Source organism: Lysinibacillus sp. NPDC097162, assembly GCF_044762185.1.
GTDB lineage: Bacteria > Bacillota > Bacilli > Bacillales_A > Planococcaceae > Lysinibacillus.
On record NZ_JBIWDT010000011.1, the window covers coordinates 1 to 53,038 of the forward strand.

The 53,038-nt window shown below is 43.3% G+C and carries 81 protein-coding genes (1 of these 81 cut by a window edge); 7 read left to right on the forward strand and 74 right to left on the reverse strand.

The genetic code is table 11. The features are described 5' to 3' along the window. The 5 genes from ACIQXW_RS23235 to ACIQXW_RS23255 form a co-directional block, all read right to left on the reverse strand. Positions 1-2,359 (reverse strand): DNA polymerase (locus tag ACIQXW_RS23235; RefSeq protein WP_402765960.1); only part of this gene is annotated, 2,359 nt, incomplete at its 3' end. Positions 2,360-2,379: 20 nt separating this feature from the next. Then, positions 2,380-4,029 carry a hypothetical protein gene (locus ACIQXW_RS23240; protein ID WP_402765963.1) on the reverse strand — a complete coding sequence of 550 codons (1,650 nt, stop codon included), beginning with the start codon at positions 4,027-4,029 and terminating at the stop codon, positions 2,380-2,382. Between the two features lies 1 nt (position 4,030). Next, the gene (locus ACIQXW_RS23245; protein WP_402765966.1) at positions 4,031-4,435 is read right to left on the reverse strand and encodes a group I intron-associated PD-(D/E)XK endonuclease; all 405 of its coding nucleotides are present in this window, start codon (positions 4,433-4,435) and stop codon (positions 4,031-4,033) included. Continuing rightward, positions 4,432-5,022, reverse strand: coding sequence for a hypothetical protein (locus ACIQXW_RS23250; RefSeq protein ID WP_402765969.1), 591 nt, complete (start codon positions 5,020-5,022; stop codon positions 4,432-4,434). Before ACIQXW_RS23250 ends, ACIQXW_RS23245 begins: the two co-directional genes overlap by 4 nt. A 26-nt stretch (positions 5,023-5,048) precedes the next feature. After that, positions 5,049-5,834 carry a hypothetical protein gene (locus tag ACIQXW_RS23255; RefSeq protein WP_402765972.1) on the reverse strand — a complete coding sequence of 262 codons (786 nt, stop codon included), beginning with the start codon at positions 5,832-5,834 and terminating at the stop codon, positions 5,049-5,051. A gap of 464 nt (positions 5,835-6,298) precedes the next feature. Here ACIQXW_RS23255 and ACIQXW_RS23260 point away from each other — a divergent pair, with 464 nt between their 5' ends. Further along, positions 6,299-6,604: a hypothetical protein gene (locus tag ACIQXW_RS23260; protein WP_402765975.1), complete on the forward strand. Its 306-nt coding sequence runs from the start codon at positions 6,299-6,301 to the stop codon at positions 6,602-6,604. Here ACIQXW_RS23260 and ACIQXW_RS23265 read toward each other — a convergent pair. The 5 genes from ACIQXW_RS23265 to ACIQXW_RS23285 form a co-directional block, all read right to left on the reverse strand. Further along, entirely contained in the window at positions 6,601-7,353 is a 753-nt protein-coding gene (locus ACIQXW_RS23265; RefSeq protein WP_402765978.1) for an endonuclease domain-containing protein, read from the reverse strand. The two genes, ACIQXW_RS23260 and ACIQXW_RS23265, sit on opposite strands and share 4 nt — an antisense overlap. 66 nt (positions 7,354-7,419) lie before the next feature. Next, positions 7,420-7,671 carry a hypothetical protein gene (locus tag ACIQXW_RS23270; RefSeq protein ID WP_402765981.1) on the reverse strand — a complete coding sequence of 84 codons (252 nt, stop codon included), beginning with the start codon at positions 7,669-7,671 and terminating at the stop codon, positions 7,420-7,422. A gap of 74 nt (positions 7,672-7,745) precedes the next feature. After that, positions 7,746-8,318: a hypothetical protein gene (locus ACIQXW_RS23275; RefSeq protein WP_402765984.1), complete on the reverse strand. Its 573-nt coding sequence runs from the start codon at positions 8,316-8,318 to the stop codon at positions 7,746-7,748. Positions 8,319-8,339: 21 nt separating this feature from the next. Further along, on the reverse strand, positions 8,340-8,510 hold the full coding sequence (locus ACIQXW_RS23280) for a hypothetical protein (protein WP_402765987.1): 171 nt from the start codon (positions 8,508-8,510) through the stop codon (positions 8,340-8,342). 380 nt (positions 8,511-8,890) lie between these two features. Next, positions 8,891-9,451 (reverse strand): hypothetical protein, encoded by a 561-nt coding sequence (locus tag ACIQXW_RS23285; RefSeq protein ID WP_402765990.1) that lies wholly within the window; start codon positions 9,449-9,451, stop codon positions 8,891-8,893. A 306-nt stretch (positions 9,452-9,757) separates the two neighbouring features. Between ACIQXW_RS23285 and ACIQXW_RS23290 the strand changes: the two genes are divergently transcribed. After that, on the forward strand, positions 9,758-9,946 hold the full coding sequence (locus ACIQXW_RS23290; RefSeq protein WP_402766224.1) for a helix-turn-helix domain-containing protein: 189 nt from the start codon (positions 9,758-9,760) through the stop codon (positions 9,944-9,946). Here the strand turns inward: ACIQXW_RS23290 and ACIQXW_RS23295 are convergent. From ACIQXW_RS23295 to ACIQXW_RS23385, 19 genes are all read right to left on the reverse strand, one after another. Continuing rightward, positions 9,909-10,904, reverse strand: coding sequence for a toprim domain-containing protein (locus ACIQXW_RS23295; RefSeq protein WP_402765993.1), 996 nt, complete (start codon positions 10,902-10,904; stop codon positions 9,909-9,911). The genes ACIQXW_RS23290 and ACIQXW_RS23295 overlap by 38 nt on opposite strands. Before the next feature lie 360 nt (positions 10,905-11,264). Then, positions 11,265-12,419: a DNA helicase gene (locus tag ACIQXW_RS23300; protein WP_402765996.1), complete on the reverse strand. Its 1,155-nt coding sequence runs from the start codon at positions 12,417-12,419 to the stop codon at positions 11,265-11,267. Between the two features lie 203 nt (positions 12,420-12,622). After that, the gene (locus ACIQXW_RS23305; protein WP_402765999.1) at positions 12,623-12,991 is read right to left on the reverse strand and encodes a hypothetical protein; all 369 of its coding nucleotides are present in this window, start codon (positions 12,989-12,991) and stop codon (positions 12,623-12,625) included. A 96-nt stretch (positions 12,992-13,087) separates the two neighbouring features. Next, positions 13,088-13,363, reverse strand: a complete 276-nt coding sequence (locus ACIQXW_RS23310) for a hypothetical protein (protein ID WP_402766001.1) — start codon at positions 13,361-13,363, stop codon at positions 13,088-13,090. Then, positions 13,360-13,548, reverse strand: coding sequence for a hypothetical protein (locus ACIQXW_RS23315; RefSeq protein WP_402766004.1), 189 nt, complete (start codon positions 13,546-13,548; stop codon positions 13,360-13,362). Before ACIQXW_RS23315 ends, ACIQXW_RS23310 begins: the two co-directional genes overlap by 4 nt. Then, complete coding sequence (locus tag ACIQXW_RS23320) at positions 13,548-14,318, reverse strand: DNA replication protein (protein WP_402766007.1); 771 nt, start codon at positions 14,316-14,318, stop codon at positions 13,548-13,550. Before ACIQXW_RS23320 ends, ACIQXW_RS23315 begins: the two co-directional genes overlap by 1 nt. Next, complete coding sequence (locus ACIQXW_RS23325; protein WP_402766010.1) at positions 14,302-15,054, reverse strand: HNH endonuclease; 753 nt, start codon at positions 15,052-15,054, stop codon at positions 14,302-14,304. The genes ACIQXW_RS23320 and ACIQXW_RS23325 overlap by 17 nt, the downstream gene beginning before the upstream one ends. A 15-nt stretch (positions 15,055-15,069) precedes the next feature. Beyond that, on the reverse strand, positions 15,070-15,264 hold the full coding sequence (locus ACIQXW_RS23330; protein ID WP_402766013.1) for a hypothetical protein: 195 nt from the start codon (positions 15,262-15,264) through the stop codon (positions 15,070-15,072). Position 15,265: 1 nt separating this feature from the next. Continuing rightward, the gene (locus ACIQXW_RS23335) at positions 15,266-15,496 is read right to left on the reverse strand and encodes a hypothetical protein (protein ID WP_402766016.1); all 231 of its coding nucleotides are present in this window, start codon (positions 15,494-15,496) and stop codon (positions 15,266-15,268) included. Next, entirely contained in the window at positions 15,493-15,669 is a 177-nt protein-coding gene (locus tag ACIQXW_RS23340) for a hypothetical protein (protein ID WP_402766019.1), read from the reverse strand. The genes ACIQXW_RS23335 and ACIQXW_RS23340 overlap by 4 nt, the downstream gene beginning before the upstream one ends. Further along, positions 15,660-16,034 carry a hypothetical protein gene (locus tag ACIQXW_RS23345; protein WP_402766022.1) on the reverse strand — a complete coding sequence of 125 codons (375 nt, stop codon included), beginning with the start codon at positions 16,032-16,034 and terminating at the stop codon, positions 15,660-15,662. The genes ACIQXW_RS23340 and ACIQXW_RS23345 overlap by 10 nt, the downstream gene beginning before the upstream one ends. Before the next feature lie 136 nt (positions 16,035-16,170). After that, positions 16,171-16,365, reverse strand: coding sequence for a hypothetical protein (locus ACIQXW_RS23350; RefSeq protein WP_402766025.1), 195 nt, complete (start codon positions 16,363-16,365; stop codon positions 16,171-16,173). Continuing rightward, positions 16,362-16,601 carry a hypothetical protein gene (locus ACIQXW_RS23355; RefSeq protein WP_402766028.1) on the reverse strand — a complete coding sequence of 80 codons (240 nt, stop codon included), beginning with the start codon at positions 16,599-16,601 and terminating at the stop codon, positions 16,362-16,364. The genes ACIQXW_RS23350 and ACIQXW_RS23355 overlap by 4 nt, the downstream gene beginning before the upstream one ends. Next, positions 16,601-16,945 (reverse strand): hypothetical protein, encoded by a 345-nt coding sequence (locus ACIQXW_RS23360; protein WP_402766031.1) that lies wholly within the window; start codon positions 16,943-16,945, stop codon positions 16,601-16,603. Before ACIQXW_RS23360 ends, ACIQXW_RS23355 begins: the two co-directional genes overlap by 1 nt. A 340-nt stretch (positions 16,946-17,285) precedes the next feature. Continuing rightward, positions 17,286-17,513: a hypothetical protein gene (locus ACIQXW_RS23365; protein ID WP_402766034.1), complete on the reverse strand. Its 228-nt coding sequence runs from the start codon at positions 17,511-17,513 to the stop codon at positions 17,286-17,288. Positions 17,514-17,581: 68 nt separating this feature from the next. Further along, the gene (locus ACIQXW_RS23370; RefSeq protein WP_402766037.1) at positions 17,582-17,884 is read right to left on the reverse strand and encodes a hypothetical protein; all 303 of its coding nucleotides are present in this window, start codon (positions 17,882-17,884) and stop codon (positions 17,582-17,584) included. A 95-nt stretch (positions 17,885-17,979) separates the two neighbouring features. Next, a complete protein-coding gene (locus tag ACIQXW_RS23375) occupies positions 17,980-18,156 on the reverse strand; it encodes a hypothetical protein (RefSeq protein ID WP_402766040.1) in 177 nt (58 codons plus the stop codon). Positions 18,157-18,354: 198 nt separating this feature from the next. Continuing rightward, positions 18,355-18,654 carry a helix-turn-helix domain-containing protein gene (locus ACIQXW_RS23380; protein WP_402766043.1) on the reverse strand — a complete coding sequence of 100 codons (300 nt, stop codon included), beginning with the start codon at positions 18,652-18,654 and terminating at the stop codon, positions 18,355-18,357. After that, positions 18,645-19,442, reverse strand: a complete 798-nt coding sequence (locus ACIQXW_RS23385) for a hypothetical protein (protein WP_402766046.1) — start codon at positions 19,440-19,442, stop codon at positions 18,645-18,647. Before ACIQXW_RS23385 ends, ACIQXW_RS23380 begins: the two co-directional genes overlap by 10 nt. 146 nt (positions 19,443-19,588) lie before the next feature. Between ACIQXW_RS23385 and ACIQXW_RS23390 the strand changes: the two genes are divergently transcribed. Further along, complete coding sequence (locus ACIQXW_RS23390; protein WP_402766049.1) at positions 19,589-20,131, forward strand: hypothetical protein; 543 nt, start codon at positions 19,589-19,591, stop codon at positions 20,129-20,131. Positions 20,132-20,404: 273 nt separating this feature from the next. On the opposite strand, the gene ACIQXW_RS23395 is transcribed toward ACIQXW_RS23390, so the two are convergent. Further along, the gene (locus ACIQXW_RS23395; protein ID WP_402766051.1) at positions 20,405-21,334 is read right to left on the reverse strand and encodes a hypothetical protein; all 930 of its coding nucleotides are present in this window, start codon (positions 21,332-21,334) and stop codon (positions 20,405-20,407) included. 480 nt (positions 21,335-21,814) lie between these two features. Here ACIQXW_RS23395 and ACIQXW_RS23400 point away from each other — a divergent pair, with 480 nt between their 5' ends. Next, the gene (locus ACIQXW_RS23400) at positions 21,815-22,915 is read left to right on the forward strand and encodes a ParM/StbA family protein (protein WP_402766053.1); all 1,101 of its coding nucleotides are present in this window, start codon (positions 21,815-21,817) and stop codon (positions 22,913-22,915) included. Then, positions 22,887-23,174: a hypothetical protein gene (locus tag ACIQXW_RS23405; RefSeq protein WP_402766056.1), complete on the forward strand. Its 288-nt coding sequence runs from the start codon at positions 22,887-22,889 to the stop codon at positions 23,172-23,174. The genes ACIQXW_RS23400 and ACIQXW_RS23405 overlap by 29 nt, the downstream gene beginning before the upstream one ends. Positions 23,175-23,205: 31 nt before the next feature. On the opposite strand, the gene ACIQXW_RS23410 is transcribed toward ACIQXW_RS23405, so the two are convergent. Continuing rightward, positions 23,206-23,385, reverse strand: a complete 180-nt coding sequence (locus ACIQXW_RS23410) for a hypothetical protein (protein ID WP_402766059.1) — start codon at positions 23,383-23,385, stop codon at positions 23,206-23,208. 86 nt (positions 23,386-23,471) lie between these two features. Here ACIQXW_RS23410 and ACIQXW_RS23415 point away from each other — a divergent pair, with 86 nt between their 5' ends. Next, positions 23,472-24,095, forward strand: coding sequence for a hypothetical protein (locus ACIQXW_RS23415; protein WP_402766062.1), 624 nt, complete (start codon positions 23,472-23,474; stop codon positions 24,093-24,095). A 5-nt stretch (positions 24,096-24,100) separates the two neighbouring features. Here ACIQXW_RS23415 and ACIQXW_RS23420 read toward each other — a convergent pair whose 3' ends face one another. From ACIQXW_RS23420 to ACIQXW_RS23605, 38 genes are all read right to left on the reverse strand, one after another. Further along, positions 24,101-24,445: a YhjD family protein gene (locus tag ACIQXW_RS23420; RefSeq protein ID WP_402766064.1), complete on the reverse strand. Its 345-nt coding sequence runs from the start codon at positions 24,443-24,445 to the stop codon at positions 24,101-24,103. Positions 24,446-24,556: 111 nt separating this feature from the next. Further along, positions 24,557-25,306, reverse strand: a complete 750-nt coding sequence (locus ACIQXW_RS23425) for an N-acetylmuramoyl-L-alanine amidase (RefSeq protein ID WP_402766067.1) — start codon at positions 25,304-25,306, stop codon at positions 24,557-24,559. Then, positions 25,306-25,587 (reverse strand): phage holin family protein, encoded by a 282-nt coding sequence (locus tag ACIQXW_RS23430; protein ID WP_402766070.1) that lies wholly within the window; start codon positions 25,585-25,587, stop codon positions 25,306-25,308. Before ACIQXW_RS23430 ends, ACIQXW_RS23425 begins: the two co-directional genes overlap by 1 nt. A 12-nt stretch (positions 25,588-25,599) precedes the next feature. Beyond that, positions 25,600-25,806 (reverse strand): hemolysin XhlA family protein, encoded by a 207-nt coding sequence (locus ACIQXW_RS23435; protein WP_402766073.1) that lies wholly within the window; start codon positions 25,804-25,806, stop codon positions 25,600-25,602. 34 nt (positions 25,807-25,840) lie between these two features. Continuing rightward, complete coding sequence (locus ACIQXW_RS23440) at positions 25,841-25,999, reverse strand: hypothetical protein (protein WP_402766075.1); 159 nt, start codon at positions 25,997-25,999, stop codon at positions 25,841-25,843. A 13-nt stretch (positions 26,000-26,012) separates the two neighbouring features. Then, positions 26,013-26,285, reverse strand: coding sequence for a hypothetical protein (locus tag ACIQXW_RS23445; protein ID WP_402766077.1), 273 nt, complete (start codon positions 26,283-26,285; stop codon positions 26,013-26,015). Positions 26,286-26,287: 2 nt separating this feature from the next. Continuing rightward, positions 26,288-26,950: a hypothetical protein gene (locus ACIQXW_RS23450; protein WP_402766080.1), complete on the reverse strand. Its 663-nt coding sequence runs from the start codon at positions 26,948-26,950 to the stop codon at positions 26,288-26,290. Beyond that, positions 26,951-27,235 carry a hypothetical protein gene (locus tag ACIQXW_RS23455; RefSeq protein WP_402766083.1) on the reverse strand — a complete coding sequence of 95 codons (285 nt, stop codon included), beginning with the start codon at positions 27,233-27,235 and terminating at the stop codon, positions 26,951-26,953. A gap of 4 nt (positions 27,236-27,239) precedes the next feature. Beyond that, positions 27,240-27,797 (reverse strand): putative phage tail protein, encoded by a 558-nt coding sequence (locus ACIQXW_RS23460; protein ID WP_402766085.1) that lies wholly within the window; start codon positions 27,795-27,797, stop codon positions 27,240-27,242. Then, positions 27,787-28,863: a baseplate J/gp47 family protein gene (locus tag ACIQXW_RS23465; protein ID WP_402766088.1), complete on the reverse strand. Its 1,077-nt coding sequence runs from the start codon at positions 28,861-28,863 to the stop codon at positions 27,787-27,789. Before ACIQXW_RS23465 ends, ACIQXW_RS23460 begins: the two co-directional genes overlap by 11 nt. Then, entirely contained in the window at positions 28,863-29,291 is a 429-nt protein-coding gene (locus ACIQXW_RS23470) for a DUF2634 domain-containing protein (RefSeq protein WP_402766091.1), read from the reverse strand. Before ACIQXW_RS23470 ends, ACIQXW_RS23465 begins: the two co-directional genes overlap by 1 nt. 1 nt (position 29,292) lies before the next feature. Continuing rightward, a complete protein-coding gene (locus ACIQXW_RS23475) occupies positions 29,293-29,679 on the reverse strand; it encodes a DUF2577 family protein (protein ID WP_402766094.1) in 387 nt (128 codons plus the stop codon). Continuing rightward, positions 29,676-30,716: an XkdQ/YqbQ family protein gene (locus ACIQXW_RS23480; protein ID WP_402766097.1), complete on the reverse strand. Its 1,041-nt coding sequence runs from the start codon at positions 30,714-30,716 to the stop codon at positions 29,676-29,678. The genes ACIQXW_RS23475 and ACIQXW_RS23480 overlap by 4 nt, the downstream gene beginning before the upstream one ends. Further along, positions 30,713-31,366, reverse strand: a complete 654-nt coding sequence (locus ACIQXW_RS23485; protein ID WP_402766100.1) for a LysM peptidoglycan-binding domain-containing protein — start codon at positions 31,364-31,366, stop codon at positions 30,713-30,715. The genes ACIQXW_RS23480 and ACIQXW_RS23485 overlap by 4 nt, the downstream gene beginning before the upstream one ends. Then, positions 31,359-33,578, reverse strand: a complete 2,220-nt coding sequence (locus ACIQXW_RS23490) for a phage tail protein (protein WP_402766103.1) — start codon at positions 33,576-33,578, stop codon at positions 31,359-31,361. Before ACIQXW_RS23490 ends, ACIQXW_RS23485 begins: the two co-directional genes overlap by 8 nt. A 176-nt stretch (positions 33,579-33,754) precedes the next feature. Beyond that, positions 33,755-34,147, reverse strand: coding sequence for a phage tail assembly chaperone (locus ACIQXW_RS23495; protein ID WP_402766106.1), 393 nt, complete (start codon positions 34,145-34,147; stop codon positions 33,755-33,757). An 80-nt stretch (positions 34,148-34,227) separates the two neighbouring features. Beyond that, complete coding sequence (locus ACIQXW_RS23500; protein ID WP_402766108.1) at positions 34,228-34,659, reverse strand: phage tail tube protein; 432 nt, start codon at positions 34,657-34,659, stop codon at positions 34,228-34,230. A 44-nt stretch (positions 34,660-34,703) separates the two neighbouring features. Further along, on the reverse strand, positions 34,704-35,783 hold the full coding sequence (locus ACIQXW_RS23505; protein ID WP_402766111.1) for a phage tail sheath subtilisin-like domain-containing protein: 1,080 nt from the start codon (positions 35,781-35,783) through the stop codon (positions 34,704-34,706). A 2-nt stretch (positions 35,784-35,785) separates the two neighbouring features. Then, the gene (locus ACIQXW_RS23510; RefSeq protein WP_402766114.1) at positions 35,786-36,247 is read right to left on the reverse strand and encodes a hypothetical protein; all 462 of its coding nucleotides are present in this window, start codon (positions 36,245-36,247) and stop codon (positions 35,786-35,788) included. Positions 36,248-36,250: 3 nt separating this feature from the next. Then, on the reverse strand, positions 36,251-36,655 hold the full coding sequence (locus ACIQXW_RS23515; protein WP_402766117.1) for a hypothetical protein: 405 nt from the start codon (positions 36,653-36,655) through the stop codon (positions 36,251-36,253). 9 nt (positions 36,656-36,664) lie between these two features. Further along, the gene (locus ACIQXW_RS23520; RefSeq protein WP_402766120.1) at positions 36,665-36,988 is read right to left on the reverse strand and encodes a hypothetical protein; all 324 of its coding nucleotides are present in this window, start codon (positions 36,986-36,988) and stop codon (positions 36,665-36,667) included. Beyond that, positions 36,988-37,443 (reverse strand): hypothetical protein, encoded by a 456-nt coding sequence (locus tag ACIQXW_RS23525; RefSeq protein ID WP_402766123.1) that lies wholly within the window; start codon positions 37,441-37,443, stop codon positions 36,988-36,990. The genes ACIQXW_RS23520 and ACIQXW_RS23525 overlap by 1 nt, the downstream gene beginning before the upstream one ends. Before the next feature lie 17 nt (positions 37,444-37,460). Continuing rightward, positions 37,461-37,673, reverse strand: coding sequence for a hypothetical protein (locus ACIQXW_RS23530; RefSeq protein WP_402766125.1), 213 nt, complete (start codon positions 37,671-37,673; stop codon positions 37,461-37,463). A 71-nt stretch (positions 37,674-37,744) separates the two neighbouring features. Further along, complete coding sequence (locus ACIQXW_RS23535; RefSeq protein ID WP_402766128.1) at positions 37,745-38,887, reverse strand: SU10 major capsid protein; 1,143 nt, start codon at positions 38,885-38,887, stop codon at positions 37,745-37,747. Between the two features lie 78 nt (positions 38,888-38,965). Next, the gene (locus tag ACIQXW_RS23540; protein WP_402766131.1) at positions 38,966-39,697 is read right to left on the reverse strand and encodes a phage scaffolding protein; all 732 of its coding nucleotides are present in this window, start codon (positions 39,695-39,697) and stop codon (positions 38,966-38,968) included. A gap of 72 nt (positions 39,698-39,769) precedes the next feature. Continuing rightward, complete coding sequence (locus ACIQXW_RS23545; protein ID WP_402766133.1) at positions 39,770-39,994, reverse strand: hypothetical protein; 225 nt, start codon at positions 39,992-39,994, stop codon at positions 39,770-39,772. A 4-nt stretch (positions 39,995-39,998) separates the two neighbouring features. Continuing rightward, positions 39,999-40,826, reverse strand: a complete 828-nt coding sequence (locus tag ACIQXW_RS23550) for a phage minor capsid protein (protein WP_402766136.1) — start codon at positions 40,824-40,826, stop codon at positions 39,999-40,001. Continuing rightward, entirely contained in the window at positions 40,826-42,418 is a 1,593-nt protein-coding gene (locus tag ACIQXW_RS23555) for a phage portal protein (RefSeq protein ID WP_402766138.1), read from the reverse strand. The genes ACIQXW_RS23550 and ACIQXW_RS23555 overlap by 1 nt, the downstream gene beginning before the upstream one ends. Beyond that, positions 42,397-43,191: an endonuclease domain-containing protein gene (locus ACIQXW_RS23560; protein ID WP_402766141.1), complete on the reverse strand. Its 795-nt coding sequence runs from the start codon at positions 43,189-43,191 to the stop codon at positions 42,397-42,399. The genes ACIQXW_RS23555 and ACIQXW_RS23560 overlap by 22 nt, the downstream gene beginning before the upstream one ends. Positions 43,192-43,215: 24 nt before the next feature. Continuing rightward, entirely contained in the window at positions 43,216-44,562 is a 1,347-nt protein-coding gene (gene terL, locus ACIQXW_RS23565) for a phage terminase large subunit (protein ID WP_402766144.1), read from the reverse strand. A gap of 706 nt (positions 44,563-45,268) precedes the next feature. Continuing rightward, a complete protein-coding gene (locus ACIQXW_RS23570; protein WP_402766147.1) occupies positions 45,269-45,844 on the reverse strand; it encodes a recombinase family protein in 576 nt (191 codons plus the stop codon). A 230-nt stretch (positions 45,845-46,074) separates the two neighbouring features. Further along, positions 46,075-46,449 carry a phBC6A51 family helix-turn-helix protein gene (locus ACIQXW_RS23575; protein ID WP_402766150.1) on the reverse strand — a complete coding sequence of 125 codons (375 nt, stop codon included), beginning with the start codon at positions 46,447-46,449 and terminating at the stop codon, positions 46,075-46,077. 254 nt (positions 46,450-46,703) lie between these two features. Further along, positions 46,704-47,189, reverse strand: a complete 486-nt coding sequence (locus tag ACIQXW_RS23580) for a helix-turn-helix domain-containing protein (protein ID WP_402766152.1) — start codon at positions 47,187-47,189, stop codon at positions 46,704-46,706. Between the two features lie 20 nt (positions 47,190-47,209). Next, entirely contained in the window at positions 47,210-47,389 is a 180-nt protein-coding gene (locus ACIQXW_RS23585; RefSeq protein WP_402766155.1) for a DUF5659 domain-containing protein, read from the reverse strand. Next, positions 47,382-47,657 carry a hypothetical protein gene (locus tag ACIQXW_RS23590; RefSeq protein WP_402766158.1) on the reverse strand — a complete coding sequence of 92 codons (276 nt, stop codon included), beginning with the start codon at positions 47,655-47,657 and terminating at the stop codon, positions 47,382-47,384. The genes ACIQXW_RS23585 and ACIQXW_RS23590 overlap by 8 nt, the downstream gene beginning before the upstream one ends. 265 nt (positions 47,658-47,922) lie before the next feature. Continuing rightward, positions 47,923-48,489, reverse strand: coding sequence for a hypothetical protein (locus ACIQXW_RS23595; RefSeq protein WP_402766161.1), 567 nt, complete (start codon positions 48,487-48,489; stop codon positions 47,923-47,925). Beyond that, complete coding sequence (locus tag ACIQXW_RS23600) at positions 48,486-48,830, reverse strand: sigma factor-like helix-turn-helix DNA-binding protein (RefSeq protein ID WP_402766164.1); 345 nt, start codon at positions 48,828-48,830, stop codon at positions 48,486-48,488. The genes ACIQXW_RS23595 and ACIQXW_RS23600 overlap by 4 nt, the downstream gene beginning before the upstream one ends. Then, positions 48,830-49,573, reverse strand: coding sequence for a DNA-methyltransferase (locus tag ACIQXW_RS23605; RefSeq protein WP_402766167.1), 744 nt, complete (start codon positions 49,571-49,573; stop codon positions 48,830-48,832). The genes ACIQXW_RS23600 and ACIQXW_RS23605 overlap by 1 nt, the downstream gene beginning before the upstream one ends. Before the next feature lie 153 nt (positions 49,574-49,726). Here ACIQXW_RS23605 and ACIQXW_RS23610 point away from each other — a divergent pair, with 153 nt between their 5' ends. Beyond that, entirely contained in the window at positions 49,727-50,320 is a 594-nt protein-coding gene (locus ACIQXW_RS23610) for a hypothetical protein (protein ID WP_402766170.1), read from the forward strand. Positions 50,321-50,385: 65 nt separating this feature from the next. Here the strand turns inward: ACIQXW_RS23610 and ACIQXW_RS23615 are convergent, their stop codons facing one another. The 5 genes from ACIQXW_RS23615 to ACIQXW_RS23635 all read right to left on the reverse strand — a co-directional run. Continuing rightward, a complete protein-coding gene (locus ACIQXW_RS23615; protein ID WP_402766173.1) occupies positions 50,386-50,817 on the reverse strand; it encodes a DUF3310 domain-containing protein in 432 nt (143 codons plus the stop codon). 3 nt (positions 50,818-50,820) lie between these two features. After that, entirely contained in the window at positions 50,821-51,456 is a 636-nt protein-coding gene (locus tag ACIQXW_RS23620) for a 3D domain-containing protein (protein WP_402766176.1), read from the reverse strand. A 183-nt stretch (positions 51,457-51,639) separates the two neighbouring features. Next, entirely contained in the window at positions 51,640-52,455 is an 816-nt protein-coding gene (gene thyX / locus ACIQXW_RS23625) for an FAD-dependent thymidylate synthase (RefSeq protein WP_402766178.1), read from the reverse strand. Then, a complete protein-coding gene (locus ACIQXW_RS23630; RefSeq protein ID WP_402766181.1) occupies positions 52,442-52,603 on the reverse strand; it encodes a hypothetical protein in 162 nt (53 codons plus the stop codon). The genes thyX and ACIQXW_RS23630 overlap by 14 nt, the downstream gene beginning before the upstream one ends. Further along, positions 52,600-53,038, reverse strand: partial view of a dUTP diphosphatase gene (locus tag ACIQXW_RS23635; protein ID WP_402766184.1) — the 3' portion only. Its footprint extends 119 nt past the window's final position; the window shows 439 of its 558 coding nt (coding positions 120-558); its start codon lies off the right edge, out of view; its stop codon occupies positions 52,600-52,602. The genes ACIQXW_RS23630 and ACIQXW_RS23635 overlap by 4 nt, the downstream gene beginning before the upstream one ends.

Sequence of the window (53,038 nt, forward strand, 5' to 3'; positions counted from 1 at the left end):
TGTATTTCTCGACATATCCAGGGAATCTACGTTTCTGTCCGAATATCGTCGCGGTCCAACCATATTTACGTAAGTGTTCGAATGTTGCTTCGACCATTCCGCCGAAACCTGGCAAAACTTCGTCGAATTTATCGTAAGCATAATACGCCTGTTCTTGTGTTACTCCGTATTGGATAACGCCTTTGTAGAACATATCTTTCGCTTGGCCGTAGCCACGCGCTAAGAACGCTTGCTTCATCGCTTTTCGATACGCTGGAACCTCGCTATCCGTACCTTTAACCTTCTTGTAGTGCGCTTCCGTGCAGACTTCGCGTGACACTTCGAATAATATCGCTGCAAACTCTACGTAAGGATCGAGTCCTTTTCGGTACATTTCAGCGAATATACTATCGGCAAATTCGACTTCCATTCGATGCGCCTGTATGCGAGGCTCAATCGACGATAAATCAGAACCTATGAACGTATGACATTTCGGTGGCATAAACGCCATTCGAACGCGAGTACCTTCTTCTGTTCGTGCCGGTATATTCTGCAGATTCGTTCCCTTGCGTGTTTTCTTTTCCGCATCGACTAGGATTCGCATTGCAGCGAGGAAATTATCGTTGTTAATGTCTGGGAATATGATGTCGTTACTCTTTCCTGTGTAACCTTTCGAACTATATCTTCCAGTTGATACCGTATCTAATTTCGTGTGTAATCGTCCGTCAACGTCAAGTGCGTTCGGTATCTTTCGGACGAATGTTCCGAGTAGTGTCGATAGCTTCGAATATTCAGCGAGAGGCCTTAGCGATGGTTCCGATTTAAAGTAAAGCGCAAGCACGTCTTTATTCGTTAAGCGCTCTTTCTTCTTATCGATAACTTTCGATTTATCCTCGATTTTCAATACGTCGTAAATCAAATATTGTAAATGTTGGTCCGAATCAAAGTTTATTGCGTGAATATAATCGGGAGCATTTTTCGGAATCGCTGGCGCTAAAGGTTCCGTCTTATATTTACGAATACGCTCTTGTAATTGAACGTACTTTTTCGTAGACGGATTTGAGCGCTTTAATTCTCCTTCACATTGCGCTAACATCTGCGCTTGCTTTTCGATACGCTTCGTTTGTGCTGTTTGCCAATCCCTAATCTTATCGCCTTTAATTGCGAGCGACATATCGTGGAGGAATTGATCGTCGATATTATAAGCATCATGTAACGCTTTTATCGCGGTCTCTAACTTTTCGCTAAACTCGACTTCTAACCTCGATAATTCTTCGACATCAATTACGAATCCAGTACGTTCAATCGTCGTATTGACTTCGTATAAATATTGGCGTATTTCAAAGTACGCTTTCGCTAAGTCATCCGTTTTCAACATCATATCGATTTGCCATTTCGTAAATAGCCAGCCCTTTTCAACGTCTTTTATTGCGTAGATGCCAACGACTTCTGGCGGATAAATCATAGGCGATCCATTTCCGAATAAATCTTCGAATGTAAAATCGTCTAAGTGCGTTGTTCCGATATGTTTTTTGTATTTCGTATCTAACGGCTTTAAACCGAAAGATTCTTCGTGCTCATTCATTATTTGCGCAGCATCCATCGAATCGTAACGGAAACCCTTCGGTTGCAATCCGTCATTTAGGAACATCGATAAGTCGAACGGCGTATTATGAAATGCTTTAATGTGGCGTGCATCTTCGATAAATGATTTAACGATTTCTAATGCTCTTGAACGTGTACATTGCTCGTCATCCGTTAAGTGTCCGTAAGCTACGTAATAACCTTCGTTAAGCATCGGAAGCCAGAACGAATAGCCCCCACTTAAATCGATATACGTATCAGTTCCGCTAGTCTCTGTATCCCATTCTGTGAACGAAATAGCTAACGGAATTTCAACGCCTTCTTCCAATAGTCGTTTTCGTATGTGCGTATCGTTGAACAATCCGAGCACTTTGCGGAACCACGAATCAGTTTTCTGCGCTTCAACTTCGAGTGCTAATCGTTCTACTAAACTAGTTAAGTCGCTATCCTTCGTAATGACATAGTAGTTATCTGGCTTCGTCGCTACTGTTTCAGACATTCGCTGTTCTCGCATACGAGCGTTCTTTTCAGCGATTACTTTGCGTCCAATTTCTAACGCTTCCTCTTTCGAGAATTTGCCGGATTTGATTCGTCCAGCTATACCATTCTCTATCGCTAATTTCGCTTCGTTGACGATTATTCGTTGTTGATCGGTTAGCTTCGTCGCTAATATCCTAATCCAAGCGCCCTCCATCGTTTCTGTTGCGTCTTTCTTACGCTGTGCTGCCTGCGCCAATGCGCTGGAGGCGGAAACTTGCCCGCCTATTTGCGTATTTAGCTTAACTTCGAGCTTCATTTGCCCGCCTCCTTTTTGCGTTAGTTTAGCGTTGATTCTACCGGAGCGATTAGTTCCATTCCGCTAATGTGAGACTTCTTATGACCGTTTGCTAGTACACCCAAATCAGTTCCGATATATTCTGGCGCAGGAACTAATTTACCGATTGTGCCGACAGGATGCCCGCCGTGTGATTTTGTTACTCGCACAATGTCGCCTTCCTTAAATTCGCCAACCTTACGACCAATCTTCGCCCATTTTGCCGTTTCAGCGTCGACGATTTCGTAATCTCCGGCAGTAATTGCACCATACCGCTTGTCTCCAGCGTCATCGACGTAGTACAGTCGCCCGCATTCATTTTCGAATACCTCGTACGCTTTTTCCTTCGTTGTATCATAAACGATGACGCGAGTAATCTTAACGTAATCGCCCGCCTTTAATTTCGGCGCTGTTGCCTCCGCAATTTCTACGTCAGTAGCTTTGACTACGCAATCGGACCCAATCGCCCAATCTCCGTTCTTTTTTGGTAAATGTTCGATAACAAAGTCTGCCGCACCTTTATCCGTAGTAAATTCGCCAATCTCCGTAATCTTAGCGATTTCACCTTCGTAACCTACGAACGATTTAACGACCTTCACGTAATCACCTACGGCAAATGACGCTTTGTGCGCAGCCTTTTCGTATGCTTCGACTTCTACTGGCGTTGCTTTGCGAATATCCTGCGGCTTTGTACGAATTGCTACGGTTGAGTTTCCTGGCACATATACTTTAACTCCGCCATCTTCTAGCGGTTTTTCAGCGCCAACTTTACCGATGTCGCCGACGCTGTTTGAGTGTCCAGGCGTATTTCCTGTAACCACGACAATACCACCAACCTGCGGAATATACTTCGCTTGCTCAATCGGCTCATATACGTCGACTGTTTGGCGAGTTCGTCCCACTAGTGAGTTATAGACATCGTATATGTCGCCGTCAATATCCTTTATACGTCTGTATTTTTGCACCAGGTACGTTTTACCTTCCGTATAGTTGTACTCGCTGTACTTCGTTAACATCACGACATCACCTTCGCGAGCCTCACGATCAACTTTGCGGTATTGTGCGCCTTCAAATTCGATAGTTTCGATTAACTCGATATCGTTCGCTGCATATATGCAGATATAATCGCTCCCATCGATAGCAACACTCCATTTACCGTCCGACTTTTGAGGTCGATCTATAACGCCTGTGGACCCGATTAAATCACGTCCGAACTTCGATAGTCCGAGAACGCGGACTTTTGCGCCTTCTTTAAAACCGGAAGTCTCGCTTGTATGCGCCTCTACCTTCTCGCCTTTCAATGAGCTTTTGCCCGATTTTAAAGCAGCAACATCGCTTTCTAGGCTCGTCACACGCTCCTCTAACGTTGGCGCGGAGATTTTGCGGAAATAATTCATGCGACGTTCGTAGCCTACGTATTCTCGATAACGCCCTTTGTCGATTCCGATAAACACATCGCTGTCTCCGTCTACTTTTCGATAGTTAACGAAGTAGTGTTCGCCGATTACTTGGTCGCCCCAAGCCTCAACAATTACAGCGATATCCCCTTTCTCTCCGCTATCAACCTTCGCATACTCCGCGCCATCATACGCAACCTTCGTAATTTCACCGTTTACCATATCTACCGTCATTACATTCGTTAATTTCGCCATATTAATTAATCGCTCCCTTTTCCGTAATTTTTAGCGGCAAGTACCGCCATTTCTCGTTAACTTCGTCGACCTTTACCCAATAATCCGTGATTTCTCGATTCTCCGTTAAATAGACGTGCTCACCAACTACGCCGATAAATGCGTCACAGTCCGATTTCATGTACGTTGCTCCACTGTTTTTCAGACCGCGAATGACGTAATATGGTACGCCTTCTTTCTCGCGCAGCTTAATCGTCTTAACTTGGATGCGGAGGCTTTCGTCGCCTCTTACCGCAATCAAGTCGTGAGCTTCGGGAACGGTCGGCTCTGATACCGACCATCCGTCCGCTAATAACGCAGCCATTGCGAGTAATTCCGAGTGTCGTCCGATTGTGCTTGTGCTTAATGTCGTAGTGTCTTGCGTCATAGTTGCGTCACCTTCTTATAGAAAGTTGAATATTGATTTACATAATCGTATGCTTCGTGGTAAACATCGTACGTAGATTTCCCTCCTAATGAAACAGTCTTTTGGTGTAGAAATTTACTAGGGATCACCAACTCACGATTGATAGTTTGATCTTCGTTGTACGCAACTAAAATATAGATGTCGCAAGTCGGTCTTGCCTTCGCCAAGTTAAACGTCCACGCGTCGAATGAATATTTATCTTTATATTTATTAGCGCATTTAACATCAATCTTTACATCAGAATCCACAAGTAAGTCATATGGGAAGCGTGCCGTCATATTTTCTACCACATGTCCCATACTAATTAACTTTTTAGCGATGAATATCTCGCAGTCATTTCCTTTGGTGGTCGTACTACTTTTCAACGGAACACCCAACCTTCTGGACCATTCACGGTAAGTTCCAGTTCGCTGTAGTCTGCTGTGTAAATAACTCCGGTCTATCATTAATAACTCCGGTCCGGTAGGCATACAAGAGATGCCGAGGATGCGCATACTTTCACGCAATTCCTCTGCTACTTGTTCATCCGTTAAAAACCTCCTGTTCACCTTCATATCTCAACTCTCCTTCCTACTCAAAAAGGTAAATCTCCTTCGTCAGTACCGCCGTCCTCTTCCGGAATGTCATCACTAGTTTCGCTTTGCGTCGAAGGTGCGTCGCCAATTCCGATTAAACTTACGTCGAATCCAGCTTGCTTCAACAGCTCGATCATTTCAGCGTCAGTCTTTTCGAACCAAATTCCGTCGAATAGTCCTGGCGGAAACTCTGCTGGTGCATTTTCGAAATTAGCGACTTCCTCTGCCGTCAATTTCTTCGCCATATTGATGATTGGTGATAATACCGCAGTTGTTGCCGGTCCTTCTCCGACTTTCTTAATCTCAAAGGCTAGCTCGCCGAGTTCGTCGTTATACTCCACAATAGTTGCTGCGACTGCTTTTGCTTGTCGTTCGGACAGATCGAATAGAATCGGTTTACCTTCGGATAGCTCGTAGAACGCCATTACAAAGCGTTTTTTTGCGCGGTACTTATTAGCTTCGGCTGCCTCTGCGTCTTGATAATGCTCCGATTTATCCTTGTGGTATTTCCACGCTAAATCCCACGATGTTAAGTCGTCGACTGGATAACCTTTAGCCGATTTCTTAGACGGATTCTGTGCGATGAATGAGTTAACGCCTCGTCCGTTATTGCTTTTCGCATGAATGCCGTACGCATAAACTAGCTGAACAGCCGTTTTGTCTACGACTTTCACTTTGAATGTAGCGCCACTAAGCGAAGTGATTTGCATTTTTTCACCGCTTGAACCTCCGCCAGTTTCGTTTAGTGCGTTTAGTGCGTCCATTCCGTTTGTAAATTGTGTCATTAATAAACCGTCCCCTTTTGCGTTATTGTTTTCGAACAGTGACCGTCACCGTCCGTGAATGCATCGAAGGAAATGCCGGCTACTTTTACGTCGGGAACCATACGCCAATTAGCGATATAATTCCGGAGCAACCTTCGTTACATTCACCGACGGACGTCGTAGTTGACTTTCTGTTACTCGTCGAATAAACTAAAGACGTTGTCTTATCGATTTGTACTCGAATTTTAATTCGACGTTCAATGAATCGTTAGAAGCGACGCTATTGTGGAAAGTGGCGTCGTTTTTTTTGTTGTTTTTTCGTTAAAATTGCGTCTATGTTGCGTTAATACCGTCCGTTTACTCGCTCGAATTTACCGAAAATTAACTCGTAAATTTGCGCTTGACATTCCGAAAATTGTCTGCGTATAGTTTTAAGCGAAGGACATCAGCGCTGTGTTCCAAACTAATTTACGGAGGTTTTCGGTATGGAAAACGAAATTCAATACGTTTCAAAAAAGACACACAATCGTATACTTGCGAGCATGGCGGGGTGGGTATTTTTCCGTCGCGTTTCTAAATGGCAAGCAAAGGGTGAATTAACTTCTTTGATAGCATCTGACCAATTTGGATCGTGGCATAGCAATAAAACTGAAAGTGATTACGAAATAATTATTAAACTCCTAAAAGATGACGGAGCAGATACTTACGTTTACGAGAGCTTCTGCGCTGGCGACGACCATAAAAATGGTATTTTACGTGTGTTAAACACATACCAAACTAAACGCAATTAACTTGCTTTATCTTGCGTGAGATTTGCGTCATAAAGTAATGGCAATAACTTTTCCGTTAGAATTGCGTCGATGTTTTCGTAGTCCCAATATGGAATGCGAATAAGCGGTATTCCGTTATCGGCGCAATACTTATTTTTGATGCGGTCGCGACTTTGTGTTTCCGCTAACCCAATTTCTCCTCCGAATATTTCAACAGATTTAAAATGCTGTTCCCCGTCGTATTCAATAGCGATTCCGTTTACAAAGAAATCTAAGCGGTAATTCCTTATTGTTTGCTTAGGTCTGATTGGATATTGCGTAAAGTGTAGTATCTTATTGCGGATCAGCCACGCTTTTATAAGTTTTTCACCTTTCGAGGCGTTACAGTATGGGCAGGCAGTTCCTGCAAGTAGATTAGAGGGTAATACTCTCCATTTTTCACCGCAGTTTCGACATTTACACAACACCTTCTCTGTAACGCATGTGTATTCTGTTAATAATTCATAACTATCGTCAACCGTGTGCAGTTCTTTTACAAATTGCGAATGTGCCTTGGTCAGTTTACTTCGCATAGACTCAATAGCGCATTTTGGGCATCTTGACCCTTTCTTAAAGTTGTTAGGCGTTGTCTGATATGTTTCGCCACATGAGATATGCTTCATCAATAACGGCGTTTTTACACCGATATATTTCGTCTTGATTGTGTATTCCTCACCAACAAGCGCCTTAACCTCCGCAACAAACTCCTCATGTGTTTTTCTACGTCCCATACTCGTTTCCCCTCCTAGTAATATAGCGGACTATCACCGCCTTTCTATTTGCGTTTAAACGCGTAATCAAACGATTGTCTCCTCATACCCGCGTTGATTCATCGCTGGTAGCAAACAATCTCGCTCCCATAACCGCTCTAGTTCCGTCGCTAAAGGACGATGCAATCGCGTTAGCTTATTCGGACGACTCGCCTTATATCGAACTCCACAAAGCCCTTCACCGACGAATACTGCACGCTGTACGTGTGTTTCCGTGTGAATAATCGGATAACACTTCGCCTGTTCTGGCGTATCAACTACGATCAATTCGAATATCATTCGCTATTTACCTCGCTTCTTTCCGTGATACGTTACCGCCTTCGTCGCAGCAATAATCGCCTTTTGCGCGTCTGTCATTCGCTAATCACCTCGCTAACTTCTCGCTCAGCATTTTTAATTTGCGTCAATTTTGCGTCAACCTCTTGCGCAATTTCATTAACTTGCGTTATAATAGCGTCAATACGAGTTTGAATTAGCGCTTGCGTATGCGGAGCCTTGCAGCGTATCTTTTTTAGCGTCAGTTCTGCGATGCTTACGTTAAGTTGCGCCTGCTGTTCTGTCAGCTTGCGAATTTCGCGTCGAAGTTGCGTCGTCATTCGTGATAGCTCACGCTTGATTGCTGTGGAAATTCGGTCGATTGTGATAGTCGCTTTTGATTGCGACGGTTCTTCGATATCACGATAAACCGTTACTACGCAGTTATCTTTTCGACTAATGACGATTGTTGTTTTCGTTTTATGGTGAAGATATATCTCCGTTGGACATTTCGAGCTTGAGCCGATTCCGTGAAACGTTGCTACTGCAAGTAATTGTCGTATATTATTATCTGCAGTAGCTCTTTGGAAGCCTAAACGTTCTATTGAGCGATCAATAGCGTGCTTAGTGACTTCTATCGTTCTGCTTAACGGTTGATTATTTTGCGTCATTTTTACGTCATTCCTTTCGTGTTAGCTAACTTTTGTTGCGCGAATTGATAGTCGGTAGTAATCCGCAGCGTCGTCATCTGACGGTAAGCTTCCGTTGTAGTCTAAGTATGTTTGAGCGGCAGTCGTGTAAATTTCCGAAATTGTGGTAATTTCTTGCGCATCATGGTCGTGTAAAGCGTCATATGGTCTCATTTTTCACCGTCCTAAGTAGGTTTTTAAGCTTTTTCTGTTTAAAAATTACGAGTTCATGCTATAATGCGATTAAAGGCCGTTTTGACAATAGGCAATATAGATAGAAACCATACATAAATAAACCGGCCGTTTAATAGTATTAATATAGGGTATACATACGACGTACTTAAAAAAGTCGCCAGTATGTGCGCAGGTTAAGCGTATTGAAAGAGGACATACCTTTGAGTAATCCTCTTTCAATAAATTAGCTAAAAGTAACTTAATAATATGTCAGCGTTGGCCTGATAACTTACGTTGACACTTTCAACAAGAAACGTTGTAATTTTTACTTAAACAAAAGTATTGAAACTACAACGAATCTTGCAGCAATTTCTAAATAGTTAGGCAGTTTTGATTAAGAGGTTTTTTGCGAGACACTCTTTCTCTAAACGTTCCTGACACCTTGCTTTAAATCGCCGAACGAATTTACGGTGTGATTCCTTGTTTCCGCCAAAATGACTCGCCAAAGTCTCGGAAACTTGTGTATCATTAAACCCATTCGCCCAAGCATTTAAAGTAACAGATTCTCGATCGTCCGTCGCCAAGCGGGCGATCTTTTCATTTAGTGAGATATTTTGTATCACCGTCTCACCGCCCTGCGCCAACAGGTCCTTCGGTTCAAATTCTACCGACTCGCCAAAGTCGTTTCCTTTTGCTAACTCGCTGAAATTAATCGCCTTTTGTTTTCCGAATTGCTTTAACGCTTGGGAAACTTCGCGGTCAATCAACTTCTGCGCTCGTCTGAAACTACTCTTTCCTAATGAAAAATAGGATACAAGCTGTGCGTAAATCCTTGTTTCTAGCTTGTCTACATCAGTAATGACGTTTGAAACCTCATCTACTTTCTGTCGTAGGTAGCTCATTACGCTAACATTTTCATATACGATTATTAAGTTGTCCATTAACTTCCTCCTTATTTTTGCCTTACACTATATACTGCACACTAAAACAGTAATTTTTGGGACAATTACTAAAAACTTTTTTGAAACTTTTTATATTTCTTCTCGTAGACTACTGTAAAGCTAGTATTTTAGCCAAATTTAGAAATATGTGATACATATAGTAATTATAACTAAACATTCCATTACTGTAAACGTAATTAACATGGCACAATTTTCGTTCCACTAGCAATCTCCTATTGTTATAGGCTTTATGATAGGAGGTTTTATACACAAATGGCTATTTCATACGCACCATTGCGTTATCTAATGGAGAAACATACCGTATCATACCGCCAACTGCGTGCAGAACTCGATATACACTCGACGTACACAACCCGCATGAAAAACGATACTGGCTACGTCTCCCTCGAAACAATCGACTTGCTCTGCGAATATTTTGACGTTCCTGTGAACGAAATTATCGAATACTATGATCCGTACGAATACGAGGAATAATCGTAGGCAAGTCGTACGCATTCTCAAACGCTTCTATTAGCCCGCCTATTCCCTTCGCAAGTAAAACATCGTTCGCATCCTTATAAACGCTCTCACGCCAATTTATGACGGATAAATCACGCCCAACCAACGCTTGTACTACCTGTGCGTTAAATCTAGCGCCAGCCTTATCATTATCGCCCGCAACCATTAATCTTTTGAACGGAAGTCTCCGTATTATATCGGCTTGTTGCTGCGTAAATGAAACGCCGCCAACTGCAATCGCGTTATATCCTGCGACACGCCACGACAAAGCGTCTATCTCCGCCTCGCATATAATCAAATCGTCATAGGAACGATTGTACAAATCTGCTCCGAAAACTAGCTCGCGTATAGGCCTTGCGTTACGTTCGTAGAAAAACGTTTTTCCCTTCGTTGCTCGATATTTTACGTTAGACAACTGACCATCTGGCGAATACCACGGAATGGAAACAAAGCCGTAGTGACGCGACTTTCCAACTTTTGCCTCCGTTTGTACTTCTAACGAAATACCACGCTTAGTCAAATATGGAGATGGTTGTCTCTCGATAATATCACGATGCAAAACTCTTTTAAATCTATCTATCCGCAATCTTGGTAAAATAAGCATTAAGTCACCGTTATTCGACTCTTCGCTATATTTCGACAATAAATAATCCTGTGTTTCTTCGTAAGTTTCATTTCGTAGGAATGCAAGTAGCTTAACTATGCCTCCGGACTTCCATTCGTCATCATAAGCGCCAGAATCACCCCAAGAGCCAGCCGGATAATCTCCGTTGCCTTCAAGTAAGATGAAGAACGAAGGCGAACGATCATATCGGAATGGCGACGCTGCTATCAACTTATTGTGCGACCATTTTGGACGATGCCATTCAAATTCTTCTAATTCTGATTGCACGTCTATACAAATATCGTGACCTCGGATTTTTACTCTCTCCAATTCTACCATTCCTCCTTTATATATTTTATATGTCGAATCGTCGAAATATAACACTTTTCTAAAATTTAGTTAGCATCTTTTGTAAGGTTGGATTATACGGACTAGTTTTCATAAAGTCAACAGCGCAAAAATTACACGCACCATCCTTTTTCTAGCGACATATAAACGCCCTCAAACGTTGATATTACAGCATTTTCTGCAAATATTTACGGAATGATAACTCACCGCGCAAATATATTTTAAAAATTTTGCGCCGTATAATTTACCGTTTCCTACTGTTCATATCGCATTGCACCGACACCATGTAAGTCACCGCTCGTTAATAACCGCCTTGTCCAAATTTACCACCTGTATGATTCGTTAGAAATCGAATTGATCGACTGAACCTTCTCCCGTTTCCATTTCGCGAACAACGCCAATTTGCGGAACATAAATTATTTCAACGGAATCTCCTTCGCCCCCATTCCGCCCCTTGTTAATTCCGACAAGCCCTCGCCCCTGCTTATAATCCGTATCAACCGCAATTAACATCGCAGCATCTTCGAGTAAGGCTTTCGTTTTCTTAACTTCGCTACGGTCGGGCAACGCTAATTCACGCGTACCATCTTCGTCTGTTTCTTCTTTCGATTCGTCTGCTTGCGTTATGGCCAACGTTACCACTTGCGAATTGCCCGTTAATCGGCGCAATTTCATCGAAGTATTGGCAGCATCTCCGCCAGTTGTTCGCGACGTATTCTTTTCGTAATCGAGGTAATAAAATGGATCGACGATAACAACGTCAGCTTCCGTTTTTAAAATATCCGCCTCTAATTGGCGCAATGATCGGTCGCGGAAATCTGCGTCGTCTACTCCGCGAACAATAATCGTCCCAGGTAAGTAGTCGTTCACTCCCTGCAGAAAGTTGCGGAAGGCTTCTTCGATTTCTGGCGTTAAGCTTCCTTTTCGTAAAGCATCCGAATTAAAGCCAGAATCGCCTTCGTAGATTAACTCGTTCTTTACGGATTCCAATTTCGCGTGCGTGATGCCTAATCGTCCGCTAATTTCCGTATATAAACGCACCATAACTTCATATGTCGGCATTTCCATCGACCATTCGAGGACTGTTGCGCCTTGCATTGCGAGTGTAACCGCCTCTTTAATCGCGGCAATTACCGATTTACCTCGTCCAGACTTACCGTAAACAACGTACATATTTCCGCTGATATATTCGCCAATGTTCGAAAAGGACGATTTCCACGTTTTGAACGACTTGCCTTCTTTGCGGCGTTCGAACTCCGATAGGAACTGCGTTGTATCGCGTTTTATATCCGTTCCCACTTTTTCGCGAACGTCTGTTCGATGTTTTATATTATCAAACTTTTCCTGTAATTTGTCAATGAGCCGTGGGACATCATTTTTATACTCGTCAAACAGCGGTTGTAAGCCGGTCTGTACTAAATCTACTAGCTCCGATTGTCCAGCGTCATTTAACAAACGACGCGTTAACCATTCGTAAGAATCCGACACTTGCGGCACATAAAAGAACTCCGGTACTTGTTCGACTACTGTTGCGTAGCTTGGCGCTTGTCCTCGATTCTGTTCGGCATACTGGCGAATAAAATCGTGAGCCTTGCGATCGGCTGCGACTTTGAAATGGTCCGTCGTTATATTGTGGCGAGCGAGTGCTTGTACGTCGTTATCATCGAGAACTTTCGATAACAGCATTGTTCCGTTGTTACTCATTCGTTTAACGCCTCCCATTCCGTTAAAATCCCGTCATCATCAAAATGATCGAAAAATTTTCTAGACACGTTTAGCGCTTTACATATTGTATCTAGCGATTGCCATTCGTACCCAACGTTCGCTAATCTTCCAGCTAAGAATAACGCTTTTCTTAATCTCTCAACTTCCGCAACTAACATCGGAATATCTTCGTAAGCGTGAGCGATAAATTCAGCGTCAGTACCGCTAGGTGTTTCTGCGATTGTTTGTCCGTTACCTTCGTTTTTAACTTCGTAACCTTTCCACGGGTCACCTTTAACATACGCCTTATTGAACGGCGTTTCCTCTACTCGCTCTTTAATCTCTGTCAATTTTGCGTTATCCATTATTTACGCCACCCCCGTTTATCCTTGTAATTCAGATATTCGCCACCAAGCAATAACGCTATAGCGAACACTACGAATAAAATTTCGATTGCACTCCTAATCAGCGTCAAAATAGCGTCTTACCTCCTCAGCATCCGCCAAGCGCCAATGTTGCGCCACGAAATGCGGATAATCTCCGATTGTCTGTCCTCGACCACCATTTATCGCGAAGCAAACGCTAATCCCAAACGATGACCTCGCACATCGTCCGATTGTTCCTTTTTTACGATGGACTATGATTGCTCCAGGAATTATTGCGTCGATTTCGCGTTGTTTTGCTACGCTTTTGATTGCGTCCCCTACCGAATCTGCGTTTGTCTTTTCGATTCTCATGACAACTCCGCCAATTCTATATGAACCTCGGCTAAACGTTTCTTGCAGCGTTCAATCTCCGCATGATCCTTCGATTGCATTGCGTCATTTAACGAAGCTAATTCGTAGTCCTGTTCCAGTTTCAACAGTTCGATACGTTTCAAGTTATCGATGTCTATTTTAACGATTATCCTACGTACCATCATTAACGTTTCCCCCTTTTCGATTTACCTTCGAAATTCACCAATTCGCAGTTATCACGTACTCGGTCGAGCAACCTTACGTCAAATACGTCATATAAATCGTACGGCTTTAACGCTTCAACTCGCTTATCTGGCTTTTCCGGATGAATCAGCGGAATATTACTCGTATAAACCGTAGGCAATCCGTTCGTCACTCGATAATTAATAATCGTATGCAAGTCGCCACGAAACGCCTCGCTCGCTGACCTAACGCCAATATCATCAAGGACTGCAAATGGCGCATGTTTAGCGCGTTCCATCATCGAATAATAAGGACGGCTGTATTGCTCGGCTACATCTTGCGGAATGTTTCTACGATTGAATCCGTTGAATAGTGTCTGCCACTCGTTCACATCGAGGAAATATGCCGGCTTTTGCGTAGGCTGTTCTCCTCGCTTTAATGCTCCGAGATAATCGCGAATGATATATTCGTTAAGAATCGCGGAGGCTGTCGTTGTTTTTCCGGTGCCAGTCGCCTTGCTGAATAGATATAGCGAGCCGTTAAATTCGCTGACATATCGCTCAATAGCTTCGTATGCTTTCGCTTGATCCTCGCGTGCTGCCGAATTAGCTACCGTTACATTTCGATATTCTGCCGGTACGCCCGCGCTCGCTAATCGTCCGCCTTTTCCGTTAAGACCCATAAGGCTAATTTTGTGTGGGCATGTCATACTACACGTATTACAACCGTTTTTATTGCGTTCTGACAAGATACAGTTAGAGTGGGTAGTCATCGTAATCCTCCTCTGCTACATTGATTAACTTTTTTGGAGCTTCGTCTCCAAGTATTTCATGCACCTTGGCATTATATTTTGTGACAGCCATTCTTAAATTTTGTGATTGTCCAGCGAAATAATGTATCCCTTTATACATAAATCTTCCAACATAAGCGTTATCTTTTCGGCTATAATGAATTCCTTTGAATTTGTTAACTCTAGGTAAAGATGGTTTTATTAATGGCTCACCAGGAAAATTGAGTTGAGCAAACTCGCCATGTAATTTTGAAGCGAAATAATCATACGCTTTAGCAGCTTCTTTTGCTGTCTCGAAGTATCCTATATGTTTACGTCTTTTATCGTTTGTTATATAAGCGTTCCACTTCCCGTGGTATTCAGAATAAACTACTCCTTTGTATCCACTTTTGTTTGCTATGCTCAATTGTTGATTCTTTTTATTTTCAGTAGGAGTGCATTCACGTAAATTTTCTCGTCGATTGTCTAATTTGTCTCCGTTTATATGATCAATTACATACCCATCTTTTACTTCTCCGAATATAAATCTATGAAGTTTCTCATGCTTTGGCTTACCGTTTAGATAATAAGTACGTTCTGCATACCCTTTATTTACGTGCCATTTAGATTTAGACACGCGTTCAAAATCATCAAAGTCTACAATAGCGAATTTTCCATCTCCGTTCTTTCCGGTCAGAGGTACGGCCCTTACCTTTTTCAGAATGCAAATCTGCGTCATATATGCGTCACCTCTTTACAAGTAATTTAGTGTCCTAGTCAAATCCATACGTTGCCTATCTGTAAGCAATCCGTCGCCAGCTAACTCGTCAATTCCTTCGATAACTGAATCGACCTTATCTTCAATTTCCGCAAGTTCTTCGCCACGCTTTGCTATACAATGAAATTCCGGCGTACATACCGTTAATCCTTTAACTGATAGTTGCGTCATGTTATCGCTCCTCGTAATAATCGCTCACATCTGCGCCTAATGCGTCACATGCCGATTTTAGTCCGTTTTCTAAGCGTTCTACTTTGTCCATAAGCGCGATCATCATCTTACTACCTGGCGGATTATTAACCCATTCTTCGCCATGTCGTAGATACTTTACGTGATAATCTTGCGTTAATACTACGTTATATTTGCCGTTTTCTACTGATACATTGTAGATATGTTCGCTCATTCTGATTCCTCCTCGCCGTTTTCTTTCGCATATTCAATACAAGACGTTCTCAAACGATCAATATCCGCTAATAATTCTGCTAACATTGCGCATCCATACAAAGCCTCTCCGTGTTCTACTGTATTTGCGATATCGTGCGCCATATCCAATATTCTACTTTTACTTAAAGCCAATCCGCCCCCTCCTCGATATTATCTACAACCTCCGCCCTCTTACTCGCCAATTCCGCCTGCTGCAGCAATCGCGTCATAAACGTAGTCATAAACCAGAAGGAAATTCCGGGATATTCCGCAGTAGGCTTATACTGCGTAAAACATGCGTCAATGAACGCTTTCAACGTCTCTTTGCTATATGCGCCTGGCTTGCGAGATGTTCCGATATATTTTGCGATTAAATTGCGCTCTGCTACGACACTGCCTGCGCTGACGTATTGGATTCCGTAGCATTCTACGTGCTGATCGGCTAAGTACGCTTGAAAATGCGCCGTATTCCACTTTTCGATTGGTGTGTCGCTATAATGCGTTGCTTTCTTCGCCATTATTTAGATTCCTCCTCGTTGCCACAGTCGTTACAATCGAGGTATGCGAAACCTACGTTCTGACCACAACTAGCCGAAAGTTCAACGTTATTACTTCCGCACTCATTGCAAGTAACGGTAAATTCCGTAATGTTAGTCATTCCGTTTCCTCTCCTTCATATAGCGCCTCACTCGCAAAATTCTCGATACATTTTAGTGACATCTGCGCCTCTAATACGTTCTCCTGTCCGTTCCTTGCGCCAATTAAACAGCAAGACAATGCGAATTTATAGCGTTCGACTTGCGTGGCTAATTCGTGTATCATCTGCTCGGTTGGTGTGCGCCCAGTCATTTTAATGCGCTCCTTGCGATTGTGATAATATCGTCATAACCGTTATCATGCGATATGCTCGACGCTTCTTCGGTAGCTACTGCGATAATGTCCGTCAATTCAGCTCGTAATCGCTCAACCTCCGCAACTAGTGCCGGAATATCCTCTAAAATCATCGTCTGCGCAGCGCCCCAATCTACAATATCCTCACGCTTAGGCATTCGTTCTTTGATTGCGTTTAGTTGTTCTGGCGTCATTATACGTTCACTCCTTCGATTTTTAGTCCGAGTGTTTCTAGCGTCAACTTAATACCTTCCGCTAGGTTTTCTTTCGCTTGACCTTGGGCAATTTCGTTCCAACCGAAATGTCCTTTCGATTCGCGTACCGCAGCCTTATATATTTCAGCTAATCTTTCCTCTTGCGACTTTTCTACTTCATATCCAGAATAGTATCCACTCAACGCCTGCTCAACTTGCTCGTCCGTTAAATCCGCCTCATTTAGTAAGTATTGCGTTGCACATGCGATTGAGCGATATTCACTCTTTGCATATTCGATTTCTGCAGCAACCTCTTTCGATACTTTTACTTTAGCGTTAATCATGCGTCAATTCCTCCTCGTAAATGTCGATAGTTTTCCGATAGTACGGTATTCCTAAGAATCGTTTGACGATATGCTGTTCGCCAGTTTTTACGTATGTGATGTCGGTGAAAATGCAGTAGAAACTGTCAGATATAACTATCCGTTTTCCTGTTCGGTGGTTTACCGCGTAAATTTGATTTCCGGCGAGATATTTAGTCGGCATTAATACGGTCATCTCGTTACCTTTCGAGTAGTCTCCGTACGGCGTTGTATGAGTGCATTCAATTGTATCGCCAACCCTCGGCTGCCTATCGTGATAAATCCGTTCTGTATAGCGCATATTATCGCCCCTTTCAAAAACTTATAACTTTCGTAATTCTTGCGCTAATTCGATTTTGCGTGTGATAATTTCGTCAAGACGTTTTTGCGCTTGCATAGCTTCGCGTTTCGCTCTACTTCGAGCAATCCCAGCATAATACCCATCGTTTGCTACTCGCATACGTCCGTCGTAGTAGTTATTCAATCGTCGCTCCTCCGTACCTAATTTCGCCAATTGCGCTTCGATACTTCGTCTTATTGATTCGTTCATAATAACGCTCCTTTCGTATTCCCATCTTTTTTCCGTCGTTTTAGCCGTTTTAAATACGCCCTTTACAATTAATCCATTGTGTGTAATAAACCGCTAATCTCCCGCTTAAACAAAGCGATTTCATTGCGTAGCTCTCCGAGTGTCTGCGCATCTGATTCGAATATGCGTTGTCTTGCGATTATTTCTAGCGCCTGCTCTGGCTTTGCGCACCATTTCCAATCACGCCATTCTATGCGCTTTTCTGCCGAGTGCTTCTTCGGATCAAATGCGGGCGACAGCGTCGGGTCTACCGTGTGCTTACGTTGTACGATGATTTGGTAATCGTCGGATTTGATGCGGTATTTATCGGATATTTCGATGTTTAGTGACATTGCGATTCCTCCTTATAATTCCGTTTGATTTAGCGCCAAAACGCTTCGCATGATAAATACGTCGACTTGCGAATTAAAACCGTTTTTAGCCACGTTTATAAAGGCGTTTTGATGTCGCTATGTTCCGCTAACTTACTATCGCCAGTGAAGCGTTGTTCTAGCGAACAGTTTTCGCATTTGAAGATATGGACGCCATCTTGCATTATATAGCTGAATACGTGGTCGCAGCGTGTTTGTTGTAATTGCGTGTTATTACGATTAACTCCGATCATTACGATAATTACCTCCTTATTATCTTTGGCGTAATGCTTTTAGATTGCGATTATATCGTTATATCAATAGTTGATATGGAGCGATAGCGACATAGAGGATTTATGCGTTAGCATAAAGACTCGTTAATCTTTTAAAGATAGTAGTTTAGTTAAAAAGAAAGTAGTATAGTTCGTGTATCCAAACGGAGACCCCTAACGTTATTTGTCGAGTAAATAGTAGGTATTCGTCGTCTGCTTTCCGCCTTTATAAGTTCTCTTTTCTCGGCGAATATATCCCAATTTCTCCAACGCCGCAAACGCCTTAAATACTCCATTACGTCCTATTCCCGCAACGTCTGCTATAGTTTGTGCGCTTGGATACGACTGTTTACTTGCGTTGTCCGAATATAAGCAGAGCGTCATATATACGATTTTGTCACGGTGAGATAGCGTTTTATCTCGCGCTAGTGACTGCGGAATCATTACGAATTTGGTTGTGCGATAGTCGATTACTTGCATATTGCGACATCTCCAATTTTAATCATGTTTGCTTTGCGAATAAAAGCGTCAATTTCACGTTGAAGCGTTACGCTGACAAACTGTTTATACTGCGAGATATGAACAAAAGTTGCTCGCGGATCGGCTGCCACAGTATCGTCTATTCCGTATATAATAGTAAGATAATCCGTGTGCTTACGGTATTTTTCAATAGTTTCACATCCCCGATTGAGAACTGTACTCCTTGATAACTTAGCGTCGTACCATACCTCCCCACTAACAAAGTCCGGACGACAATCCTCTATCGTTGGGTGCCTATCAAAATAAACACCACTATCTTTCAACGCTCGCTCCACTAACCGTTCAAATTCATGGCCTAATCGAGAATATGTCCCAAGCTTAGACTGCCTACTGTACGAAATATACATTCCGTCCAATTTGTAATAATCGTAGAACGCTTGCAAATTATCAAACAAACAATAGATGTAGCTCTCTACAATTCTGTGCTTTTTAAGTAATTGTGAAGTAATCTCGTCCGGCTCATGGTCGCTAACGAATTTACTAATGACATCTTGCATGCATTCGTATTTTGATAAGTATCCAAATTCACATTTAGATATACGATAATCTTCATCGAAGTTCCACAGTTTTGGATGCTCGGTATGAAATTCATCGAAAGCTATATACCATTCGAGATTGAAACGTGCAATAATTCTACTTATTTTCGAATGATGAACTTTAAACTTTTCAGCAATTTTTCTAATACTAAGTCCAGCATCCATTAAATCTTGAATGTTTTCAGCCGTCATTATCTCGCCTCCTTACCTATAACTGCACACTAATTCGGAAACTTTTGGGACAGCTTTTCGTATTAAATTTAAAATAAGGCTAAATACCTACGAACTATATCGTAAAATATACGTATATAAGGAAATTAAATGTAATGGAGGAATATATGAATAACAAATCGAGGAAGCCGTGGTTTAAACGCTGGCAAGTTTGGGCAGGCGTATTTGTATTCCTAGTAATTTTGGGCATTATATTACCCGAACCGCCAGATGATAAAAATGCAGAAGTTGTAAAAAAAGAGTCGAATATAGAGGTGAAATCCGAAAAAACTCATAGTAAAACGGAGCCAGAGATCGGCTCTCCGTTAACAAAAGACGAAGTATTAGAAAATTTCGAAGTTGAGCCGTCAGTCGAGCCGTTCATAAACGGAACATTCACTTTCGTAGGAAATCGTACAGATACCGCAGATTACTATTCGTTAGCTGATACGGACAAATTCAGAAACGCAAGCATCATCTTTAAAGACGGACAAATCGCACGATTAAAGCTAATTCCAATTGACGCTAAAAACGTTAAAAAGTTATTCGAAGATTTCGGAATAGCAGGTGATCCGCGGAAATTGAACGGTGCAGCCGGTTTTTATGAAGTCGCCCTAATACCGAAATATTGGACGCAAAATATCGAGAAATATCCGTACGACAAAGATTGAATAGGAGATGATTTACGTTGGCAATACGATTTACACTCGCAAACACGCTACATAAATACGATATACCACAGATACAACTCGCAGAAGAATCTAACACTAGAGCCGCAACAATCCACCAGCTATGTCACGGTACGATCAAGCGAGTGAACATCGAAATGGTAGAACGCATCATCCCCGCATTAGAACGACTTACTGGCGTAAAACACTCGCTAGATGACGTCATGATATACGTAAGAGACGACGAAGATAAGGACGCCAATTAAGGCGTCTTTTTTATTCGCCAGTTAGCCAGTTATATACCGCTCGTCCAGATGCATGGCTGCGCTCTTTCAGCCAGTTATAGAACGGAATCTTGCGCTCGTTTTTCGCCTCAACAATCGCAGGCTTATCGACTGCCTTCGGACGATTCGAAGCGCTATTGTACGCACTTGTAAACGCACCTACAACGTTATCAAACGCCGTACCTCCCGCCGATGCAACGGACATATTAAGTAGCACGGATTTTGCTCGAATGAAGTCCGTAATAGTCGCATCGGAGCCTATACGTAATGCTATAACGTGCGCTTTCGCTTTAATTTCGGCAGACATCGGCATTGATTCGATTAGCTTGAACGTCGCAATCTGATACTCGTTAGTTGCGTACTTTTCGATATAATCGCGCTGATCTTCGATATTTATAGAATCGCTTATAAGCGTCTTTTTATTATCTTTTACTTGTTTTTGTAACGGTAGTTCAGAAAGATTAATAGCTTCTGGCTCCGTCAATTTACTCGCTGTTGATACGTCAATTGTGTGGGAATCGGAAACAATTTCGTTAATTTCGTTTGGCAACTTTAATTCATCCACGCGATTGAATACGAAGATATTGTGCGCCTGGTAGTTGTTCGCCTTTTGCGTATTAATAACGGTAATTAGGTTTAGCTTACGAGCTTTACGCAGCATCCTGTCAAATGTCGAGCGACTAACGCCAACCATTTCGCTAGCGTGCGTGCTTGCTACGGCCTTCTGAATCTTGCACCATGCGACACCTACGACATTGGCAGCGAACTTGCGTAATTTATTTAGCGCGATGTATTCCGATTTTGTAAACTCGGACTTAACGTCGATCATCGCTTGTTCAAAGTTATTATTGAAATCGCTAATGTCCGTAAATTTCGATAGTAAGTCGTAATTACGTTCCTTTGCGTATGTAATTGTGTTCATATTCGTTATCCTCCATTTGAGAAAACGAAAAAAGCGTCCGTATCGCAATTTACTTACGACACAAACGCTTTATTTTGCTAAAATCGCTTTACTTACGCATAAATAGATGATACAATGTCTATATTATATGTATGTAAACGAAATTAGCCGGTAAAGTGTTGGTCGCGAGTTCGGTTCGCGGTTGACGGTGGTAAGTGTTGGTAGCACTTATTCACACGCCGGCTTTTTTCTTTTTCCGTTCAATTTGTTGTTATCCACAACTTTACACTGCAAAAAACGGAAATGCAAGCATAAAATTCATTTATCCCCAGGCGCGCTATCTCGAAAATGAGGTGGCGCTTTTTTATATTTAAAAGCCTTTACATGTACGAAACCATGTAAATATACAGGTACTCATACATGTATGAACATAAAAAACACTTGCGTACATGTAAATTTATGATAAAATACAGGTATAGATGAAAATATGGAGGCGAGCAAATGAAACAAATGAAATTATTTGCAATAGATTTAGGGAATCGTCAGGTAAAGTTGAAAAGTGAAAAAGCTACAAAAGTCCTACCTAGTTATTATGTAGATGTAGCAGAATACGGTAAAAGAAATGTTCTTGAATTAGTGAAATCAGACGATGCCGCAACTACTGGCGATTATAAAAGTGGACGAGATGAAGGATTCACGTATGTATGGGGAACAGGACTGGACGTAAGCAGAAAACATGTTACTGATACACTCGGACTTTCTAAAAGATACGATAGTCGAGAATTTAAAGTATTGGCTGACTTAGCGCTTGCAGAATTAGCAAGAGATTTTAAAGAGTCGTCGGGCGGGATATTGGACGTTGTGGTTGTTACAGGCGTTCCAACAAATGAGTACGACGATGAAGAAACGTTCAAATACATTAAAGAAGCTTTAACAGGAGTTCGTAGCGCGGAAATTGATGGAGTAACTTACGTAGTGCGTGTACATGAAGTATATATTCTTATGCAGCCTGTAGGAACTGCGGTAGACGTAATGGTTGATGAAACGGGAGACGTTATCGACGGTAACGATATCGAAGATGGATACGTAGGAATCGTAGATATTGGCGGAGGAACTATCATAATTGACGCGTTCGAGAAGATGAATTTAGATACAAATAACCGCGTTCAATTAGAAGAAGGATCACACAAGTTGTTCATTAATATACGTAATCGAGTAAATGACAACAAAGACGGTCATCGCATAACTGAACATGAGGTTGAGCGCATGGTACGAGACGGACACGAAGATTCAACATACTATTGGTCGCCAAACGGTAGAGACAACCTTAACTTGACAGACATCGTGAAACAAGAACGTGAACGATATACACGAAAAGTTATACAATCGGTAAGAGGTACGTTTAAATCGATGTCTCGTATGAGAAAGATATATGTTACTGGTGGTACTGCAAACTTACTTAATCAAAACGAGTTTAAAATTGCAATACCTATCGCTGAATTTGTAAAGGATAGCGAAACAGCAAACGTTCGAGGTTACTATAAATACGGACTTTTAAACGAGGTGAATATAGTTGACGAAAGTGACGCAATTAAAAACTGATGTTATTTTAAAAGAACATGAACAAGATATGATTGATTTTATTCTGGATAGCGGAATGCCACGCGCTACCTTATTTAAGAAGGCACTTCGCGACATGATGAATCGAAAAAAAGAAGAAGAATTTGACGAACGAGTAAAGCGCTTATTAAACGAAGTGATTGCAGAAAGAGGAGTTAATCCGGCAGTAATAGTCAATGAAGTTAAACCTAAAAAGAAACTAGGATTCGGTTCGATGAAAATTTCGGCCGATGCGGAATAGATATAATAAAACCGAGTGGACAACGCAACGTCTACTCGGTCTTTTTCTTTTTCTTCTTCTTTTTAGGCACGGTAGGGTAGCCGTATTTTTCGGACATTTTACGAACACCGTCCACAATTGCACGTTTTTTATCTTCTGTTGCCATAATAAAATCACCGCCTTTGCTTTCAGTCTGTCCAATTATTCGATTTTCTAATCGGTTATAGGACAAACTCGTCTCTCATACTTTATAGAAACGTGCTAGGGACGTCTGGAATCTGTCCCTACGTTAATTGCTCTTTGGGAGGCGGAAAACGAATGAAAAGAGTAGGGGAGGCCCTTTCGGTACGGTCAGATAAGAAGCGCGACGTGAAGCCCACTATTCCGATGGATTTAAAAGATGTCCTCTATCGTATTTCTTATATAACATTTACGCCGGTAAAAGATGTTTGCCAACAGATGGCGATGCTCGTCTTACACGACCGCAGAACCATCGAAAACTTATCGAAATATTTCAAGCGCGACTTAATTATGGGTCATACGATGTTTGTCGGAAACATAACGAATAAAACGATGGAAAAGCGCCCGAAAGTGCGCGGTGAACGCGTAACCATCCGTTTTACTCAAAAAGAATTCGAATCGGTAGCGCTACTTAGTTATGCGTTAGATTGCACGCCATCACGCACAGTAGCGATACTTCTCGACATGAGCATGAAAAGCGTTCGCTTTGTTAATGCGTATATTAAGCGATACTTGACCGAAGAGTTAAACGACGCGCAGATGCGTGAGCTGCAGGCGATTTTACGCTACGTTAATAAAGTCGGCGAATCCTACTTCTCGTGGGCGTCATTACTGGAGCATGTGCTCGCAGAGGTCGGAAGCCCAGTATCGCGTATCAAGGAAGCCGTGAGCGAATTTATCGATATGAAATGGCGTGAGTGACTTCGCTATTCGACGTTCAGTCGTTCAAATAGTAACTTTTCCACTTGCGTTTTTACGGCCATATTTAAATAACGAAACACTTGATCCTCGCCAGGCGTAGTTATAGTTAAATCGGAAAAATGTTCGTCAATCTTTTCCCAACTAAGAATGTTTACTTTCTGCTTAGCCAACATACGTTTTTGGTTGTAATAATCATTTTGAATTGACTTTATAAGTTTATCAATAATCGGCAAATAGACATTTCTCATTTTTAAGTTTTCAATCGCAGCATAATCGCGTTGTAACGACTGCAGAGCTAAATCTAAAATGACGAATTTATGCGTTTCTTTTCGCAATTCAATACTAAGCATCTTCTATCCTCCAATTCGGAACATACGTTTGTAATAATGATAGAACAAAAGTTCTTACTTAGCAAATAAAAAATAGACCGCAAGGCACGAAGCCAAGCGGTCTTTTATCCGTTATTTAGATGTTCGGTTCACATACGCGATACTATAGCTAATCAATTGGACGTCATCATAAGTATCCAATTTCGCTAGATGCGACTGCTGGAACACTCCGCAAGCAACGGCCTTCTTAATCAATTCTTTCGCTTCTTCACGTCCTGTAGCGTTCAATAATCGTGGCATAATGTTAGATTCCTCCTTTTGCGGCGGAGACGGCTGACTCGGTACGTTAAGCACAATCCCCGCCTCTTTTGCGAGCGATACAGCGATAGCTACGCAAATAGCGTCAAAGTTACGTTGATATAACTCGATGTCCGCCTTACTATCTACAAAGCATACTTCGAGCAATAGCGCAGGCATGTTCGTTCTTGAAGTGAACGCTAAATCTCGACGCTCTTTTGGTCCGCGATCTTTGAAGCATCCCGCAACGGCAATCGCTTTACTTACGTTAGCTGCAGCTTGTTTTGCGTCATAATAAAGAACCTCGCAACCTCGCGGAGCATCCGTTACTCCCGCAGCGTTGAAATGGACGCTAACGTCGAGACTTCGCTGCTTACTGTTATGATACGCAACAATGGCGTTGAGATTATCGCGTTGCGTTCGACTTGTATCGTCATGATAAACGTAAACTGTTGCGCCTCGTTCACGAAGATATTTCGCTACAGTATCGACTACTCGACGTGCTTCGTCTACTTCATCGATATAATGCTTTGCTCCACGCACATACTGGCCGTGTCCCGAACTAATTACGATTGCTTTCGTCATTACTTCACGTCCTTTTTCGGCAGATTATACGACATTGCTTGTCGGCTATCCGATAGTCCACGCGTCGTTGGATCGTTAAGTGCGTTGTATACGCTCACGCCCGCAGTTGCCAAGACATACGGATTAGATAGCGCATCGATTGCGAGATTGCCTACGCTTTCCCACGTCGTCAAATCTGCGCCAGTAATTCCGTAATAAGCGAATACGGGCGCTGCGATAGATAGCGCAATCTGAATCCAGAATTGCGGATTCTTTGCGCGTACTTTAAAGTTAATTTTCATCCGATTTCCTCCTTATACGCTAAAGCCACCGCTAACTAAGAATGCGATGACTGCTGCGACTAGTCCTCCGATTACAAGGCGCAAAATCCAAGTCGTATTATCCTTGATTCCACTGATTGTCTGGCGTATTTCTGCGATATTTGATTCTGCTACAGCCACGCGAGTTTCGAGGTTTCCGACTTTACCTTCGAGCGAGATAAGACGTTGATTGTCGTCCATTAATGCGACCTCCTTTGCGTTAATATTGCGTTGTTTATACTGTTTTCTGTGCGTCCATTATTGTCAATAATTCCGTATACTCATCGTCCGCCAACTGGTTATTAGCGTAAAATACGTTTACTTTTTTTAGCATATCGTCGTACATATAGCGCTTTCGTTCGATTAGGAACTCGCATAATTGGTAAACTGTCATATTGTTTTCCTCCTTATAAACCTAGTCCGCTTCGAGCGATTAAGTATTCCGTATTAACAAGTGTTTGTGCCTGCATTTCTTCTAGCGTCGGTTGAGGTTCTACAGGAATAGGCTCTGGAATGTTAGGTGCGGTAAACTCACCAGTTTCGCTGTTGTAATTCCAACCTTCTTTTACGGTAGGTTTGTGTGTAATATCAACCAAAATAATATTTGGTGCAAACTCTGGTTTTTCGTCTGCTTCAAAAATCCAATGTGCTTTATCGTATAAAATTTGTGCAAATTTCATTTTCATTCCCACCATTTCACTGTTAATATTCCATCTCCACCCCTACCACCTTTTGATGTATACCCACTAGAGTTGTAAGACCCACCTAGGCCCCCGACCCCTACAGTTATATTATATACAGCAGAAGGCGTTACAATGATTTCCTTATCTATAACAAAATCGCCCGCACCGCCACCGCTGCCACCGCATCCGCCTCCACCACTACAATAAGCACCTTTGCCCCCTTCTGTCGATGCATTCACGGCTACAGTTGATCCAAGTCCTCCGGAGTACCAACCACCACTACCTCCATCAGGTCTAACACTTCCCATTGGCGGACCACCGAAAGAGCCTCCAGGACCTCCAGATGGTGCGGCAGCCCCTGCATTTCCAGCTACTCCCCCACTACCTCCTGATAAAGTAAATAAGGAGCCAATACTAACTACCCCTCCGGATGTGCCATGACTAGTACCCCCACCTCCGGCACCCCCACCTCCGGCACCCCCGCCAGTGATATAAATTTCAGTCACACCCGCAGGTACTGTGAAGGTGCCGTTTGACGTGTAAGTTTTAGATTTTAATATTTTCCCTGCGTTCTTATTTGCAATTTGAGTGTTTACGTTGTCAATAGATGTCTTAATAGCTTCTTGCTGTTCGTAACTCGGGAAATTTCCATCGATATTCATCTACATCACCTCTCGAATGCTAAATGTCATGCAACCTAGTGTCGGGTTGTAACCAAAACCAATTTGATGTAGTTTTCCTTCATGAATAAATTGATTGTGTTTAGCCTTTTCTTCCAAATGCGCAGTAAGTCGCCCATCAACTTGTTCGATTTTTGATAAGTCGATACTACTAACGGCTGCTTTAATCGCCCCGTCCGTTGCTGTAGCCAGCGCGTTCATATCACGTACAACGTCCGCGGTCATATTACCGCTAATTGTCGGTAAATTATAATTAGGAGTCGCCACTCAATCACTCTCCATTCGTTATTAATTGTGCATACGTAAATCCAGTCGCCAAGACATCGTTATACGTTGCGTATGCGCTTTTTAAAATGTCGTAAGTTACGAATTTGAACTCGTACTCTATCGCTAAGTGTGCCGGAATAATCTCGCGTAGGATTCCTTGCAAGTCGGATAGGTTCGAAGGAATGCCGTAACTGCTCGTAAATTTAATAACGATGATATATTCGGAGAATCTTTCGATAACTTCCGTCTCACCACCGTAATATCCGTCTGCTACACTCTTAATGTGCTGCTTTGTAACAACGCCGTACCCACGCAAACGAGCTTTTACGTTACTTCTGCGCTCGCCTAACGTCTTATTAGCATCGGAGGCAATTCCGCAAATACGTTCCCATTCCCGCAATCCCCAAGTCGCTGTACTTACGTTGAATTGCAGTAGCAAGTCGTCAATATTAGCATTAAGGCGAGCAAACTCCGCATCCTCTGCGCTTAGTAGTTCGCTAGATTCAAGCAACTCCTCGTAGTATGACGGTACATAATCGAGTAATCTGCGGTCATACGGCATTGACACTCACCGTCCCTAGTACCGCCACTTGCTCGTCAGTAATTTCGATATTTGAAGTACCGCCATTTACAGTTAGATTGGCGTAGTCTATGACGCGAGGAATATCAAGCAAGACTGCAGCAATTCGTGTATAGCGGATTAGATTGTCTTTAAACGCAAGCGAATCTAAATACGCATGAACGCCTTTTTCAATATCCGCCTTTACTTCGTCGATTATCGCGCCACTTGCTAGCGTCAAACTTGCGTTAATATTTATCGGTACTTCTGTAGCGCCATTAACGGTCAATCCATCGCCAGGTCCTACTGGTCTTTCAGCGTTAATGTGCGCATAAGCGGCGTCAATTACTGGCTGTGAAGGCGCTCGTTTATCATCGCCAAGTAATACGACTTTCACGGTGCCAGGTCCGTTCCATATCGGATAAACGCGTGCAGCACCTACTCCGCTTACCTCTCTCGCCCATTGTTCGTAGTGATATACGTTACCACTCGTTGCGGGCTTGCGGACTTTATCATAAACTCGCTGTAACAACGATTCGTCCGATTCTTCGTCTACGCCAGTATCGTACGCTAATTCGTTCGTAACGGTAAGGACGCCGGCTAAGTCGCCAACAACCGTATTAATTTCGCCAATATCGACATTGCCGTCAGTTCCACCAACTACCGCCTCGACCGAGGTTTTCGCTGTTCCAGACGTTAATGTTACGTCATTTATTGTCTGAAAGTAAATGCCGTCATCTGTCCGAACTTGCGTAGATTTCGGCACCAATTGACCTTGCGGACCAGTTAGCGTAACTTCGCCTTTCGCTATTACCGAAGGCTTACGGTCGACTCCGAAATCTGACGCTGCTAACGTTAGTAAATCTGACGGCATATCTTCGTTAAGAAACGCGTAGCCGAGCGTTTGGTCAAGTGCTATATACGCTTGCGCTAACTCTTGCGCCACAGGGTCGGATAAATCGTAAGCTATGTCGCCTTGTCTTTTTCCGACATCATCTCGCATAGCCGTTAACATACGGGCAAGTATCGCTTCTTCTGTTTCGTTTGTAAATTGCGGTGTAATTGCCATTAAATCGCCACCTCCTCCGTTAGTAATTCACCGTCAGTCAATTCGACTGTTATTGCGACGTGAATGCCGTCTGAACCATATTGCGATACATCTACGGTAGGTACATCGGATATTCTGTCGTCATATATGATTGCTTCACGTACAAGTCGCGGGATTTCTACGTTCATTAATTGAGGCGTTAAATTATGTCCGATTAAATCTCGAATTTCCTCTCCGTAAAAATCGTTATAAATTAAATAGCGATTACGAGAAGTCATTAACGCTTTGCGGATATATTGGCGAATAGCCTCTTTTCCGTCGATGAACGAACTTATGCGGCCGTTTTCTAAGTCAATTTTCCAAGTCATTGACGGCTCCGCATAATTTTCTACTTCTTCCGTTAAAAGCTCGTCGTCGATTACTGCGTAATTAATAGGCGTCAATGCCACGTTAACTCACCGCCTTATCTAACACGTAAATAAGTTGACCGTCATTAACGACTGCGACAATGACACGGTCGCCTACTTTTAAATCGCATTTAAACGTCAATTCTCCGTCAATGATGTTTAAAGACGTTAACTCGCCGCCACCCGAATACGTATCTTGTACTTGTCCCGTAACTGTTCCGCCCGTAATGCTGACTGTACGAGTATGCTCTATTAAGTGCTCTGCGACGATAATGCCCTGTTCTGGCGTATCTACCGAATCTCCGTCGACTCGAACCGAGATAGGGGCGACAGATTGAATAGTCGCATTTGTAACTGTTGTTGGTTGCGATTTATCTCCGTTAAATAACTGGAGTAAGCGTGCTGCACCCGTTCCTTCTAATTGCGTCATTTCTTTGTTGCCCCTTTCTTAGTCGACTTCTTCGTCTTAGGTTTAGGTCTCGTAATCTCGTCCGAGCTAATTTCGATAGCTGGTAAGTCGTAAGTTCGAGTTAACTCTAGCGACATAGTATGCAATCCTGTACTATATTCGTGGTTAACTGATGTAACGTAATAGCCTCCGTTAGTCGAAGTCATTCCGTTAACGATGTAGACAGGAGTACCAACGTCAACTTCTGGAACGCCTAGAACTTCTACGGATAACTGTTCGGCCACAACTGATTGCTCTTTTAATAGCGCTTGTGCACGTTGTTTAACTTGTGCAGGCGTTGCCTTTTCGTCCATTTCTTCGAGCGCCTGCAATACTCCGTACTTTTTACGTTTAGCATCGTCTTTTGCTATAACCGTCGTCTCTTTACCAGACTTTCCGCCGACTACCTTTACTTGCGTTTTTGTATCTTCGATAGAACGCGAATAGGACGCAGAAATTAAATTCTCTCCGTCCTTAAAAAGATATTTAGTATTTGAAGCGCCTTCAGTAAGCGTTAATTTACCGCCCTTATTACCGATGAAAAATCGTTTGTTTGTCTGTTTACGCGTTATTGTTAATGCTTTTAATATCATATCGTGTAGCGTATTATTACTGAGGCGTAAGTAGGGAATTACGTAACCTGTATCAGCGATGCTGCCCACCCATACTCCGAAATCGGTCGCTAAGATTCGAATAATATCGCTTGCTTTCTTATTTACGAATATTCTAGTATCGTTGGACTTCGCAAAGTAGATATTACTATCGTGTGCGGTAACGCTAATCGAGCCATTTGACGATATTTCGTACGCAAAAATAATCCCGACAAATTGTATCACGCTATCATATCTAAACGAGATTGGATCGCCTTCGTTAATTGTCAGCGATCTTTTTCGTCCATCTTCGGTTGCGACCAACTTTAGAGTGAGAGTACGATTAAATTTCGAAGTATCTCCACTTAAAGAAACTGATTCGATGTTTGTCGAGACATTAACGTTATTTATAATTACGCCAATACTCACGCTATCACCAACTTTTGCCCAGGATAAATTTTGTCTGGATTTTTCCCAATGACGGATTTATTAGCTTCGTAAATTTTGCGCCACTGATTTCCGTCTCCATAGACTGATTTTGCGATTTTAAATAACGAGTCTCCTTTAGCAACAGTGTGCGTTTTAGGCTGAGCCTTGTCGCTTTTTGGACGTTGCTCTTGCTTCGGCGTTTTAGTTTCAGTCACTAACTGCTTCGCCTTAATCGGACGATATTCTTTTAGTGAAATTGAGTAATACACGTCGCCTGGTGCGCCTGCTTTTTCGGGCACAAGCGTAAACTCCTCAACAAATACTGGAATACTAATCGGAGTGCCGACGATAATCAAGCGAATATTACGACGATCATCTCGCCATTCTTCGATTTTTTTAACCCATTCCCACGGTAATGGAAAGTCCATATATTCGCAATAACTTGCGTTATAATCGCGTGGAAAGAACGAGGAAAAGGACACTTGCCTTAATCCTCGTTCTCCAGGAATTGCGACTTCTCCGAGATTCGCAATATTAACTGTATTTAATCCGAAAGGAGACGAGTACTCAATTGATTCCGGATTGACTGGTAGTCGCATATAAACGTTGTGTCGGTCTTTGAGCCAAAACTCTACGTGATTTTTAGCCAACTTGCATCGCCTGCCTTTCGATTAATTTCGCAAGACTATACGCAATCTTCTCGATGTCCGCATCTTCGCGTACAGTAAAGTTGTTGCCGGTAATTACGACACCACTCGTTGAACTCCCGCCGTTGCCTTCGAAGTATTCCTTATTCTCACGCGCAGTAAGTACGCGCTCCCCTTTATGCAACCGCGCAGAGTAGCCGTCATAAGGCACCGAATCCAATCCGCTATAATGCGATTTCTTACCGCCTTTGTCTCCGCCGAGACCTGCTACGTTTCCTATAAAATTTACTCCTGTGCGGATTCCATTTACCGCCCAATCTGGCAGTTTAGCGTTGCCAATAAAGCCAATGAAATCCTTAATGTTACTGTACACAGTCGAAATCCACCCACTCAATGTCTCAAACCATCCTTGTACGCCTGCTAATGCGCCAGAAAGTATATCAAACGCACCTTTAACGCCAGTTAGGATAAACTCGACTAGCGGACATAACGCGTTATCCCATAACCACTTAATTACCGTAGTTAATAGTTCAAAGCCTTTAGCCAGCCCGTTAATAATCGGCTGAACGATTGTCCACAATGTCGAAAATAGTTGCGCAATTAGCGAAATCGCTGGAGCAATGACGTTGTTAAAGACTATCACCGCAACATCTCCGAGAATTTGTAGCAGGTTCCAAAGTCCGCTCAAATACGGCTGGATGACCGTCCAAAGGTTCGAAATTATGCTAGAAATTGTCGTCCATATTTGAGTAAACGCGCCTTTTAGACGTCCAAACACCGAGGAGAATTGCGTCACTTTTTCGGTAACATACGCTTTTACTTCTTCGAATTTCGCTTTTACCTTAGCGAACGATCCTTCTCCGAATATCTCGTCGAATAGTCCACCTACTCCACCTGTTTTAAACGCCGACATCAAGTCGGATATTTTAGACTTAATTCCGCCAACGACTGTGTTCACTTTTTTAGCAATGTCCGGCGGTAATATAGCGTCAATTAATCCGCTAGTACCGCCTGTTTTAAATGCGCCTACTAACGATTTGACTTTCCCTATAATACTTCCGATAATGCCTCGAAACGTTTCGCTATTGTCATAGAGCGCTTTTACTCCGACTGCTGCTGCGGCAATTCCTGCAGCGATTAATCCGACTGGATTCGCTAATGCTGCGATGACGCCAACGACAGCAAATGCGCCTAATGCTGCGGTGATTGCTCCGGCTACGTATGCGATAGGCTCTTTCCACTTCCAGACGAATTTACCAAAGGCTATCGCCTTGTCTACAATGCTTGCGAGTTTTTCGTCTAGTTTCGCAGCAATCCCGTCTAAGTCTGCGTTATCGAATGCGTCAACGATTTTTCCTAACGTGTCGCCCAGTTTTGAGTTTCCGAGACTACCTACTTGACGAAGAAACTTCTCGACACGTTCGCCAATCTGCGACCAATATCCGAGAGTTGTCGAGCCCATAGCCTCTACTGTTTTTTGCGTAATTCCCATACCGTCGAGTAGTTTAGTAATTTCTGCCAATTGTTGTGGAATCGCTAGTTTCTTTATACGATTCAAATCCTTTTTACTCAACCCGAATCGCTCAACCATCGAAAGTGAATCTCCCTGGAACATTTCCTTCAAAGCGAAAGCTGCTCCGTCAGTTCCTTGTGTTGGATCAAGCACCATTAATTTTTCGATAATTGACCATGCTTTCCCGAGTTCGTCAACGCTTTTAGTCATTGCTACTAATCCTTTTGAGGATGCTAACATCTCAGTGGAGTTGAGTAACGGACTATCAATCGCCATCTTATCGACTAATTTTAAATATGCGTCAGATTTATCATCGTCATTAAATATCGCCTTTACTGCGACCTCTGACTGCTGGTACCTTGCTGCAGCGCCAATTGTAGCGTCAAATGCTTTAGCTGCGCCTTGTGCAGTTAAGTAAGCCCCCGCGAGTCCTATAAGCGTGCTTTGCATTCCACCTAACGACGCACTAAGTCCGCTGGAGCTTACGTGCAACCGACTAACTCTCGCAGCAAATCCGCCCATACGATTTGAGGTCGTTGATACTGCGTTACCTAGACGATTTGTCGCTGTTTGTGCGGCTGTCATACTTTGGCTAGTTGTTCGGCTTGTTTGGTTCATGCGATTCATCATTTGCGTTATCTGACGAAGCCTCGAAGTGCCTTGGTCGCGAACACGAAATACCGCCGTTAAATTTACTGCCATCTATTTTCCTCCTTTCTGACGCTCTCTTTCCGCCTTTTCTTCTTCATCGATAACAACCATTTCTGACGCATAAATGAAGTTTTTATATCGCCTATCTAGCGTGTAAATCTCCTGCGGTAATTTGTGCTTGTCTTGCCATATGCGGTGCAGCAAGTAGGCCTCGCCGCCCGCCTTGATTAGTTTTTTACTTCTTCGATTTCTTCCTCGTCATTAAATCCGGATAGCAATAAAATCTCATTCTGCAACGTAGAAATTTCGCCGGCCAATAGCGCCTTTTGCACGCATTCTCCTTCGTCCGTTGCACCGAAATGTTTAAGTAAGTCAGCGTTAGAGAAGTTCGGCTCAACTACTGCCTTTACGATAAGTAATCGCGCTACTTCTTCTTCGTTAACTTTTAACTCTGTTTTCTTACCGTTCTTAACTGGATACGTTGCTTGATCTCGAATCTTATCGATATCCTCCCCAGTAAGCGCCTTGATCGTAAATTCAGTACCTAATCGTTTGATTCTTACTTTCTCTGTGATTTCTGCTGCTGGCTTTGCGCCTAATAATGCTTGTAATGCGTCCATATATAAAACCTCCGTTGAGTTAGTTTTCGAATTTAAAAAGACGCTAAGAGCCGAAACTCTTGCGTCATAATTGCGTTATACTAAATCTTGATTTCCTCGAAACCTTCGCAAACGAACTGCAATTCTTGTTCGAGAGGACTTCCATGCTCAAAATTAATTACTGGAATATTCGTGAATTGAACACCTTTAACCCGAATCTTTTCGCTAGCTAAATCTTTAGCTTCTGGGTCCTCTACTGCGACAATTAATTCCGTAAAATAAGCGCCTTTCGTGTCATCCGATATTTGGCGAATCTTTTTCGTGAAATTGTTATTCATGTGATACGACTTGATTGTTCCGCTATAAGAAACGCTCATAGCTTTATGTCCTACAGCTCGCGTCCCAGAACGCTTAATTTCTTCGTAGTTAACTTCTCCGGAAATCTCAACGCCGTACACGTTAGTAACCCATTCGCCATCTACAATCAATTTACCGTAGGAACCGCTGGCTACCGTTGTCGAGTTCATTGCCATAAATTATTACCTCCTGCGTCATATTTGCGTTAAAAAGACGACTACTAAACAGTAATCGTCAAGAAAATACGTTCCATGCTATCTACTTCCGTATAAGCAACGGCTAAGAATACTTTGTCACCTTCGGACTTAAATCGAGGGTCAAGCGTAACTTCCGGATTCATTAAAACATTGTCCGTTTCCATTAGCTCGAGATACCCTTTGATAGCTCCGATTAATGAAGCCTGCCCATTCGGATTATTGTCGACCTTACCGATATAAGAGTCGCGAGCAGTCGCTGGGATGTCCGATGCTACTGCCTGTTTAGCGCGAGTTGTACGGATTTTACCGCGTTCACCTGCGTTAGAATCCGTTGTAATCCCTTGCTCAATCCGGACTTTATTTCCGTCTTTAATGATTACAAGTGATCCGCTAATTAACGCCGTGTTAACTTGCGAGTTTTTAAGTCGTAAAGTAACGTTAGCAACTGGCAGTTCCGTATAAGTTATCGACTTATTAATCGGGGTGCCTGCGATAAGTCCAGCGATGAAAGGCGCATACTCTGCTGATTGGACTTCTGTGCCATCCGCTAAGACTACGCCTGTTACGAGATTAACAATATACGGGTCTTTTAGAATTATTGAGCGTGCGTTACCTGCTGTAATATCAGCGTCACTTGCGGCGTCTCCGCCTGCTACGTAAATAAAGTGCTTACCTTCTTCACGGCAACTCTCTACCCACGCTTTAGTCGCCGTTTGCTCCGATGCGTCAATCGTAGTCGGATACACAAAGACGTTGAAGTCTTGAACCGAAAATGTGTCGCGTAGGTTAGCGTATTGCTGCGTTGCTGTACCTTCGCCTACTGCCGGCACTGCGTAAACTAGCACTTCTTTTGCGCCACCTTGTAAAATTCGAGTAATCGGCGTCGCATTTGCGTTACCAACCAGTTCGATACCGTCTGAAACGGTTTCAATTGTGTAGAACTTGCCGGACTCCGCTGTTCCGCCAGTGTACGTAAATATCGGAACTGCTACTGTCCCTCGAGTGCCTCCCGCAATGGATGCGATAGCTGCGTCGCGGAAGTTAATGTAAAGTCCCGGACGTACCGGTAAGGAAGTAGCCTCCCACGTTCCCCCATTCGCCATAATTAAATTCCTCCTTCGTTAATAGCTGCGTGAATTTCTTGCATTTTTTCGTAATGTGGTTGCGTATAGGCTTCAAGCAACGAAACGCTAAGTACACCAACAACCGCATAAACTCCGTCTGCGTCCGTCTTAAAAGGCGCAGACATAGAAAAAGACTCAAACGTCATAAAATCGTTAGAGTCTCGAATTTGTACTTTTTTCGATAAGTAATCGCTTAGTTTCGAACGAATTACTTTCGTTTTATTTAAACAATCTACCTCGTTATTTCCGAAATAAATGACTTGATAAGTCCGAGTAATTTCGTAAGCTGCTTGCGTAAAATCCTCGTCGCTATCGCCTTGCCATCGAATCCCAATCGTATTGGCGACGTAAACTTTCGGTAGGTCCTGCTTATAAAAGCGAGTGACGCCCACAGTCGCCAGTAAATCGCCAATTGTATTAATTTCTCCGATTATGTCCGCCATAGGCTACCATCCCGCCCTTCTAAGTTCCGTCCCTATTTCCTCTTCAATCCATCTCGCCCATTTTTCCTGGTTTTGTTGCGCTGGCTTATCGAGGAATTTCTTCTCACCGTTTACGTTTGCGCCTCCTGCATCTTCTTCGTGAATATAGTAAGCGTAGTTAAATCGCCTTGACCCACGTGTAGCATTTGCAGTAATCTCAACGCCTGGTCCAGTACCTTCCGTAAATACTTCCGCAGCTATTTGTTGACGTAAATTGCTCGTATCAATTGGCGCAGCATCTACCGATTCTGCTTTCCAATCGTTTTTAACGTCTGTGAGTCCGTTTAACATTCCGCGAGCAGTAGCGTCGATTGACCGTTCTAATGCTCGGGCCATTATGTTTGAGTCGAAATAAAATTCGCCTGCCATATCGTCACCTCACAGAAAAACGGATGTCAACGTTGCTTTGCCGTTAATCATCCGCGTGTATTTAATCGATATAGGCTTACGCTCGATTGTGTGTCCAAGTTCGTTTGTATACGAGTACATATCGTCATATCCAACGTCGGGCATTTTATCGAACATTAATTTAAGCGATGCTGTAACTTCTTCGCCGAGCTGATTCGTGACAACCTCGAAGCGTTCCGTAGCTCTGACTGCATATTCAACCGGTGATGCGTAATCATCAGTCGCCCAGCCGTCGTTACTGTCTGCGATGTATTTACGCACAATCGCCTTTTGTTTAAGTGGAATAATCGCCATTACAGCGTCACCCACTTTACGCGTCCATTATTGCTATCAACATCCGGATTAGCCTCTGCAATTAAGTCGCGTATGTCGTCTGTAATTAAGTCGTCAAGTTCCTTTTTCGCCCAATCCTTAAACGTAAATGAAATTCCATCTACGCTAAATCCGGCAACGCCTCGCTGGGCCATTACTGTCGTATCGTTGAAATTAGCGTTAAGGACGCAGGCAAATAAGTACGTAGCCTCAATCGGTATTACGTATCCTTTTAATGCCCTTCGTAAAGTGCGCTGTGAGACGTTTAAGAAGCGTACCTGTGCGATTGTGTCAGACGCTAGAAAGTCCTCGTTATCGACGGCATTATAAAGGCAGTACGAAGTAGCTTCCGTTAGATTCCATTCGCCTACGATTACTGGCAGTTCTTCTGGATTGCTTGGCGTTGTTGGATCGCCCCATTCATCATATTGCGTCATCTAAATTCACCTCCGTGTTATTTAGCGGAGGCGGAACGTTTAGCTGGCGCCTTAGGTGCGGGCTTTGCCTCCGGTTTTTCATCTAAATCGATGCGAGTCACATCTGCGATTGCGTCTAACACTGCCATTTCGTCAACATCTTCCGTTGCATAAATGCCGTTATTAAATCGCTTTAATTCTCCATTGACATAAAATCCTAACGATTTATAGCGTGATTCGTATTTTGCCATTGTTGCGCTCCCTTCATATTAATTAGCGTTAATAGTGCGGTAAAGGCGGTGCAAGACCGCCACTTACGCTACTACTTTTTCAGCCCTTTAATACGAGCGTGCGCTTTTTCTTCGTGGAACTCTAGCGTATATTCGCCTACGATAGCACCAGTGTAATTATCGCCAGTTTTACCTAGATACTCATGTGTAAATTGACGAGTCTGTAACGGGCGAATTTTAATGCGATCAATGTCCACGATGAAAATTTCGTCGGCTTCTAAATTCGGGTTTACTACGATTTCAGATTCGCCGAAGTCGCCAACAAAGTAATCGACTACTTGACCACGGCCGTTGTCTTGACGTGTTAAGTTGATTTTGTCAGCATCCATACGTGAGATAGCACGTTTTTGCTTCGGAGATACGATAATCTTATAGCCCGCGCCAACGTTTTGGCCCGTAGCTTCTGCGATTGTTTGGAACGCGTCGTTAAGTTTCTCCGTATCAATCGCTGCACCGCCGCCAAGTAATACGTTCGTTTTGATGAATTGACGAATGCCGCCCATTTGACGAACTAAGCCGTTTTCTGACGTATATTTAACGCCGGAAATTACCGCCTTTTCAAGTTGTAGCGCTAACTCTTTCTCTTTCTTCGCCTTTTCATACGCATATAAATCGTCGATACCGTGCTGTGACACTGCTGCTGCCGTGCCAGTAATCGTAATTGATCCGTCGAAGATTTGTGTTACGTTAGTTTGTCGTGAACGCTTTTTAAAGCGAGCTTTACGTGCGTCTGCACCCTCAACACCTTCTACGAATTGGAACTCAACTTTATCGCCGACAGCGACTGCTGCTTTTGTTGTGCCTGCATATCCTCGCGTTACCGTTAAGTCGTTTTCTACAACTGCAGTTACTAACATTAATTCCTCGCCAACTTTAATTACCGTTTTGGCTTCGAAAATAGAACCGTCAGCAACCGTTAAAGAAGTAGCTGAATCAGTCGCAATTGCCGACGCAGTTGTTTTCGTTGCATAAGTTTCATCCTCATACCATACGATTTCATCTTGCGTAGTTGCTTCGCCATAACCTACTAAGTCGAGCATCGGCGCTTCTTGTGGCGATAACAATAACGTATTCTCGGTTACATCTTCGCGCTTACCAACGATTAGCGTAGAATCGATGCCTGCGAAAAATTGAATGTCTAATGGTAAAAATGCGTTAAATTCGTTTGTTTTCATAAAGGTAAAACCTCCGTGTATTTGTATTGTTGTGCGGATTTTCCGCAATATAAAAAGCCGTCAACTTTACGTCAACGACTACTTACCGTACTGTTTGCGTGCTTTATCGTAAGCTACGCGATCCTCAATGCGTCCACTCTTACGAGCCTTATTGCGAAGTTCTTCTAATATTTGTTCGGCTGGCTTATCGTGATATTGTTGTCCACCGCCGTTTGTAGCTGCTCCGATAGGTTGCTTCTGTTTCTTCGCCACCAGGAACGGTTTATTTTCAACAAGCGCTTTAACAACGTCGTCCATTCCGACAACTTTTCCGTCCTCGTCGATACTTACCGCGGATAAGTCTGCGAGAGCAATAGCGTCGTCAATGTATTCGATGTTTGCGCTTGATGCTACCTTCGTAAATTCGTTACGGATACGTTCTTGTTCGGACTGCTTGCGTAAGGCTTCGAGTTGAGCCGTTAGTTCGTTCTTTTCTTCCTCGAATTGTTTCGCAATCTCCTGCGCGCGCTCCGTTTCGGATAATTCGGCTTGTCGTTTCGCTTCTAGTTCTGCAGCGTACTCGTCAGCCTTCGCTTTTAACTCGTCATAATCAGCGAATTTTTTAGTCGCTCGTTTTAAACGGTCGGCAATAATTTCGTCTAATTCCGATTGTGTGAACGTTTTTTCGTTCTGTGTAGACGTGTCAGATGATTCGACTGGTGTTTCTGCGGATGATTGTCCGTCTGGATTCGTTTCAGACGCTTCTTGCTCGCCTTCTGCAGCGAAGAATTGTAAATTAAGCGGTAAAAATGCGTTTAAATATTTAATCATCGTATTACCTCCGTGTTTTAAGTCCTCGTAGACTATTCCGAAAGTTTATTGCCATTTCGTAAGGCGGAATAATCACTTGAATACTTCGTCATTTTTTGATAATGCGTATTTTGATGCGGTATAAGTTACAAGTCCGTCCATTTCTCCGTTGACAGTGAGTCCGTAAATGCTTCTATCCCACTCTCCGTCTAAATATAGCTTTGACATTCGAAATGTCCCATCAGTTGAAACGAATAAGAATGCGGGGAGTTCATCGAAAATTAACGCCTTCTTTCCGCCTATATCAGCCCATCTCACATAATCAACCTCCTTCGTATTTACTTGGATCGCGCAATGGCGTCACTAAATGTTTACAACGAGGGTGAAATAGCTTGCTACGCGGTATATCGCCAATATACGGATAATCTCCGTCAGCTTCTGCGACTAGCTTAACGATTTTACCTTCGTATTGACGACATGCGTCTGTAGCACCGTGTCGACTTATTCGGCCATACAGCGAACCTTCCGAAAGAGCTTCGTTTATGCCCGCCTCACGATGCGCATTCATCATATTTGTTCGCGCTACAACGTCAGCATAATTTCCGACTTTCCAACGGTTGCCTTTCGCATCAATAATCGCTGCGTCTGTTGCTTGAACAATTCGCTGACGGATTTCTTTCGCAATATCCTGTGTTGCGTTATTTCCGCGTGTAAGTGTATGTCGCATAGCTTCTGCGGTCGCTTTACGAATAGCTAACTTTGCCTGGCGCTCGATATTTTGAGTAACCGCAAGTAAATCCGCCTGTGTATCGGCTATTGCTGCAGCTACAAGACGTTTGTTTACCGTGTTAAATCTTGCAATCTTTAGTGCATCTTCGTATGTTGGCGCAAGACCTAGCGAATAAATCGTCGATGCGACGCCTTCAATTGCTGATTTAGATACGGCGACGGAAGCCCATTCATCGCTAAATTTGGTCATGTCGGATAATATGTTACGAATATTTCGTTCTGTAGCGATTAGCTGTGCGCGTTCGAAATCCGTAAGAAATAAGTCGTTAACTTCTCGCTGCACGTCTTTTAGCGCATGTTCATACGCTTTGACTACTTTAGTTACGTCGTAATCGTAGTTTGGTTGCGGAGCTTCTCGCATTAGCCGTCAGCCCCTTCGTCTACCTCCGTGTTATAGATGGAGGCGTCTACTGTGCCGACTTCGCGCTCTGTGTCTGCGTCGATTCTTTCGATAATCTGCGCAGCTTGTATATCGTCCAATCCGTCCAAGCGCTTAATTGCTGTCGCCTGGTCAATCGTCGGTTTATTGCCAGAACGTATCGCCATTATCTCCGCCTGCTCTTTTTCGTTATGCGGAAGTCCGTCTTGCCACTGAATTACCGGGTAAACTGGCTCGAACGTTTTATCTCCGTGAGCAATGTCGATTAGCTGACAGTTATATAGAGCGTCCCGTAAAGCACGGTCGTAATGCGTTCTAATACGCGCTACCTTCGTCAGTATTGGCATGAAGCGAGCTTTAATCGCAGCGCCGTCCGTATGTGACGTTCCTGTGCCTCCGCTATTTTGGTCGCCGAGCACTGTTCCGAATAACCATTGCGGAGTCTCTGCGATTTGAAATGCCATTCCGATTAACGTTTCAAGCTCTTTAAATGCGCTGTTTAATTGGCCGTCCCACGTCATATAGCCCGGCGTTTTATCTTCGTTAGTGACCGGAATATATGCGCCAGTCAATCTTGCGGAATTTCCACTACTGCCAAGTTCGGGACCGTACGCTGTCGGATCGCTGTGTTTCCAAAGAACGTAATCTAGCTGTGCAAGGCGGTCGTTAATCGCAATTAATATCGTCTCTAATGCTTCTAACGTCCCCTTACCTTCCCACTGATCGTCCGTAGATTTATACGGGATATGGTGGACCAGTAAATGCGGAACTCCCGTTGCTACTACGTTGCTTTCGCCGACTTTTTCTGCGATTTTAAATAGCTGCACCGCGTATCCGTAAGAACTATCTACTCCGCCTTCGTACGTTGTGAGCTTGTAGCGTTCGTTTATGATATAGCCAGGAAGGTGATGCTCGACGTTTAAGTACGGAATATCTTCCTTTTGCGACACTACCCATTCGACACTTGCGATAACTATCGACTTGAATTTCTTAACGTTACCGTCGCTTGTTTGCGGAAACACGCAGTCTGCAGCAACGTGCTCGATGATCGGTTCCATTTCGGTATCTTCCGGAATTGGCCATCCTCTCGATGTTAGTGCGCTATAGTCTTGACGGTAGTCATAACGAACCTTAATCCATGAGTCTCCACGGTATCCGTTAGCTAGCGCTGATTCGTGAATGAGTTTAACTAAGTCGTTTTCCTCAACGTAGGAATTAATCGCCACTTGCTGCTCCGTATCATCGGCCAGTCCGCTATCGAAGATTGGCGGCTCACCTACAAGTAAATCCGCAGGCTTAGTCGTTATAATGTCAGCGATATTCACTGCGATATATAACGTTTGTAACTGTTTTGCGTGCGGAGTATCTTTTAATAACGACGTAGCGCGGTCATATAGTTCGGCTTGCTTTCCGTCATATAACTTTTTCATGCGTCGGTACTTTGCAATTCGTTCAATAGCGTTATCTGGCGGAAATTGTTCGCCTGGCTTGAAGGTGTCATACGTATATGTGACGGTTCCGACTTCGTTCATTTCTGCGTCGGTTTTACGTCCTAATTTACTCCATATTGCCACTTTATTATCGCCTCCTTTGCGTTAATTTCCGCGAATACTTTATCAACACACGCTTTAATATCTAAGTTAATTTCACGTTCCCAAAAGCGATACAATGAATAACCACATGCTTTAATGTACGCATTTTTAGATTTATCTCGCTTTACTACGTCTGGTAACGTGTGCCAGTAATCCCCGTCGCATTCAATTACTATGCTGTATTTAGGCAATAAAAAATCTAAGCGGAATTTATCGCCTAGATTATATTGTTCGATATATTCAATTTCTCTCGCCTCTAATTCTTCCGCCATTTTAATTTCAATTGACGTACGTTCTTGTACAATACTTCTACGTCCTAAAGCAATAGCGCACTGTTGACTGCATGTTGGCGATTGCTCTTTAGCTAAAATTTTACGGTGTATGTAAGGTCTATACTCCGACTCTTTTCCGCAAATCACACAGTCATGTTTCTGTAATCCGCCAGCCCATCTAGGGTTATTAGCACCAGAAACTGTGCCCCTTACTTTAAACGTATGCTTCATCTTTTCGATTGCTGCCCGTCTCTTTTCATCGCTCCATTCCGTTACAAGTTGCCCATGAAACCTACCTTCAAAATTCGGATTGCCTTCGCCCTTCATATTAAGTGAATGAGCACTATCCGCACAGCGTCGGCTACAATAAAAATCTGTTTTACCACCGCGGAGCCTGCGTCTTAAATATTTAACATTCTTCTGTGTATGTTGACCGCAACCTTTACAAAATAATCCTATCAGCGTCGTGCCTGTAATTTTCATTCATACACCCCTCTTGTAGCGATTTTAAAGCCACGCAGGTTTTTGTATTAATTCGCGCTTTGCGTTCTTGCTCACACGAATAGACATCTCCATACCATCAGGCAAATCATCTGCTGCTCCTTGTCCATAGCGCTCTAATTGCTCTAGTAAAAGTGAATGCCCTCGCTTAAATCTGATTTTGCCGCTCTCAATATCGGGTAACATCGATTCAATTCGGAGTTCTTTGCGTGACCTGTTGTTTATCTTCTTAACTCGAGCATGAGCTGGATACCCTTCATGAGCTAATTGTTCTCTTAACACGTCCACAAAAAATTCCTGTGCGGCCACACTTTCTGCAGCTATTGCGTCTGGTGTATATTCGCGTACTTTATCACTTATCACATCCAAGAATTTATCCGGCGTAATACGAGCACCATACGCGTCAATGATGTAATGTACACCGCTCTTGCGCTCTGTAGCTGTCGTGATTACCGCACTGAAATCTCCTTTGGATTTACCCATCGCAAAGTCAATACCCATCGTAATGACGTAATCACTGCGAGGAAACGTCTTATTCGGCTCTGCGTCGTCCCAATATACGAAGTTCTCCGGAGCAAATACGCGAGATTCTTCGTCAATTGGGTTGTTCATATATTCGGTATTGAACGCTTTAGAGCCGTTGTTCCATTTCCACGTCATCAACTTCCATATCGGCTGAAACTCTTGCCACAGTACGCGAACTCCTTCGTCCATAGCGTCTTTATTCGTTTTATAAAACGATTCCGCGTCTGCAGCACGATTAGGATTATCGAAATCTACGTATATCTCTCGGCATTGCTCCCAAAGATGTTCGTTAACTGGCGGATCGATTATCGCTCGATATACTTTTGATTCGAAATCTGAACGCTTATACAAGATATTCAGCAATAAGCAGTCCAACGCTACAGCCGTTCCCATATAAACAACGGCAGTCTTAGCGCCTTTCGGATCACCTAACGGCATAACTACCGAAGCGAACCAATCACGCAATTTAGCCCGTTGTTCCGGAGTTGCTGCGTTTGTTTTAGCGTCCTCTAAGTCGTCACATACGATTAAATCCGGACGAACACCTTGCCAATTTCGTCCTCGTAGCGCTTGCCCTGTCGATGCTGCCTCAACCTTTGTTAACTGGCGTTTGCCTCCGTCTTTTGTCGGTTGCCATGCGATAAACTCCGAACTATTATCCTTATCGTTCTCTTGCTGACGAGGCGATAATAATGGACCGAAATCCTGGCGTAACTTTTCGTTATGTTTAAGCTGTGTAGCGAGCCATTCGAGGTTAGGCCCGGATACTGACGGCGTTTCCGATATGATGATGATGTATTTACGTAATCGGTAAACGACCTGGTGCAACGGAAAACCTTTCGTTAAATACGTTGATTTAGCGTGAGAACGCGGCGCTGCGACGGCAATCTTAGCGTTTACCTTATCGGTAGATACGACGTTAAGTATGTCAGTTATTTCGCGGTGGAATTGCGGCGATTCTGACGCATCAGTAATCGTAAATCCGTCCCAGTTGCCGGCATTGCCCGGATTCTTAGCTTCGCTGAAATATTCGATGTCGAACGCTAATGTATCGAGTTCACAGTGATGTATACGTTCTAACCTATTACGCCTTTCGTACGAATCTGCGTACTCTGCGAAAATTCCAGCAGCTATTTTGTCGTCGTCTGTCGGGTAATCTTCGTCTAGCTTATCGAGGTATTCGTCATAAACGCTGATTAATGCTGCACGTTCTTCGCGTGCTAACCACCTACCATCTATCCACGCCATAGTAGCGCCTCCTTTCGCAGTTGCTTCGTTATGTATTCCTTTTGTAATTGCGTTGATTTAGCGTTTGTTTGTGCGTACCTTACAATCTATCGTCTTGTTGAGTTAACCGGCGTATAGGCTGTGTTAGTAAAGCGAATTAAAGGCGATAGATATTGCGTTGCTGTTCCGCAAAGTCAAAGTGAATTTTTGGTACGCCGACTTATTCAGCGTCAGAACAGCGGTTTGCCAAAAACGGGCTTGGGGGATTACGAAATTTACGCAATAAAAAACGATCAAGCGAATTTGCTCAATCGTTAATAAGTTTATTTTCTTTTCGCTTTCTTCTTTCTCGCGCTAAAGTTGCGACTGAAATTCCTGTTGTTGCTTCAACTTCTTTATAACTATTGCTTCCGAGTAACTTCATCGCGTTATCTAAATGCTTCTTATCGAACTTCTTCGGTCTACCCTCTCGGAAATCCTCACGCTGCTTTGCTATCGCCTTACCTTCTTGCATACGTTCAACTATTAAGTTGCGTTCCATCTCCGCCACCGCTAATAGGGTAGTGAGGAAGAATCGCCCCATCGTCGTATTCTCCAGTAGCCCTACGTTTAGTACATACACCTTCACGTCCATAGAGAATAGGTGCTCTATTACCTCTATGCCCTCTTTGGTGTTACGTGCCAGGCGGTCCAGCTTCGTCACTACTAGCGTATCTCCTGCTTGTATTCTCGACATAAGCTCGTCAAATACCGGACGTCTAGTAGTGGTGCCCGTAAACTTCTCCGTTAGTATTACGTCACAATTCTCGTCTTGTAACGCTTGTATCTGCACTTCTAATTCCTGCGTAATAGTAGATACTCGCCCGTAGCCGTATTTCGTCATATATTCCGCCTCCACTTATGATAATTAGTTATGATAACGTTTATAGCGCTATCTTATCATGTTGGATTAGCTTTGTCAAAACTACATAGTTATGATAATGGAATATATGGCGATCATCTGCTCAAAGTGTTTGAGGTGCGCGTCCATTTCGAGCGTCTGCCCGATAAAATTACATCATACGTACAGTTGCGTAAACTGCCCACTAGAGTTTCTACTATTAAATGCGGTATTTATGACTGCTTGCCACGTAGCGCCTCTAACTTAGCTTTAATTGCGTCAATATCTTCCGTATTACCTTGCGTGGATACCTCGACTTTATCCGTTAATAAACCTTGCGCTTGTAATAACGTCCTAAACATCGCTGCATTTCCTTCGTTTATAATAATATCCGGAATAGCGTCCATAATCTCCGGTAATCTATCGATTGTTCTACGCATAATCTCACGCTTTAATTCTTCATTAAAATCGTCTTGCTTACGCCAATTCGTTAATGTCGTACGACTAACACCTATTTGCTCCGCAACCTGGTCGTAAGTAAGTCCGCCCCGTTTCGGCTGTGATAATATCGCAATAGCTGCGTATTGCTTATCGTTTAGTTTCGCCATTTATATCGCTCTCCTTTCTACGTTAAATAACGACCGGTAGTTTTTACCGGACGCTGTAATTGTTTATTGTAGTCTTTAAAAGATATTACGCTAAGATATATAAATGAAAATAGATACGATTATTTGCGCAAGCAAATGAGCGTAATAGTAAGTCTTTATACGTAAGTATTAATAAGTAAGTATATATACGGAGTAATTATTACCGGATGGTACGGTAAAAACTACCGGACGTAACGGTAATAATTACCGGACGTCTATATCCAATCCGCTAATTCTGCGTCAGTATCTTCGCTTACTTTCGTCAATTCACCTTTCCTCGCAACCTTATCCGGAATTATCTTCGCCCATGTAGCGTCAGATTTACGTTTACATTCTGCTGCTAGCGGATACTTAGCGTAAAATTCCTCGGCTATTTCGATAGGCTTCGTAAATGTATACGTATGATTTCCGAATCGCCCGTTCTCTGTCACTACGATTAGTCCGACTTCCTGCAATAAACGAATATGTCCCCGCGCTGTTTTCTCCGTCATATTGACCGCCTGTGCAATCTGAATATGCGTAGGAAATGCGTATCCATAATCTGCGTTGTATTGCGATAATAGATAGCCGTACACAAGCGCTGTACTTCCGTTAAATTTCGGGTAATACTGATAATGTCGCATAACTGCGTTTGGAATCTGCGTAAATCCGTGATTTAATTCGTATGGTAGTCCGCCTTGCTTCGTTTGATTTATCGTCATTCTACTTAACCTCCTATCGCCTACTTAGACGGCTTATTCTCCGCGTATGACGTAAGAGCTGCACTTAATTCCGGCGTTCTTTCATATTGCCAAAACTGACGCATCGTGCTTTCGTTTAATCCCGTACAGATATAGCGGAATCCTAACGATTTTAAATATCGATATAAGTTTGGTGAGTATGCGTAGTAATAACTATTCATTCGATTTAACCTCCGAATTAACTTGTTTCATAAATCGATCAAAATTCGCTTCCGCCTCCGGAAACCACAATTTATAAGGAGGGCTAAAGTCGAAACATGTTCGTTGCCAAGTCTTGAGCGCACATATAGTCGCTAATTCAAACTCAACGCCTTTAAATTGCTCTGGAAAATCTCCGTGATCCATTACCTCGCATAATGCGGCATGGATTAAATTAGTTAAAAGTACTACTTTATCCGTATCTACTTTCGGTAATTGTTCGTTAATCATTCTACAAATCCCCTTTGCGTTAATTTAACGTCAATATAAAACGACTCGGCGTGCGGAACATTATGCTTGCGCAGCAATTACCCGTCACATGTGTTTACCGAGCGAATAATAAAAAACGATACAACTCCGGCAGACCTCTTGGTCAGTAGTAAAACGCTCGATATGGCGCTGTATTGTCCGGAGCTTGTTCGTCATAGTTCGGAATGGGTGCAGTAGCAATCATCAAACTACGCCTCTTACTTCCCTAAATAGCGGTTCCTAATAACTAGGATACAAACTCGCCCATAATGTAGGTTATAACTGGCTGCACCGCAGTAAATTCGTTATATTTGCGTCGTCTTTCCTTGTTGCGAATCATCGCCTGTTCATCCCGTAGCAAATCTTCGTGGATCGAGCGCTTTCTACGCTTCGGAACGGCGTAATTTCGCCCATTTGTTGCGATAGTTTCCGCATTTATGAACGGGGCTTCGCCTTTTTGCACGCCAGTATTCCGTTCATGTGCGCCCTCTGTCCGCCTAGCCATCTGCATGTCGCTAAGGAACGGATATTCCTCCTCGCGGACCTTATATTGCGACTTATCGGTTAGTTCCTCATGTAGCGCTAGATTCGCCAATTGTTCTAGTAACTTAGCGTCATACTGTCGCAATGGGCGCTCTGTGCCCTTTTCTTCGGCTAATCGACGCTCTCTTTCGTATTGTGTAGCGTGAGCTAGCGCGTACTGATCGCTCGCCTTCTGTATGCGGATAAGGCGCTGCTCGCGCGGCAATAAGCCTGCTCGCGTTTCCTTGCGAATTGCTTCGATTTCATTGCGTAAATCATCTACGTAGTTCATGCCACTTCCTCCGTTTCCTCTGCGAAATCCTCTACCGTCAATTCTCCGTCCATCCACGCCCACATTTCGTATACTTCGTCTAGCTCCTCGGTAGCCTTGCGAATATGCTCCGTAATCACTTCGCGAGCTACACCCATTTCTGCCGCAGCTTGCTTTTGCGTCAATCCTACGTCATATACCAGCCGAATAGCCTCCGACTGCCTTTTCGTTAATTTCGCCAAGGCAAACGCTCGCTCAAAGTCGATTAGCGTGTCGCTTGCGTCTAAATCTCCGACATAACGGCGTTCCTTTAATGCGTGTAAGTTCGATAATATTGCTTTTGCGGTTGATTTTCTTTTCATTATTCCGTCTCCTCTAGCGTTTGTTTGGCGTCAATAATACGTTGTCTAGCGATTTCCACATATTCTTCCGATACATCTACACCCAAATATCTCCTATCAGACATTAGCGCCATTTTGAGAGTTGTTCCGGATCCTGCAAAGCAGTCGAACACTATGTCGCCAGGATCCGACCACGATAGGATATGATCGTGCGCTAGTCTTTCTGGGAATACTGCTGGATGCCCTGTTCTATTTGTTGATTCTGCAGGTATCTCCCATACATTGGTGCGAGCACCGTATTCTTTGATGGTACGTCCTAAACGTTTCCCTACAGGCTCTTTAAAACTACCGTCAGGCTGACGTAGTGTTCCATGAACCTTAGTGCCTGCGTGCTTATTTTTTCTATCGCGAATTAGATTTGCTACTTTCGGCTTTCCCTTAGATAACACGAACATGTACTCGAAATCAGCGATATATCGATTTTTATGCTGAAACGGAGACATCTTCCTCCAAATCATCGTATCGTGCATGTTAAATCCAATTTCCTTAAAATACAGTGCTTGCTTAAACGAAGTCAACGTTTCGGATCCTTTATCAGTCTTATCACCAACTACCCATACAACAATTCCTCCCGGTTTTGTAATACGGAATAGCTCGTTAGCCACAGATTCAAAGTCAAACCTATATCCGTTGTACGTTCTTAAATCATCGTAAGGAGGACTAGTGACCGTCAAATCAATTGACGCAGCCGGTAAGCCGCGCATGAAGTTTACGTTATCTCCTTTATGAACGTCGTTTAATAAATTATTAATCATCCTATCACTCCTTTTCTTTTGCGTTGATTTTGCGTTTCTAATCTGATATACTTACCGTAATAAATAACGTAAATTTAACGCTAATAAACGGAGGTGTTACGCATGACTGTTGCGAAATTTTATACGCTTGAAGATTTACTGCCTATAATAGACGAATCTGCACGCTCATATTGCGAATCTGTCGCAGATACTTACGTCGCAGGCATCGAATTTAATAACGAACTTTATCCGATGATTACCATAGACGAGCCTGGCGAAGCTGACGCATATTGTGCGGAGCTTGATCGCTCACTCGAATATCACTTTAAGCCAGTACCTACTGCGGAGTTTGACGATGAAGAAGCGCAATTACTCGCTGGCTTTACGTTTGTTCCAAATAAAGGTATGTCGCAGATTTACGTAGGTAAGCGTAATCGACTATATTTGAAAGGCGACGTACTATCGCAGCTAGGCATCAAGCCTCGCTCTCGCGTCCTTATTGCGTTCAATCCTGCGGAAAAGGCGTTTGCTGTCGTTAAACCGACTGCGCCGTCACTTAGCGAGGAAATGCGCTCCGCGGGCTACTTCGTTAGTGCGAAGAAAGACGTCACTGCAGCGAAGTTATTCCGCCAATTTAAGCTAGATAAGTACGAAGGTAAGACATTTTACGCTGATACTGCGTCACTTAGCGGTAATGTCGTTATCTTCCGTCAATAAAACGAGAAAACTCGCCTATCTCAACGGATAATTCCGGAGGATAGGCTTTTTGCTATTCAATTGCGTCATTCCTGCGTCTGTAATCGCGCTAATGCAAACTCGATATATTTCGCTGCTTTACCGATGTCCTCCGTTGGCACACCGTGCTTAAATGGCGCTCTAGCAAGGTATTTCAATGCATTGCCTATGCAATAAGCGATGTAACCGTCGTCATAGCCTTGCGTAATCTCCTCGATAATCTCAATCGTTTCAAAGCGTCCTTGCGAATAGTGTTGAGGCGAGTTTACAGTATCTTGCTCGGATTCTTCACCAGCTTTACGATGAATCTCGTATTGTCCTGGGTAAGCGTAATATACCTCCTCAGTATCATCAATATAAAATCGAGGATAGCCGTCCTTTGAGATACTAATCACCTCGTAAATTCCGCCAATTCCATACGACCAATCCTTTGGTACTGAAACAATCCGAATCAAATCGCCTTTCTGCGCTTTTGCCATATATCATCGTCCCTTTCCGTTTTTAAGTATCGTTACTGTTACCGATTGTTTTCCTAGTCTATAAGCCTCGTTCTCTGACGCAACTAGCACGTCAATTCTGCGGTTCTTAATAGCGCCGCCAACATCGCCTGCAATCGCCTTAAACGTTGTTCCATCAGCATATTCGACGCGAACTATCGAGCCTAATGGAATCACTCGCGGATCAACCGCAATTACTCGAAGTCCATTTTCGTAAATAGTGCGTGTCACATCGATGCCGGTCGCAGTAATGCCGGAGCATCCATCGCAGCGTGCTGTATAATGCGTAGCTATCATCGTGAATTGCGTCAGTTTAACGTTATTGCTCCTACTAATCCGCTTTTGTTGCATTACTTTGCGCTGTTCCTCTGCAATTTTAGCGTCATATAATTTCTGCGCTTCCTCTAACGCTTGCTTACGTTTGACTCTACGTGCTGTCTCGGCTTGCTGGCGTACATTTCCGAGGTATTGCGTGTATATTGCGTCATATCCGCTAACGTACGGTACTAACCTTTCGGTGGGAGATTCCGCTAAGTGTTCGTGGTCGGACGGCTTATGTGCGTTAATGAATAACGTTAATGCTAGTAATAAAGCGAGTAGGATGCGTTTTAGTATCGTCATTTCGTCACCCTCTTGTACAATAGCGTTTCTTTAACGTCTTGCCGGTAGTCTGCAGACGCGCTTTTGAAGCTAAACTTACCGCCATATGACGTTCGTTTTTCGTACCATTCAGCAAACATTACTAACGGATAAACTGGAACGCAGAATATTGCGCATAGGATTTTAACGAGGATTAAACGCATATCACACCGCCTCAAACAGTTGCGACGTCCAAGGCTCGACCGTTTCGACAGCTTTACGTAAGTCCTCCGCCAGTCCTGCAATTTCAGACTGCGCACCCCGTCCGGCTTTCCGTTTAGCGTAGAAGTCGAGTAGTGCACGTAAGTTTACGGTTAATACGAGATTGCACGCTGCAGCATTCGGTAGGACTGCGCGACAATCTTCGGCTGGTACTCCGATTGAGCGTAATTTATCGTAAAAATGTTGAGCGTGTAATATCGCTTCTTCAAATAGTTCCGCACCACTATCGTAATGAGTCGTTGTGCCTCCGTAATCTAATTCGGCAAACGGCGAATCTTTCGCTTTAACCGTATCCGGCACGACATAATCAAATCCGCCACTACGATCGTCGCTACCGAATTTAACATATCGTTGCGACTGTACGCTAAATGAGAAACCTACGCGATGGCGTGTTAACTGAGCAAGTAACGCTCGACTGACGCCTTCCACTGCGAATGTGTACGAAAGGTGCTCGAGAGTGGACGTGTGGCCCGATGATTGAATCATGCGGATTAGACGGTCAGCGTCCGTACCTTTACCGCCATCTGTCGCTTTCTTGCCGAAATAGCGAGCGCCTTCTTTAGCGACAATTTCGCTAGGTTTGCCCGGTGAATAGCACGTCCGAATTGCTGTAAGCGCGACTGCTTGACCGTCCGATATGTCGTCACGTAAATATCGCTGATAAATTTCAGCATCCCCGTCTAATCTTAACGTGTGTTGAAATTCTGCACTCAATTGCGTATGTGCTAATAACGTTATTTTGCGTTCAATTTGCGTCATTTTGTTCCTCCTTCGATAATTTCTTTTCTAGCGCTGTGATACGCTTTTGTACAGTAGAATTACCTTCATCTTTTGCGTGATAGTATTCTGTCTCTAAGGCGCTTCTAATTAGTCGATATTCTGCGGTAGTTATTTTTACAGTAATCATACTCCCGAACTCCCCCAACCGTTTACTCCGCGGTCAGTCTCTGCCAACTCTCCCGTAATCTCAACGGCAACTGTCGCAGGAATCGGCTGTACTACTAACTGCGCTATTTTCGTTCCTTTTTCAATACGATACGTACCATACTTAACCAAACGATTGGCTCGCACGATTGCGTCTGAAATCACCAGCGAATGGTATCCGATAGTTTCTCGGCCAGTTTTCGGATTAATATTATCGACAATAATTCCGATATTCCCACGATACGATTCGTCGATAGTTCCGAGCTGCACACGTAATTTCGTCTTACTCGTAATTCCTGATCGTGGTCGTACTTGTGCTTCGTATCCTTGCGGAAGTTGTACCGCAATATCAGTCGGAACAACTACCGTTTCGCCTGGCGCAATGATAACGTCTTGTGCTGCGAATAAATCAAATCCA

Coding starts and splice junctions, on each gene's coding strand:
- ACIQXW_RS23240 (WP_402765963.1), bottom strand. CDS start 4,029: ATGGCGAAATTAACGAATGTAATGACGGTAGATATGGTAAACGGTGAA.
- ACIQXW_RS23245 (WP_402765966.1), bottom strand. CDS start 4,435: ATGACGCAAGACACTACGACATTAAGCACAAGCACAATCGGACGACAC.
- ACIQXW_RS23255 (WP_402765972.1), bottom strand. CDS start 5,834: ATGACACAATTTACAAACGGAATGGACGCACTAAACGCACTAAACGAA.
- ACIQXW_RS23260 (WP_402765975.1), top strand. CDS start 6,299: ATGGAAAACGAAATTCAATACGTTTCAAAAAAGACACACAATCGTATA.
- ACIQXW_RS23265 (WP_402765978.1), bottom strand. CDS start 7,353: ATGGGACGTAGAAAAACACATGAGGAGTTTGTTGCGGAGGTTAAGGCG.
- ACIQXW_RS23270 (WP_402765981.1), bottom strand. CDS start 7,671: ATGATATTCGAATTGATCGTAGTTGATACGCCAGAACAGGCGAAGTGT.
- ACIQXW_RS23275 (WP_402765984.1), bottom strand. CDS start 8,318: ATGACGCAAAATAATCAACCGTTAAGCAGAACGATAGAAGTCACTAAG.
- ACIQXW_RS23280 (WP_402765987.1), bottom strand. CDS start 8,510: ATGAGACCATATGACGCTTTACACGACCATGATGCGCAAGAAATTACC.
- ACIQXW_RS23285 (WP_402765990.1), bottom strand. CDS start 9,451: ATGGACAACTTAATAATCGTATATGAAAATGTTAGCGTAATGAGCTAC.
- ACIQXW_RS23290 (WP_402766224.1), top strand. CDS start 9,758: ATGGAGAAACATACCGTATCATACCGCCAACTGCGTGCAGAACTCGAT.
- ACIQXW_RS23305 (WP_402765999.1), bottom strand. CDS start 12,991: ATGGATAACGCAAAATTGACAGAGATTAAAGAGCGAGTAGAGGAAACG.
- ACIQXW_RS23310 (WP_402766001.1), bottom strand. CDS start 13,363: ATGAGAATCGAAAAGACAAACGCAGATTCGGTAGGGGACGCAATCAAA.
- ACIQXW_RS23315 (WP_402766004.1), bottom strand. CDS start 13,548: ATGATGGTACGTAGGATAATCGTTAAAATAGACATCGATAACTTGAAA.
- ACIQXW_RS23320 (WP_402766007.1), bottom strand. CDS start 14,318: ATGACTACCCACTCTAACTGTATCTTGTCAGAACGCAATAAAAACGGT.
- ACIQXW_RS23325 (WP_402766010.1), bottom strand. CDS start 15,054: ATGACGCAGATTTGCATTCTGAAAAAGGTAAGGGCCGTACCTCTGACC.
- ACIQXW_RS23330 (WP_402766013.1), bottom strand. CDS start 15,264: ATGACGCAACTATCAGTTAAAGGATTAACGGTATGTACGCCGGAATTT.
- ACIQXW_RS23335 (WP_402766016.1), bottom strand. CDS start 15,496: ATGAGCGAACATATCTACAATGTATCAGTAGAAAACGGCAAATATAAC.
- ACIQXW_RS23345 (WP_402766022.1), bottom strand. CDS start 16,034: ATGGCGAAGAAAGCAACGCATTATAGCGACACACCAATCGAAAAGTGG.
- ACIQXW_RS23350 (WP_402766025.1), bottom strand. CDS start 16,365: ATGACTGGGCGCACACCAACCGAGCAGATGATACACGAATTAGCCACG.
- ACIQXW_RS23355 (WP_402766028.1), bottom strand. CDS start 16,601: ATGACGCCAGAACAACTAAACGCAATCAAAGAACGAATGCCTAAGCGT.
- ACIQXW_RS23360 (WP_402766031.1), bottom strand. CDS start 16,945: ATGATTAACGCTAAAGTAAAAGTATCGAAAGAGGTTGCTGCAGAAATC.
- ACIQXW_RS23365 (WP_402766034.1), bottom strand. CDS start 17,513: ATGAACGAATCAATAAGACGAAGTATCGAAGCGCAATTGGCGAAATTA.
- ACIQXW_RS23370 (WP_402766037.1), bottom strand. CDS start 17,884: ATGTCACTAAACATCGAAATATCCGATAAATACCGCATCAAATCCGAC.
- ACIQXW_RS23375 (WP_402766040.1), bottom strand. CDS start 18,156: ATGATCGGAGTTAATCGTAATAACACGCAATTACAACAAACACGCTGC.
- ACIQXW_RS23380 (WP_402766043.1), bottom strand. CDS start 18,654: ATGCAAGTAATCGACTATCGCACAACCAAATTCGTAATGATTCCGCAG.
- ACIQXW_RS23385 (WP_402766046.1), bottom strand. CDS start 19,442: ATGACGGCTGAAAACATTCAAGATTTAATGGATGCTGGACTTAGTATT.
- ACIQXW_RS23390 (WP_402766049.1), top strand. CDS start 19,589: ATGAATAACAAATCGAGGAAGCCGTGGTTTAAACGCTGGCAAGTTTGG.
- ACIQXW_RS23395 (WP_402766051.1), bottom strand. CDS start 21,334: ATGAACACAATTACATACGCAAAGGAACGTAATTACGACTTACTATCG.
- ACIQXW_RS23400 (WP_402766053.1), top strand. CDS start 21,815: ATGAAACAAATGAAATTATTTGCAATAGATTTAGGGAATCGTCAGGTA.
- ACIQXW_RS23415 (WP_402766062.1), top strand. CDS start 23,472: ATGAAAAGAGTAGGGGAGGCCCTTTCGGTACGGTCAGATAAGAAGCGC.
- ACIQXW_RS23420 (WP_402766064.1), bottom strand. CDS start 24,445: ATGCTTAGTATTGAATTGCGAAAAGAAACGCATAAATTCGTCATTTTA.
- ACIQXW_RS23425 (WP_402766067.1), bottom strand. CDS start 25,306: ATGACGAAAGCAATCGTAATTAGTTCGGGACACGGCCAGTATGTGCGT.
- ACIQXW_RS23430 (WP_402766070.1), bottom strand. CDS start 25,587: ATGAAAATTAACTTTAAAGTACGCGCAAAGAATCCGCAATTCTGGATT.
- ACIQXW_RS23435 (WP_402766073.1), bottom strand. CDS start 25,806: ATGGACGACAATCAACGTCTTATCTCGCTCGAAGGTAAAGTCGGAAAC.
- ACIQXW_RS23440 (WP_402766075.1), bottom strand. CDS start 25,999: ATGACAGTTTACCAATTATGCGAGTTCCTAATCGAACGAAAGCGCTAT.
- ACIQXW_RS23445 (WP_402766077.1), bottom strand. CDS start 26,285: ATGAAATTTGCACAAATTTTATACGATAAAGCACATTGGATTTTTGAA.
- ACIQXW_RS23450 (WP_402766080.1), bottom strand. CDS start 26,950: ATGAATATCGATGGAAATTTCCCGAGTTACGAACAGCAAGAAGCTATT.
- ACIQXW_RS23460 (WP_402766085.1), bottom strand. CDS start 27,797: ATGCCGTATGACCGCAGATTACTCGATTATGTACCGTCATACTACGAG.
- ACIQXW_RS23465 (WP_402766088.1), bottom strand. CDS start 28,863: ATGGCAATTACACCGCAATTTACAAACGAAACAGAAGAAGCGATACTT.
- ACIQXW_RS23475 (WP_402766094.1), bottom strand. CDS start 29,679: ATGACGCAATTAGAAGGAACGGGTGCAGCACGCTTACTCCAGTTATTT.
- ACIQXW_RS23490 (WP_402766103.1), bottom strand. CDS start 33,578: ATGGCAGTAAATTTAACGGCGGTATTTCGTGTTCGCGACCAAGGCACT.
- ACIQXW_RS23495 (WP_402766106.1), bottom strand. CDS start 34,147: ATGGACGCATTACAAGCATTATTAGGCGCAAAGCCAGCAGCAGAAATC.
- ACIQXW_RS23500 (WP_402766108.1), bottom strand. CDS start 34,659: ATGGCAATGAACTCGACAACGGTAGCCAGCGGTTCCTACGGTAAATTG.
- ACIQXW_RS23505 (WP_402766111.1), bottom strand. CDS start 35,783: ATGGCGAATGGGGGAACGTGGGAGGCTACTTCCTTACCGGTACGTCCG.
- ACIQXW_RS23510 (WP_402766114.1), bottom strand. CDS start 36,247: ATGGCGGACATAATCGGAGAAATTAATACAATTGGCGATTTACTGGCG.
- ACIQXW_RS23515 (WP_402766117.1), bottom strand. CDS start 36,655: ATGGCAGGCGAATTTTATTTCGACTCAAACATAATGGCCCGAGCATTA.
- ACIQXW_RS23520 (WP_402766120.1), bottom strand. CDS start 36,988: ATGGCGATTATTCCACTTAAACAAAAGGCGATTGTGCGTAAATACATC.
- ACIQXW_RS23525 (WP_402766123.1), bottom strand. CDS start 37,443: ATGACGCAATATGATGAATGGGGCGATCCAACAACGCCAAGCAATCCA.
- ACIQXW_RS23530 (WP_402766125.1), bottom strand. CDS start 37,673: ATGGCAAAATACGAATCACGCTATAAATCGTTAGGATTTTATGTCAAT.
- ACIQXW_RS23535 (WP_402766128.1), bottom strand. CDS start 38,887: ATGAAAACAAACGAATTTAACGCATTTTTACCATTAGACATTCAATTT.
- ACIQXW_RS23540 (WP_402766131.1), bottom strand. CDS start 39,697: ATGATTAAATATTTAAACGCATTTTTACCGCTTAATTTACAATTCTTC.
- ACIQXW_RS23550 (WP_402766136.1), bottom strand. CDS start 40,826: ATGCGAGAAGCTCCGCAACCAAACTACGATTACGACGTAACTAAAGTA.
- ACIQXW_RS23560 (WP_402766141.1), bottom strand. CDS start 43,191: ATGAAAATTACAGGCACGACGCTGATAGGATTATTTTGTAAAGGTTGC.
- ACIQXW_RS23570 (WP_402766147.1), bottom strand. CDS start 45,844: ATGACGAAATACGGCTACGGGCGAGTATCTACTATTACGCAGGAATTA.
- ACIQXW_RS23575 (WP_402766150.1), bottom strand. CDS start 46,449: ATGGCGAAACTAAACGATAAGCAATACGCAGCTATTGCGATATTATCA.
- ACIQXW_RS23580 (WP_402766152.1), bottom strand. CDS start 47,189: ATGACGATAAATCAAACGAAGCAAGGCGGACTACCATACGAATTAAAT.
- ACIQXW_RS23585 (WP_402766155.1), bottom strand. CDS start 47,389: ATGAATAGTTATTACTACGCATACTCACCAAACTTATATCGATATTTA.
- ACIQXW_RS23590 (WP_402766158.1), bottom strand. CDS start 47,657: ATGATTAACGAACAATTACCGAAAGTAGATACGGATAAAGTAGTACTT.
- ACIQXW_RS23595 (WP_402766161.1), bottom strand. CDS start 48,489: ATGAACTACGTAGATGATTTACGCAATGAAATCGAAGCAATTCGCAAG.
- ACIQXW_RS23600 (WP_402766164.1), bottom strand. CDS start 48,830: ATGAAAAGAAAATCAACCGCAAAAGCAATATTATCGAACTTACACGCA.
- ACIQXW_RS23605 (WP_402766167.1), bottom strand. CDS start 49,573: ATGCGCGGCTTACCGGCTGCGTCAATTGATTTGACGGTCACTAGTCCT.
- ACIQXW_RS23610 (WP_402766170.1), top strand. CDS start 49,727: ATGACTGTTGCGAAATTTTATACGCTTGAAGATTTACTGCCTATAATA.
- ACIQXW_RS23615 (WP_402766173.1), bottom strand. CDS start 50,817: ATGGCAAAAGCGCAGAAAGGCGATTTGATTCGGATTGTTTCAGTACCA.
- ACIQXW_RS23620 (WP_402766176.1), bottom strand. CDS start 51,456: ATGACGATACTAAAACGCATCCTACTCGCTTTATTACTAGCATTAACG.
- thyX (WP_402766178.1), bottom strand. CDS start 52,455: ATGACGCAAATTGAACGCAAAATAACGTTATTAGCACATACGCAATTG.
- ACIQXW_RS23630 (WP_402766181.1), bottom strand. CDS start 52,603: ATGATTACTGTAAAAATAACTACCGCAGAATATCGACTAATTAGAAGC.